Origin of the sequence: Variovorax boronicumulans (assembly GCF_019352895.1) — a bacterium.
GTDB lineage: Bacteria > Pseudomonadota > Gammaproteobacteria > Burkholderiales > Burkholderiaceae_C > Variovorax > Variovorax boronicumulans_A.
The window spans coordinates 1-53,700 of sequence record NZ_JAAAFX010000001.1 but is presented as its reverse complement, the minus strand read 5'-3'; the positions used below and the strand labels follow the sequence as shown (position 1 = coordinate 53,700).

General features: G+C 70.0%; 58 protein-coding genes and 2 pseudogenes (1 of these 60 only partly in view). 32 read left to right on the top strand and 28 right to left on the bottom strand.

All coding sequences use genetic code 11. From position 1 onward, the window contains the following. Positions 1–277: the end of an SDR family NAD(P)-dependent oxidoreductase gene (locus K0H49_RS00300; RefSeq protein ID WP_219209154.1), read on the top strand. 464 nt of this gene lie to the left of the window's left edge; the window shows 277 of its 741 coding nt (coding positions 465–741); its start codon lies off the left edge, out of view; the stop codon is at positions 275–277. Here K0H49_RS00300 and K0H49_RS00295 read toward each other — a convergent pair. Beyond that, positions 274–1,491, bottom strand: a complete 1,218-nt coding sequence (locus K0H49_RS00295) for an MFS transporter (protein WP_257624514.1) — start codon at positions 1,489–1,491, stop codon at positions 274–276. The two genes, K0H49_RS00300 and K0H49_RS00295, sit on opposite strands and share 4 nt — an antisense overlap. Before the next feature lie 105 nt (positions 1,492–1,596). Here K0H49_RS00295 and K0H49_RS00290 point away from each other — a divergent pair, with 105 nt between their 5' ends. Together K0H49_RS00290 and K0H49_RS00285 are read left to right on the top strand one after the other, a co-directional pair. Then, positions 1,597–2,040, top strand: a complete 444-nt coding sequence (locus tag K0H49_RS00290) for a winged helix-turn-helix transcriptional regulator (protein WP_219209153.1) — start codon at positions 1,597–1,599, stop codon at positions 2,038–2,040. Between the two features lie 44 nt (positions 2,041–2,084). Next, a complete protein-coding gene (locus K0H49_RS00285; RefSeq protein ID WP_219209152.1) occupies positions 2,085–2,315 on the top strand; it encodes a hypothetical protein in 231 nt (76 codons plus the stop codon). On the opposite strand, the pseudogene K0H49_RS00280 reads toward K0H49_RS00285, so the two are convergent. Then, positions 2,304–3,145, bottom strand: a pseudogene (locus K0H49_RS00280) (class I SAM-dependent methyltransferase). The gene K0H49_RS00285 and the pseudogene K0H49_RS00280 overlap by 12 nt on opposite strands. Before the next feature lie 66 nt (positions 3,146–3,211). Between K0H49_RS00280 and K0H49_RS00275 the strand changes: the two are divergent. From K0H49_RS00275 to K0H49_RS00255, 5 genes and pseudogenes are all read left to right on the top strand, one after another. Beyond that, positions 3,212–3,660 (top strand): annotated as a pseudogene (locus K0H49_RS00275) (helix-turn-helix domain-containing protein). Positions 3,661–3,689: 29 nt separating this feature from the next. Continuing rightward, positions 3,690–4,466 carry a DUF3348 domain-containing protein gene (locus tag K0H49_RS00270; protein ID WP_445206038.1) on the top strand — a complete coding sequence of 259 codons (777 nt, stop codon included), beginning with the start codon at positions 3,690–3,692 and terminating at the stop codon, positions 4,464–4,466. A gap of 9 nt (positions 4,467–4,475) precedes the next feature. Then, complete coding sequence (locus tag K0H49_RS00265) at positions 4,476–7,559, top strand: DUF802 domain-containing protein (protein WP_219209150.1); 3,084 nt, start codon at positions 4,476–4,478, stop codon at positions 7,557–7,559. After that, positions 7,559–8,203 carry an OmpA family protein gene (locus K0H49_RS00260; RefSeq protein WP_219209149.1) on the top strand — a complete coding sequence of 215 codons (645 nt, stop codon included), beginning with the start codon at positions 7,559–7,561 and terminating at the stop codon, positions 8,201–8,203. The genes K0H49_RS00265 and K0H49_RS00260 overlap by 1 nt, the downstream gene beginning before the upstream one ends. Further along, positions 8,200–8,811 carry a DUF2894 domain-containing protein gene (locus K0H49_RS00255; RefSeq protein WP_219209148.1) on the top strand — a complete coding sequence of 204 codons (612 nt, stop codon included), beginning with the start codon at positions 8,200–8,202 and terminating at the stop codon, positions 8,809–8,811. The genes K0H49_RS00260 and K0H49_RS00255 overlap by 4 nt, the downstream gene beginning before the upstream one ends. 7 nt (positions 8,812–8,818) lie before the next feature. On the opposite strand, the gene selD is transcribed toward K0H49_RS00255, so the two are convergent. Then, complete coding sequence (gene selD / locus K0H49_RS00250) at positions 8,819–9,886, bottom strand: selenide, water dikinase SelD (RefSeq protein ID WP_219209147.1); 1,068 nt, start codon at positions 9,884–9,886, stop codon at positions 8,819–8,821. A 76-nt stretch (positions 9,887–9,962) separates the two neighbouring features. Here selD and K0H49_RS00245 point away from each other — a divergent pair, with 76 nt between their 5' ends. The 5 genes from K0H49_RS00245 to mnmH are packed head-to-tail and all read left to right on the top strand — an operon-like array spanning position 9,963 to position 14,330. Next, positions 9,963–10,820, top strand: coding sequence for a putative selenate ABC transporter substrate-binding protein (locus tag K0H49_RS00245; protein ID WP_219209146.1), 858 nt, complete (start codon positions 9,963–9,965; stop codon positions 10,818–10,820). A 7-nt stretch (positions 10,821–10,827) separates the two neighbouring features. Next, positions 10,828–11,640: a phosphonate ABC transporter ATP-binding protein gene (locus K0H49_RS00240; RefSeq protein ID WP_219209145.1), complete on the top strand. Its 813-nt coding sequence runs from the start codon at positions 10,828–10,830 to the stop codon at positions 11,638–11,640. Next, positions 11,631–12,470 (top strand): PhnE/PtxC family ABC transporter permease, encoded by an 840-nt coding sequence (locus tag K0H49_RS00235; protein ID WP_374122279.1) that lies wholly within the window; start codon positions 11,631–11,633, stop codon positions 12,468–12,470. Before K0H49_RS00240 ends, K0H49_RS00235 begins: the two co-directional genes overlap by 10 nt. After that, positions 12,467–13,264, top strand: a complete 798-nt coding sequence (gene phnE, locus K0H49_RS00230) for a phosphonate ABC transporter, permease protein PhnE (RefSeq protein ID WP_219209143.1) — start codon at positions 12,467–12,469, stop codon at positions 13,262–13,264. The genes K0H49_RS00235 and phnE overlap by 4 nt, the downstream gene beginning before the upstream one ends. After that, positions 13,257–14,330, top strand: coding sequence for a tRNA 2-selenouridine(34) synthase MnmH (gene mnmH / locus K0H49_RS00225; protein ID WP_219209142.1), 1,074 nt, complete (start codon positions 13,257–13,259; stop codon positions 14,328–14,330). Before phnE ends, mnmH begins: the two co-directional genes overlap by 8 nt. A 6-nt stretch (positions 14,331–14,336) precedes the next feature. Here the strand turns inward: mnmH and K0H49_RS00220 are convergent, their stop codons facing one another. Continuing rightward, a complete protein-coding gene (locus K0H49_RS00220; RefSeq protein WP_219209141.1) occupies positions 14,337–15,347 on the bottom strand; it encodes an aldo/keto reductase in 1,011 nt (336 codons plus the stop codon). Between the two features lie 74 nt (positions 15,348–15,421). Continuing rightward, positions 15,422–15,733, bottom strand: coding sequence for a hypothetical protein (locus K0H49_RS00215; RefSeq protein ID WP_219209140.1), 312 nt, complete (start codon positions 15,731–15,733; stop codon positions 15,422–15,424). Between the two features lie 286 nt (positions 15,734–16,019). Here K0H49_RS00215 and K0H49_RS00210 point away from each other — a divergent pair, with 286 nt between their 5' ends. Next, complete coding sequence (locus K0H49_RS00210) at positions 16,020–16,496, top strand: hypothetical protein (protein ID WP_219209139.1); 477 nt, start codon at positions 16,020–16,022, stop codon at positions 16,494–16,496. Here K0H49_RS00210 and fdhD read toward each other — a convergent pair whose 3' ends face one another. From fdhD to K0H49_RS00195, 3 genes are read right to left on the bottom strand one after another with little or no spacing between them, the layout of a single operon-like run. Continuing rightward, positions 16,497–17,372, bottom strand: coding sequence for a formate dehydrogenase accessory sulfurtransferase FdhD (fdhD, locus tag K0H49_RS00205; RefSeq protein WP_374122285.1), 876 nt, complete (start codon positions 17,370–17,372; stop codon positions 16,497–16,499). Between the two features lie 30 nt (positions 17,373–17,402). Then, the gene (locus tag K0H49_RS00200) at positions 17,403–17,681 is read right to left on the bottom strand and encodes a hypothetical protein (RefSeq protein WP_219209137.1); all 279 of its coding nucleotides are present in this window, start codon (positions 17,679–17,681) and stop codon (positions 17,403–17,405) included. Then, the gene (locus tag K0H49_RS00195; protein ID WP_219209136.1) at positions 17,681–20,056 is read right to left on the bottom strand and encodes an FdhF/YdeP family oxidoreductase; all 2,376 of its coding nucleotides are present in this window, start codon (positions 20,054–20,056) and stop codon (positions 17,681–17,683) included. Before K0H49_RS00195 ends, K0H49_RS00200 begins: the two co-directional genes overlap by 1 nt. Positions 20,057–20,198: 142 nt before the next feature. On the opposite strand from K0H49_RS00195, the gene K0H49_RS00190 reads away from it, so the two are divergent. Further along, entirely contained in the window at positions 20,199–20,801 is a 603-nt protein-coding gene (locus K0H49_RS00190; protein ID WP_219209135.1) for a phosphatase PAP2 family protein, read from the top strand. On the opposite strand, the gene K0H49_RS00185 is transcribed toward K0H49_RS00190, so the two are convergent. After that, positions 20,735–21,670 carry a LysR family transcriptional regulator gene (locus K0H49_RS00185; protein ID WP_219209134.1) on the bottom strand — a complete coding sequence of 312 codons (936 nt, stop codon included), beginning with the start codon at positions 21,668–21,670 and terminating at the stop codon, positions 20,735–20,737. The genes K0H49_RS00190 and K0H49_RS00185 overlap by 67 nt on opposite strands. 19 nt (positions 21,671–21,689) lie before the next feature. Further along, a complete protein-coding gene (gene apbC, locus K0H49_RS00180; protein ID WP_219209133.1) occupies positions 21,690–22,781 on the bottom strand; it encodes an iron-sulfur cluster carrier protein ApbC in 1,092 nt (363 codons plus the stop codon). Between the two features lie 62 nt (positions 22,782–22,843). On the opposite strand from apbC, the gene K0H49_RS00175 reads away from it, so the two are divergent. Next, on the top strand, positions 22,844–24,052 hold the full coding sequence (locus tag K0H49_RS00175; protein WP_219209132.1) for a patatin-like phospholipase family protein: 1,209 nt from the start codon (positions 22,844–22,846) through the stop codon (positions 24,050–24,052). On the opposite strand, the gene K0H49_RS00170 is transcribed toward K0H49_RS00175, so the two are convergent. The 4 genes from K0H49_RS00170 to K0H49_RS00155 all read right to left on the bottom strand — a co-directional run bounded on the left by K0H49_RS00170 (position 24,049) and on the right by K0H49_RS00155 (position 26,786). Then, a complete protein-coding gene (locus tag K0H49_RS00170) occupies positions 24,049–24,759 on the bottom strand; it encodes a YceH family protein (protein WP_219209131.1) in 711 nt (236 codons plus the stop codon). The two genes, K0H49_RS00175 and K0H49_RS00170, sit on opposite strands and share 4 nt — an antisense overlap. 1 nt (position 24,760) lies before the next feature. After that, positions 24,761–25,798, bottom strand: a complete 1,038-nt coding sequence (locus tag K0H49_RS00165) for an isocitrate/isopropylmalate dehydrogenase family protein (RefSeq protein ID WP_219209130.1) — start codon at positions 25,796–25,798, stop codon at positions 24,761–24,763. Between the two features lie 76 nt (positions 25,799–25,874). Next, entirely contained in the window at positions 25,875–26,192 is a 318-nt protein-coding gene (locus K0H49_RS00160) for a hypothetical protein (RefSeq protein ID WP_219209129.1), read from the bottom strand. Between the two features lie 18 nt (positions 26,193–26,210). Beyond that, on the bottom strand, positions 26,211–26,786 hold the full coding sequence (locus K0H49_RS00155; RefSeq protein ID WP_219209128.1) for a TetR/AcrR family transcriptional regulator: 576 nt from the start codon (positions 26,784–26,786) through the stop codon (positions 26,211–26,213). A 103-nt stretch (positions 26,787–26,889) separates the two neighbouring features. Between K0H49_RS00155 and K0H49_RS00150 the strand changes: the two genes are divergently transcribed. The 3 genes from K0H49_RS00150 to K0H49_RS00140 all read left to right on the top strand — a co-directional run bounded on the left by K0H49_RS00150 (position 26,890) and on the right by K0H49_RS00140 (position 30,131). Beyond that, the gene (locus K0H49_RS00150; RefSeq protein WP_257624513.1) at positions 26,890–27,552 is read left to right on the top strand and encodes a hypothetical protein; all 663 of its coding nucleotides are present in this window, start codon (positions 26,890–26,892) and stop codon (positions 27,550–27,552) included. A gap of 128 nt (positions 27,553–27,680) precedes the next feature. After that, positions 27,681–29,777, top strand: coding sequence for a methionine--tRNA ligase (gene metG, locus K0H49_RS00145; RefSeq protein ID WP_219209127.1), 2,097 nt, complete (start codon positions 27,681–27,683; stop codon positions 29,775–29,777). Between the two features lie 147 nt (positions 29,778–29,924). After that, positions 29,925–30,131, top strand: a complete 207-nt coding sequence (locus K0H49_RS00140; RefSeq protein ID WP_183025083.1) for a hypothetical protein — start codon at positions 29,925–29,927, stop codon at positions 30,129–30,131. Between the two features lie 12 nt (positions 30,132–30,143). On the opposite strand, the gene K0H49_RS00135 is transcribed toward K0H49_RS00140, so the two are convergent. After that, positions 30,144–30,635, bottom strand: coding sequence for an outer membrane protein assembly factor BamE (locus K0H49_RS00135; protein ID WP_219209126.1), 492 nt, complete (start codon positions 30,633–30,635; stop codon positions 30,144–30,146). A 41-nt stretch (positions 30,636–30,676) separates the two neighbouring features. Here K0H49_RS00135 and K0H49_RS00130 point away from each other — a divergent pair, with 41 nt between their 5' ends. The 5 genes from K0H49_RS00130 (at position 30,677) to panC (ending at position 35,198) form a co-directional block, all read left to right on the top strand. Further along, a complete protein-coding gene (locus tag K0H49_RS00130; protein WP_219209125.1) occupies positions 30,677–30,883 on the top strand; it encodes a DUF3460 family protein in 207 nt (68 codons plus the stop codon). 58 nt (positions 30,884–30,941) lie between these two features. Continuing rightward, entirely contained in the window at positions 30,942–31,739 is a 798-nt protein-coding gene (locus tag K0H49_RS00125) for a segregation and condensation protein A (RefSeq protein WP_219209261.1), read from the top strand. Positions 31,740–31,828: 89 nt separating this feature from the next. Continuing rightward, positions 31,829–33,406 (top strand): L-aspartate oxidase, encoded by a 1,578-nt coding sequence (gene nadB / locus K0H49_RS00120; protein ID WP_219209124.1) that lies wholly within the window; start codon positions 31,829–31,831, stop codon positions 33,404–33,406. Between the two features lie 60 nt (positions 33,407–33,466). Next, a complete protein-coding gene (gene panB / locus K0H49_RS00115) occupies positions 33,467–34,354 on the top strand; it encodes a 3-methyl-2-oxobutanoate hydroxymethyltransferase (RefSeq protein WP_219209123.1) in 888 nt (295 codons plus the stop codon). Between the two features lie 13 nt (positions 34,355–34,367). Further along, a complete protein-coding gene (gene panC / locus K0H49_RS00110) occupies positions 34,368–35,198 on the top strand; it encodes a pantoate--beta-alanine ligase (RefSeq protein WP_219209122.1) in 831 nt (276 codons plus the stop codon). A 3-nt stretch (positions 35,199–35,201) separates the two neighbouring features. Here panC and pabB read toward each other — a convergent pair whose 3' ends face one another. From pabB to K0H49_RS00075, 7 genes are all read right to left on the bottom strand, one after another. Further along, complete coding sequence (pabB, locus tag K0H49_RS00105; protein ID WP_219209121.1) at positions 35,202–36,953, bottom strand: aminodeoxychorismate synthase component I; 1,752 nt, start codon at positions 36,951–36,953, stop codon at positions 35,202–35,204. Continuing rightward, on the bottom strand, positions 36,953–38,065 hold the full coding sequence (nadA, locus tag K0H49_RS00100; protein ID WP_219209120.1) for a quinolinate synthase NadA: 1,113 nt from the start codon (positions 38,063–38,065) through the stop codon (positions 36,953–36,955). The genes pabB and nadA overlap by 1 nt, the downstream gene beginning before the upstream one ends. A gap of 6 nt (positions 38,066–38,071) precedes the next feature. Next, positions 38,072–38,950 (bottom strand): carboxylating nicotinate-nucleotide diphosphorylase, encoded by an 879-nt coding sequence (gene nadC / locus K0H49_RS00095; protein WP_219209119.1) that lies wholly within the window; start codon positions 38,948–38,950, stop codon positions 38,072–38,074. Between the two features lie 31 nt (positions 38,951–38,981). Next, positions 38,982–40,016 carry an NAD(P)H-dependent glycerol-3-phosphate dehydrogenase gene (locus K0H49_RS00090; RefSeq protein WP_219209118.1) on the bottom strand — a complete coding sequence of 345 codons (1,035 nt, stop codon included), beginning with the start codon at positions 40,014–40,016 and terminating at the stop codon, positions 38,982–38,984. A 24-nt stretch (positions 40,017–40,040) separates the two neighbouring features. Beyond that, positions 40,041–40,499 carry a protein-export chaperone SecB gene (gene secB / locus K0H49_RS00085; protein ID WP_219209117.1) on the bottom strand — a complete coding sequence of 153 codons (459 nt, stop codon included), beginning with the start codon at positions 40,497–40,499 and terminating at the stop codon, positions 40,041–40,043. Positions 40,500–40,606: 107 nt separating this feature from the next. Continuing rightward, on the bottom strand, positions 40,607–40,867 hold the full coding sequence (grxC, locus tag K0H49_RS00080; protein ID WP_183025072.1) for a glutaredoxin 3: 261 nt from the start codon (positions 40,865–40,867) through the stop codon (positions 40,607–40,609). Positions 40,868–40,933: 66 nt separating this feature from the next. Further along, positions 40,934–41,353 (bottom strand): rhodanese-like domain-containing protein, encoded by a 420-nt coding sequence (locus K0H49_RS00075; protein WP_219209116.1) that lies wholly within the window; start codon positions 41,351–41,353, stop codon positions 40,934–40,936. A 94-nt stretch (positions 41,354–41,447) separates the two neighbouring features. On the opposite strand from K0H49_RS00075, the gene gpmA reads away from it, so the two are divergent. The 3 genes from gpmA to K0H49_RS00060 all read left to right on the top strand — a co-directional run bounded on the left by gpmA (position 41,448) and on the right by K0H49_RS00060 (position 44,516). Continuing rightward, complete coding sequence (gpmA, locus tag K0H49_RS00070; protein ID WP_219209115.1) at positions 41,448–42,191, top strand: 2,3-diphosphoglycerate-dependent phosphoglycerate mutase; 744 nt, start codon at positions 41,448–41,450, stop codon at positions 42,189–42,191. A 79-nt stretch (positions 42,192–42,270) separates the two neighbouring features. After that, complete coding sequence (locus K0H49_RS00065; protein WP_219209114.1) at positions 42,271–43,713, top strand: S41 family peptidase; 1,443 nt, start codon at positions 42,271–42,273, stop codon at positions 43,711–43,713. Between the two features lie 44 nt (positions 43,714–43,757). Next, positions 43,758–44,516, top strand: a complete 759-nt coding sequence (locus K0H49_RS00060) for a HesA/MoeB/ThiF family protein (RefSeq protein ID WP_219209113.1) — start codon at positions 43,758–43,760, stop codon at positions 44,514–44,516. A 30-nt stretch (positions 44,517–44,546) separates the two neighbouring features. Here K0H49_RS00060 and K0H49_RS00055 read toward each other — a convergent pair whose 3' ends face one another. Continuing rightward, positions 44,547–46,577, bottom strand: a complete 2,031-nt coding sequence (locus K0H49_RS00055) for an AsmA family protein (RefSeq protein ID WP_219209112.1) — start codon at positions 46,575–46,577, stop codon at positions 44,547–44,549. Positions 46,578–46,850: 273 nt separating this feature from the next. Between K0H49_RS00055 and K0H49_RS00050 the strand changes: the two genes are divergently transcribed. Then, the gene (locus tag K0H49_RS00050) at positions 46,851–47,300 is read left to right on the top strand and encodes a response regulator (RefSeq protein WP_257624512.1); all 450 of its coding nucleotides are present in this window, start codon (positions 46,851–46,853) and stop codon (positions 47,298–47,300) included. A gap of 69 nt (positions 47,301–47,369) precedes the next feature. Here K0H49_RS00050 and K0H49_RS00045 read toward each other — a convergent pair whose 3' ends face one another. After that, complete coding sequence (locus K0H49_RS00045) at positions 47,370–48,002, bottom strand: response regulator (RefSeq protein WP_183025065.1); 633 nt, start codon at positions 48,000–48,002, stop codon at positions 47,370–47,372. 108 nt (positions 48,003–48,110) lie between these two features. On the opposite strand from K0H49_RS00045, the gene K0H49_RS00040 reads away from it, so the two are divergent. From K0H49_RS00040 to K0H49_RS00025, 4 genes are all read left to right on the top strand, one after another. After that, entirely contained in the window at positions 48,111–49,490 is a 1,380-nt protein-coding gene (locus K0H49_RS00040) for a CHASE3 domain-containing protein (protein ID WP_257624511.1), read from the top strand. 170 nt (positions 49,491–49,660) lie between these two features. After that, positions 49,661–50,035 carry a hypothetical protein gene (locus K0H49_RS00035; protein ID WP_183025064.1) on the top strand — a complete coding sequence of 125 codons (375 nt, stop codon included), beginning with the start codon at positions 49,661–49,663 and terminating at the stop codon, positions 50,033–50,035. Between the two features lie 39 nt (positions 50,036–50,074). Further along, a complete protein-coding gene (locus K0H49_RS00030) occupies positions 50,075–50,455 on the top strand; it encodes a hypothetical protein (protein ID WP_219209111.1) in 381 nt (126 codons plus the stop codon). Next, positions 50,445–50,900 (top strand): hypothetical protein, encoded by a 456-nt coding sequence (locus K0H49_RS00025; protein WP_374122278.1) that lies wholly within the window; start codon positions 50,445–50,447, stop codon positions 50,898–50,900. Before K0H49_RS00030 ends, K0H49_RS00025 begins: the two co-directional genes overlap by 11 nt. Before the next feature lie 75 nt (positions 50,901–50,975). On the opposite strand, the gene K0H49_RS00020 is transcribed toward K0H49_RS00025, so the two are convergent. The 4 genes from K0H49_RS00020 to K0H49_RS00005 form a co-directional block, all read right to left on the bottom strand. Then, on the bottom strand, positions 50,976–51,491 hold the full coding sequence (locus K0H49_RS00020) for a BON domain-containing protein (protein ID WP_219209109.1): 516 nt from the start codon (positions 51,489–51,491) through the stop codon (positions 50,976–50,978). Positions 51,492–51,537: 46 nt separating this feature from the next. Next, positions 51,538–51,735: a CsbD family protein gene (locus K0H49_RS00015; RefSeq protein ID WP_219209108.1), complete on the bottom strand. Its 198-nt coding sequence runs from the start codon at positions 51,733–51,735 to the stop codon at positions 51,538–51,540. A 120-nt stretch (positions 51,736–51,855) separates the two neighbouring features. Then, positions 51,856–52,692, bottom strand: coding sequence for a DUF429 domain-containing protein (locus tag K0H49_RS00010; protein ID WP_219209107.1), 837 nt, complete (start codon positions 52,690–52,692; stop codon positions 51,856–51,858). A 13-nt stretch (positions 52,693–52,705) separates the two neighbouring features. Further along, complete coding sequence (locus K0H49_RS00005; RefSeq protein WP_219209106.1) at positions 52,706–53,587, bottom strand: EamA family transporter; 882 nt, start codon at positions 53,585–53,587, stop codon at positions 52,706–52,708. Positions 53,588–53,700: the final 113 nt, after the last annotated feature.

The following is a 53,700-nucleotide window of genomic DNA, read 5'->3' as shown; positions in this document are numbered from 1 at the left end:
CGCCACCAAGGGCGCGGTCGACACGCTGACGCGCACGTTGGGCATTGAGCTCGGCCCGCGCCGCATCCGTGTGGTCGGCATTGCGCCAGGCTTCGTCGCGACCGAAGGCAATGCCGAGTCGGCCGCGGCCATGACAGACCACCTGGTGGGCAAGACGCCGCTGGGCCGCGTGGGACAGCCGAGCGACATCGCGGCGGCGGTGTCGTATGCGGTGTCGGACGATGCGGCATGGGTCACCGGCACCACTCTCGACGTCGCGGGCGGGCTGGTGTTCTAGGACGCGCCCGGCGCGCAACGCCTCGCGTGCGGCCATGCGCTCGCGGCCCAGACAAGGCAGGCCAGCAGGCTCACGCCTGCGCCCAGCATGCACACGCCGGACCATCCGGCCCGTGCATACACCGCCGTCGAGGCGAGCGCGCCCGCGCCGCTGCCCACCGCATAGAACAGCATGTAGCAGGCGATCAGGCGGCCATGCGATTCGGCCGGCCGCTGCAGGATCAGCGCCTGGTTGGTGACGTGCAGTGCCTGGCAGCCCGCATCGAGCAGCAGGATGCCGAGCGCCAGCCACCACAGCGAGTGCTGCAGCAGCGCCAGCGGCAACCAGGCGAGCAGCAGCAGGCCCAGCGACGCGGCGCTGGTGCGCTGGGCCCAGCCGCGATCGGCCCAGCGGCCCGCCCGCCCTGCGAGCACGGCGCCAACCGCTCCCAGCAGACCGAACGCACCGACGGCCGCATGCGACAGCGACCGTGGGACGGCCGTGAGCGGCAGGGCCAGCGCACTCCAGAAGATGCTGAAGGCCGCGAACATCAGCAAGGCCAACGTGCCCCGGACTTGCAGCACCCTGTCGCTGCGCAGCAGGCCCAGCGACGAACGCAGCAGCTGGCTGTAGGGCTGGCGCGCGGTGACGGGCGCCTGGGCCGGCAGCCGACGCCAGATGCAGGCGCCCAGCACCACCATCACGGCCGCCGAGCCGAGGTAGACGCCGCGCCAGCCCACCAGGTCGGCCAGCACGCCGGACCAGACCCGCGCCAGCAGCAGGCCGACGACCACGCCGGCCTGCGCGGCACCGACCACGCGCCCGCGCTCGGACGCCGCCGCCGTGCTGGCCGCATAGGCAATCATTCCCTGCGTCATCGCCGTGCCCAGCAGGCCGACGCACAACATGCCGGCCATCAGCGCCACGGGGCTGCGCGCCGCGGCCACGCCGATCAGCGCCAGCACCAGGCCCATGAGCTGGGCCCGCGCGAGCCATCGCCGTTCGAGTTGGTCGCCCAGCGGCACCAGCAGCAGCAGGGCCAGCACCGAGCCGGCCTGGGTGGCGGTCACGACGCCGCCGATGGCCGCTTGCGCCATGCCGAACTCCGAGGCCAGGGTGTCGAGCAGCGGCTGGGCGAAGTACACGTTGGCCACGCTGGCGCCGGCGGTACCGGCGAACAGCGCGACCAGGCTGCGCGGCATGGGCGCATCGACAAAGGACGAGCGGGAAGACATCGGCTTTATTGGTTTCATTTTTAAACCAAACGAAGCATACCCGATGAGTTTTAAAATGCAACCAGTGCACGCGCATGGGGCCGTGCCGACGCTGGAGTGAGCACGATGGCCGCACGCAAACGAATGAACACCGCGACCTGCCCGGTCGCCCGCGCACTGGACGTGATCGGCGACCGCTGGTCGCTGCTGATCGTGCGCGACGCCTTCGACGGCGTGAGCCGCTTCAGTGACTTCCAGACCAGCCTGGGCGCGGCCCGCAACATCCTCGCGAGCCGGCTCAAGGCACTGGTGCAGGAGGGCATCCTCGAAAGCCAGCCGGCGGCGGACGGCTCCGCCTACCAGCACTACGTGCTCACACCCAAGGGACAGGCGCTGTTCCCGGTGATCGTCGGGCTGCGGCAATGGGGCGAAGGCCACCTGTTCGCGCGCGGCGAGCACAGCTCGCGCCTGGTCGACCTGAAGAGCGGCCAACCGGTCGCGCGGCTCGGGGTCGAGAGCGCCGACGGGCGAGCGCTGCAGTTCGACGACGTGCAGGTGGTCGGCAGATAGGTCGCTTGCCAGAAGCCCTGGCCGGTGCTGCAATGGCGCCGACCATGGACACCCTGCTCGCGCTCCTTGCCCGCCTGTTCGCCACCGTGGCCCTCAGCGTTGTCTTCTACTGGCCCGGATGGGCACTGCTGAAGCTGCTCACCTGGGGGCGCCATCCGCGCAGTCTGCGCTCGGCCGAGGGCCTGGACGATGCCTGGGGCATCAGCCTCATCGGCTTCGTCAGCAGCGGGCTGCTGGTGGCCATCGCCTGGAAGCTACTCGCCTCATTCCCCTGAGCGCGCCGTGATCCACCAGCAGGCCGCGTCGTAGCGGACGTCCTCGCCCTGCACGAAAGGATCGAAAGCCTTGCGCACCGTGTCGACAAGGCGCGTACGTGTCGCCTCGTCGGCATCCTGCAGCACCAGCCCCAGCGGCCCCAGTCCGGTGAAGTAGCGCACCAGATCGGCTTCGGGCAAGGTGCAGCCGACGTCGATCGGCTCGATCGCGATGTCGGCCCACCCGCTCTGGCGCAGGATCGCGCCCACGCGCTCGCGGTCGGCAAAGGCGAACTGGCCCGGCGCATCCGGCTGGCGTGGCGGCAAGGCCGGCAGCATGGGGGCGGCGGCGCGCTCGGCCGTGGTCATGAAAGGTTCTGGTCCGCCGAACGCCAGGCGATCAGGCGCAGTTCGGCGCCGGGCCGCGCGGCCCGGCGCAGGTTCGCGAAGGCCGCGACCGGATCGTCGAAGAACATCACGCCGAAGCGCGAGACCAGCAGGTCGAAGCGGCCCGGTGCGAAGGCCTGGGTCTGCGCATCGCCACAGAGGAAATCGGTGCGCTCACCCTGCCCGGCCCGCAGGCGCGCCGCAGCGATCATCGGCGCGGAGATGTCGACGCCCACGCAATGCGCGGGCGGGCCCAGCCGGCGTGCGATCGCGTGCGTGGTCGCCCCCGTGCCGCAGCCCACGTCGAGCACGGCCTGCGCCGGGCGGGCCGCCGCGGCGTCGGCCAGCATGGACTCGAAGGGCCGGAACATGCGGTCGAGCATGGCCTGGCCGTCGACCCAGGCGCGGCCTGCGCGGCCGTTCCAGAGGGCGGCCTGCGCGCGCTCGGTGGGGGATGTGTTCATGGTCGCGCTCCTTTGCATCTGTCGAAAGCTAGACTTTGCAACTTCAAGTCGACTTGAGGTCAAGAGATGAATGCACTGGACATCGGCGAGGTCGCCCGACGCTCCGGCCTGCCCGCCTCCACCTTGCGTTTCTACGAGAGCAAGGGGCTGATCGCCTCGGTGGGCCGCCAGGGCCTGCGGCGGCTGTTCGATGCGGCCGTGGTGGAACGCCTGGCACTGATCGCGCTCGGGCGCGCGGCCGGTTTTCGCTCGATGCGATCGCGCAGATGTTCGCGCCCGACGGCCAGCCGCACCTCGACCGCCAGCTGCTGCACGACAAGGCGCAGGAACTCGACCAGACCATCCGCCGGCTCGGCGCCATGCGCGACGGCCTGCGCCACGCCGCGGCCTGCCGCGCGCCCAGCCACATGGAATGCCCGACCTTCCGGCGCATCCTGCGCGCGGCCGAATCCGGCGCCATTGGCGCACGCGCCCCGCGCGCCGCGCAGGGGGCTGCGCCGCTCCTACGTGAGTGAGCGCTCAGTGTAGACTGCCAGGTTTTTCGATCGGCGGGAGGGTGCACGTGTCACAGCGCACAAGTTTCACCGGCTCGGCGCTCGTTCGCTTGCTCGTTCGACTGACGGACATCGACGTTCCCGACGCCAAACGGTCCTTCTCGGACCGATTGAGCCAATGGTTCGGCTGGACCGACGACATCTCCTTGTCCACGGTGATGAACGGGAGTCCGGCCCCCGCGCCATCCAGCGCACGCGCGTCCACCGGCAGCGCGGAAGAAGCGGAGCTCGCACGCGTGCGGGCGGCGCTGGTGCTGGCCATTGCCGACAAGAACGCCTTTCCCCACGCCGACGCCGCCATGGACACGACCGCCGACTTCTCGCCCCACCGCCGGCGCTATCTCGCCCGGCAGCAGGCCATGGAGATGCGCATCGCGCCGCTGCGCGCCCACGTGCGCAGCCGGCTGGCCGCGAAGTCGCCGGCCATGGCCCAGCTCGCAGCCCTCGACGTGGTGATGGAGCAGGTGCTGGGCCCCAAGGAACACAGCCTGCTCGCGACCGTGCCGACCCTGCTGGGCAAGCATTTCGAGCGCCTGCACCAGGCCTACCAGGCGCATCAGGCCGCGCAGGCGGCCCAGGCCGAGCGTGCCGAACGCGCGCTGCAGGACGACGCGCCCGACGCCGACCACGACTACGACCAGCTCCACATCCCCGCCGCCCACTGGCTGGATGTGTTCGGCAAGGACATGCACGCCGTGCTGCTCGCCGAGCTGGACATCCGATTGCAACCGGTCGAGGGGCTGCTCGAAGCCCTTCGCTCCCGCTGACAGACCGACATGACCCGATCCCTTCCCGATCTCTCCAAATACGCCGCATTCTTCGTGGGCCTGGCCGCCGTCTGCTGGGTCGGCATGGGCTACATCGGCACCAACCCGCTGGCCCTGCTGATCTCGCTGCTGATCGGCGCCTTCTATGTGATGGGCGCGCTCGAACTGCGGCGCTACCAGCAGGCCACGGGCACGCTGGCGCAGGCCGTGGCCGAGCGGCCCGCGGCGCCGGCCAGCCTGGGCGCGTGGCTCGAACCGCTGCACCCTTCGCTGCGCAACGCGGTGCGCCTGCGCGTCGAGGGCGAACGCATCGGCCTGCCCGGCCCGGCACTCACCCCTTACCTCGCCGGCCTGCTGGTGCTGCTGGGCATGCTCGGCACCTTCCTGGGCATGATGGTCACGCTCAACGGCACCGGCTCGGCGCTCGAGAGCGCGACCGACCTGCAGGCGGTGCGCGCCTCGCTGTCGGCACCGGTCAAGGGCCTGGGCCTGGCCTTCGGCACCTCGCTGGCCGGCGTCGCCGCCTCGGCGATGCTGGGCCTGATCTCCGCCCTGTGCCGGCGCGACCGGCTGCAGACCGCGCAGCTGCTCGACACCCGCATCGCGACCGTGCTGCGCCCCTTCTCGCTCGCGCACCAGCGCGACGAATCCTTCCGGCTGCTGCAGGCCCAGGGCGAGGCGATGCCGGTGCTGGTCGACCGGCTGCAGGCCATGATGGGCGCGATGGAGCGCCAGGCCCAGGCGCTGAACGAACAGCTGATCGGCAACCAGCAGAGCTTCCACGACAAGACCGAGGCCGCCTATGCAGGGCTGGCCACTTCGGTGGACCGCTCGCTCAAGGAAAGCGTGACCGACAGCGCACGGCTGGCGAGCACGGCCATCCAGCCGGTGGTCGAGGCCACGATGGCCGGCATCGCGCGCGAAACGGCCGCGCTGCACGATACCGTCGGCCAGAGCATGCAGCGCCAGCTCGACGGCCTCAGCAGCCGCCTCGAAGCCGGCACCACCACCGTCGCCGGCCTCTGGAAGAGCGCGCTCGCCGGCCACCAGCAGAGCAGCGAGGCGCTGGCACTCGACCTGCGCGACACGCTGGGCCGCTTCACCGACACCTTCGAGCAGCGCTCGGCCGCGCTGGTGGACGGCGTCTCGAGCCGCCTCGAGCAGACCGTCGGCAGCATGTCCGAGCATTGGCAAAGCGCGCTGGCCCAGCACGAGCGCGCGAGCCAGAGCCTGTCGGGCGACACCCAGCGCGCGCTGGTCGCGGCCTCGGCCACCTTCGAGCAGCATGCGGCCGCGCTGCTGCGCACCGTGGACAGCACCCATGCCGAGCTGCAGGCCGGCATGGCGGCCGGCGACCAGCAACGGCTCGCCGCGTGGACCGCCGCGCTGGAAACGATGGCCGCGTCGCTGCAGCAGCAATGGCTGCAGACCGGCGAGCGCAGCGAGCGCCAGCAGCAGGCCATCTGCGACACGCTGGTGAAGAGCGCCACCGAGATTGCCGCGCAGACCGAGGCCCAGGCCCGCAGCACCCTCGCCGAGATCGGCCAGCTGGTACAGGCCGCGTCCGAAGCACCGCGCGCATTGACGGCCGCGTCGGCCGCCTTCGAGCAGCATGCGGCCTCGCTGCTGCGCACGGTCGACAGCGCGCATGCCGAACTGCACAGCGGCCTGGCCGCCAGCGACCAGCAGCGCCTCGCCGCCTGGACCGCCTCGCTCGAAGCCATGGCCGCCTCGCTGCAGCAGCAGTGGCTGCAGACCGGCGAGCACAGCGCGCGCCAGCAGCAGGCCATCTGCGACACGCTGGCGCAGACCGCCGCCGAGATCTCCTCGCAGAGCGAAGCCCACACCAGGAACACCATCGCCGAGATCGGCCAGCTGGTGCAGGCCGCATCGGAAGCACCGCGTGCGCTCACAGCGGCCTCGGCTGCCTTCGAGCAGCATGCGGCCTCGCTGCTGCGCACGGTCGATGCGGCGCACACCGAACTGCAGGCCGGCCTGGCCGCTGGCGACGAACAGCGGCTCGCCACCTGGACCGCTTCGCTGCAGGCCATGGCCGCATCTCTCGACCAGCAATGGCAGCAGACCGGCGAACGCAGCGAGCGCCAGCAGCAGGCCATCTGCGACACGCTGGTCCAGACCGCCACCGAGATCTCCGCGCAGACCGCGGCCCATACGAAGAGCACCATCGCCGAGATCGGCCAGCTGGTGCAGGCCGCGTCCGAAGCACCGCGCGCCTTGACAGCCGCCTCGGCCGCCTTCGAGCAGCATGCGGCCTCGCTGCTGCGCACGGTCGACACGGCACACACCGAGCTGCAGACCGGCCTCGCGGCCAGCGACCAGCAGCGCCTCACGGCCTGGACCGCCGCGCTGGAGGCGATGGCGACCTCGCTGCAGCAGCAGTGGCAGCAGACCGGCGAGCACAGCGAACGCCAGCAGCAGGCCATCTGCGACACGCTCGCACAGACCGCCACCGAGATCTCCGCCCAGACCGAAGCCCACACGAAGAGCACCATCGCCGAGATCGGCCAGCTGGTGCAGCTGGCCTCCGAAGCCCCGCGCGCCGCGGCCGAGGTGATGACCGAATTGCGCCAGAAGCTGTCCGAAGGCATGGCGCGCGACAACAGCATGCTCGAGGAACGCAGCCGCATCCTAGGCACGCTCGAGACCCTGCTCGAGGCGGTGAACCATGCCTCGACCGAGCAGCGCGGCGCCATCGATGCGCTGGTGTCGACCTCGGCCGACCTGCTCGACCGCGTGGGCGCGCGCTTCACCGACCAGGTCGACTCCGAAGCCGGCAAGATGGCCGAGGTGGCGGCGCAGATCACCGGCAGCGCGGTCGAGGTGGCGAGCCTGGGCGAGGCCTTCGGCTTCGCGGTGCAGCTGTTCTCCGAATCGAACGACAAGCTGGGCGCGCAGCTGCAGCGTATCGAAGCCGCGCTGGGCAAGTCGCTCACGCGCAGCGACGAGCAGCTGGCCTACTACGTGGCGCAGGCGCGCGAGGTCATCGACCTGAGCATCCTGTCGCAGAAGCAGATCGTCGAAGACCTGCAGCAGATCGCCGGCCAGCGCATGGCCGCAGGCAGCGAAGCGTGATGAGCGAGGACATCGAAGCCGACGTCGAACCGGCCGTGCCGGTCTGGGCCGTCTTCGGCGACCTGATGTCGGGCCTGCTGGGCGCCTTCGTGCTGATCCTGGTGTGCGTGATCGGCATGCAGCTCGACCTCACGACCCGGCTCGAGGCCGAGGTCAAGCAGCGCCAGGCCGAAGCACAGCGGCTGCAGACGCTCGAGCAGGCGCTGGCGGGCCCGCTGGCCGCCGGCCGCGTGACGTTGACCAACGGCCGCATCGGCATCAGCGGCAACGTGCTGTTCGACCTCAACTCGGCCGAGCTGCAGCCCGAGGGCCGCCAGTTGCTCAAGAGCCTGGCCGAACCCGTGGCCGCCTACCTGCGCTCACGCGACGAGATCCTGATGGTCAGCGGCTTCACCGACAACCGGCAGGTGCGCGGCGGCAACCGCCAGTTCGCCGACAACTGGGAACTCTCGGCCCAGCGCGCGCTGACCGTGACGCGCACGCTGATCGAGGAAGGCCTGCCCGCCGCGTCGGTGTTCGCCGCGGCCTTCGGCGCCGAGCAGGCCGTGGCCTCGAACGCCGATGCCGATGGCCGCTCGCGCAACCGTCGCGTGGAGATGGCGCCCACGCCGCGGCCGTCGAGCGTGGAAGCCAAAAAGCCGTGAACCCCGAAGACGTCGGCGCACAGCTGGAGGCGTGGCGCGCGAGCGGCGCGCACCGCGCCGACCTGGTGCGCTTTCGCCTGATCGAGGCCATGGCCCGGCGCGCGGCCGCGCACCAGGGCGCGGCCCGCCTGCGCCTCGACGCGCGGCTGGACGCGCTGCTGGCAGCCTATGCCGGACAGCTCGCGCAAACGGAGCCCGGCGCCACGGCGCCGACACCCACGCCTGCTGCGGGCGCACTCGCCGCGCTGGTCACGCACATCGCGCAGCACACGACGACCGACACGCACGCGCCCAGCCTCGCCGGTGCGCCGGAGCTCAAGACGCTCGGCTATTTCCGCAGCACCTGGACCCGGCTCAATGCCGACCGCCAGCTCACGCAGTCGCTGGCCAAGGTGCCCGAGAACGCGGGCCCGCTGAATTCGCACAACCTGGTGCACCGCTCGCTGCTGCTGATGCGCGAGCTGTCGCCGGCCTACCTGCACCGGCTGATGGGTTACGTCGACACGCTGATGTGGGCCGAGCAGGCCCAGGCGAGCATCGCGGCGGCGCCCGCTGAAACACCACGCGCACCGGCGGCCCGGAAGACTGCGCGCAGCAAGGCGCGCTGAATACCCCTCAGGCCATGACCTGAAGGCGCGCAGGGCCCGCTTCGGCGCGCCCCACCACCGCGGCCTGCGCAAAGCCCTCGTCGCGGAACACCTGCAGCACCGCTTCCACCGCCTCGGGCGCACAGCTCACGAGCAATCCACCCGACGTCTGTGGATCGCTCAGCAGTGCCTGCGCGGTGGCCGGCAGGCCCTCGGCCAGCACCACGTCGGCGCCGTAGCCCTGCCAGTTGCGGCCCGAGGCGCCGGTCACGAAACCGTCGGTGGCCATGGCCTCGACGCCATCGAGCAACGGCACCTTCGACCATTCGATCACGGCCGTGAGCCCCGCGCCGCGCGCGAGTTCGAGCGTGTGGCCCGCGAGGCCGAAGCCGGTCACGTCGGTCAGCGCATGCACGCCGTCGAGCTGCGCCAGCGCGATGCCCGGCGTGTTGAGCTTCGTGGTCGTGTCGATCAGTTGACGGTAGCCGGCTTCCGGCAGCTTCTCCTTCTTGAGCGCCGCCGACAGCACGCCCACGCCCAGCGGCTTGCCCAGCACCAGCACGTCGCCGGCCCGCGCGCCCGCGTTGCGGCGCACCCGCTCGGGGTGCACCAGGCCCATCACGACCAGGCCGTAGATGGGCTCGACCGAGTCGATGGTGTGGCCGCCTGCGATCGGGATGCCGGCCGCGCGGCACACGTCCTGGCCGCCACGCACGATCTCGCCGATGACTTCGATCGGCAGCTGATTGATGGGCATCGCGACCAGCGCCAGCGCCATGATGGGCTTGCCGCCCATCGCATAGACGTCGCTGATCGCGTTGGTGGCGGCGATGCGGCCGAACTCGTAGGGGTCGTCCACGATCGGCATGAAGAAGTCGGTGGTGGCGATCAGCGCCTGGCTGTCGTTGAGCCTGTAGACGGCTGCGTCGTCGGCGGTCTCGATGCCGACCATGAGCTCGGGCGGGATGAAACCCGCGTGGCTGTTGCGGAGGATCTCCGACAGCACGCCGGGCGCGATCTTGCAGCCGCAGCCGCCGCCATGGGAAAAACTGGTGAGGCGCAGCGGGGCGAGCGGGTTCATGGGCGTGGGGTTCATGCGGGGATTATCGGGAGGCGATAGCGCTTCCTACAATCGGCCCTTTCCTGCCCTGCTCGCCAACTGAGGTATCCCCATGAAGACTTTCACCCGGCTGACGCTCGCCCTGTCCCTCTCCCTCGCCGCCTGCGGCGCCTTCGCGCAGGCCACGGTGCTGCGCGTGTCGGCCATCCCCGACGAAGCGCCGACCGAGCTGCAGCGCAAGTTCACGCCGCTGGGCAACTACCTCAAGAAGGAAACCGGCATGGACGTGCAGTTCACGCCCGTGACCGATTACGCGGCCGTGGTCGAGGGCCTGGCGACGAACAAGATCGACCTGGCCTGGCTGGGCGGCTTCACCTTCGTGCAGGCCCGCATCCGCTCCAGCGGCGGCGTGGTGCCGATCGCGCAGCGCGCCGAGGACGAGGTCTTTACCAGCAAGTTCATCGTGCCGATCGACAGCCCCGCGAAATCGCTGGCCGACCTCAAGGGCAAGACCTTCGCCTTCGGCGCGCCCTCCTCCACCTCGGGCAGCCTGATGCCGCGCTACTTCCTGCTGCAGGCCGGCATCAACCCGGAGAAGGACTTCAAGACGGTCGCGTTCTCGGGCGCGCACGACGCCACCGTGGCCTTCGTGGCCGCCAACCGCGCCGAAGCCGGCGTGCTCAACGCCTCGGTCTGGGACAAGCTGGTGGAAGCCAGGAACCCCAACGCCGCCAAGGTGCGCGTGCTGGCGACCACGCCGACCTACTACGACTACAACTGGACCGTGCGCCCGGGCCTGGACCCGGTGCTGCAGAAGAAGCTGACCGAGGCCTTCCTCAAGCTCGATCCGGCCAACCCCGCGCACAAGGAAATCATGGACCTGCAGCGCGCGAGCAAGTTCATCGCGACGAAGTCCTCCAACTACGACGGCATCGAGACCGCAGGCAAGTCGGCAGGCCTGATCAAGTGACCTCGGCGTGAGCTTTTCCCTCGAGGCCGTCGGCGTCGTCCACCCCAACGGCCAGCGTGCGCTCGCGGGTGTGACGCTGGCCGCGCGCGAGGGCGAGCGCATCGCCGTCATCGGCCCCTCGGGCGCCGGCAAGACCACGCTGCTGCGTGTGCTCGGTGCGGCGCTGCGGCCCGGCGAAGGCACGGTACAGGCACTGGGCGCCTCGCCCTGGACCTTGCCGCCCGCGCCGTTGCGCCAGCTGCGCGCACGCATCGGCACCGTCCACCAGGCGCCGCCGATCGCGCCGCGGCTGCGCGTGGTGTCGGCTGTGCTGGCCGGCCGGCTGGGGCAGTGGTCGACGGCGCGCGCCCTGCGCTCTCTGCTGCATCCCGCCGACATCGAGGGCGCGCACGAAGCACTGCGCCGGGTGGCGATGGAAGACCGCCTGTTCGATCGCTGCGACCGCCTCTCGGGCGGCCAGCTGCAGCGCGTGGGCATCGCGCGCACGCTCTACCAGCGGCCCGCACTGCTGCTGGCCGACGAACCGGTGTCGGCCCTCGATCCCACACTGGCCGACGCCACCGTGCGCACGCTCGTCGCACAGAGCGAGGCCACGGACGCCACGCTGGTCGCCTCGCTGCATGCGGTCGACCTGGCGCTGCGCTGGTTTCCGCGCATCGTGGGCATGCGCGACGGCCGCGTGATGTTCGACCGCCCGGCCGACGCCGTGACGCAGACCATGCTGGCCGCGCTCTACGCGAGCGAAGGCGGCCCGCCCGCGTCGGACACGCCGGCACGGGGCCTTGCCGAGCCCGCCTTCCGCCGACCCGATTGCCCGTGAGCCGCGCCGCCGCCACACCCCGGCGCGACCCGCGGGCCCGCGCGCGCATCGCCTGGACGGTGGTGGCACTCGTGATCGCCTGGCCGATGGGGGTGCTGGCCGAGTTCAAGCCCTGGGCGCTGTTCGCCCCGGGCAACCTCGCGGTGATCGGCGGCTTCCTCGCCGGCTTCCTGCCGCCCGACGGTTCGCCCGCCTTCCTCGCGCTGCTGGCCAGGGCCACGCTCGAGACACTGGCCATGGCCACGGCCGGCACCGCGCTGGCCTTCGCGATCGCGGTGCCGCTGGCCTTCGCGAGCACGCGCGCGCTGTCGGTCTCGCGCATCGGGCCAGGGCCGGGCGGCGCCCGCGCGATGGCCGTGCGACAGGCCGTGCGTTCGCTGCTGATGGTGCTGCGCGCCATCCCCGAGATCGTCTGGGCGCTGATCTTCGTGCGCGCACTCGGGCTGGGCCCGGCCGCGGGCGTGCTGGCGCTGGCCATCACCTACGGCGGCATGCTGGGCAAGGTCTATGCCGAGATCCTCGAATCGACCGACATGCGCCCGGCCCGCGCGCTGCTCGAAGCCGGCAGCGGCCGCATCGCCGCGCTGTGCTACGGCCTGCTGCCGAACGCGGCCCAGGAACTGGCCTCCTACACCGTGTACCGCTGGGAGTGCGCGGTGCGTGCCTCGGTGGTGATGGGCTTCGTCGGCGCGGGCGGGCTGGGCCAGCTGATGGACCAGTCGATGAAGATGCTCAACGGCGGCGAGGCCAGCAGCATCCTGCTCGTCTTCCTGGCCCTGGTGCTGCTGGCCGATGCGCTGAGCAACGCCTTGCGAAAGCTGCTCGCATGATGACGCTGCCGCCCGCCCCGCCGCCCTGCATCCGCTGCCGGATCGTGATCGCGGGCGTGCTCGCCGCCGTGGTGGCCAGCTTCGTCTACCTCGGCATCGACTATCGCGCGCTGTTCACCGGCGAGTCGTTGCGGCTGATGGCCAGGTTCGTAGCCGAGTTCTTCCCGCCCGACCTCTCGCCCGCCTTCCTGGCCAAGGCCGGCTGGGGCGCATTGCAGACGCTGGCGGTGTCGGCGCTGGGCACGCTGCTGGCCGCGGTCGCGGGCGCGGTGCTGGCGCTGCCGGCCTCGGGCCGCCTCGGGCGCATCGCGCAGCCGCTGTCGCGCTTCATCCTCAACTTCCTGCGCAGCGTGCCCGAGCTGGTCTGGGCCGCGCTGATGGTGCTGGCCGCCGGCATCGGCCCCTTTGCCGGCGCGCTGGCGCTGGGCCTGCACACCACGGGCGTGCTGGGCCGGCTGTTCGCCGAGGGGCTGGAGAACGCGCCGCGCGACCCCGAGGATGCGCTGGTGCAGGCCGGGGCCGGCCCGGTCTCGGCCTTCATCTATGCGAGCCTGCAGCTGGTGCTGCCGCAATGGGTGGCCTACACGCTCTACCGCTGGGAGATGAACATCCGCATGGCCGCGGTGCTGGGCTTCGTCGGCGGCGGCGGGCTGGGCCAGCTGCTGTATTTCCACCTGTCGATCTTCCAGCAGCAGCAGGCCATGACGGTGCTGATCGCGATGTTCGGGCTGGTGGCGCTGGTCGATTTCCTCAGCGCCCGGCTGCGGCGTGGGTTAGGGTCGGCCTATGCATGACCGGCCCTCCAAACATTTCCAGCCCACGCGCGTGAAAGACCGCCACGCCTTCGACACGATCATCGACGCGCGCACGCCGGCCGAGTTCGCGCTCGACCACATTCCCGGCGCCATCAACTGCCCGGTGCTGGACGACGACGAGCGCCGCATCGTCGGCACGATCTACAAGCAGACCGGTGCCTTCGAGGCCCGGCGCGTGGGCGGCGCGATGGTCGCGGCCAACCTCGCGCGCCACCTGCGCGAGCAGTTCGCCGACCGGCCCGCGTCGTGGAAGCCGCTGGTCTACTGCTGGCGCGGCGGCCTGCGCAGCGGCTCGATGGTGCAGTGGCTGCGCCTGGTCGGCTGGGATGCACAGCAGCTCGCCGGCGGCTACAAGAGCTTTCGCCACCATGTGCTGGAACAGATCGAGGCGCTGTGCCCGCAGCTCGACCTGCGCGTGATCTGCGGCGCCACCGGCAGCGCCAAGACCCGCGTGCTGGAGGCGCTGGCCGCGCGCGGCGCCCAGGTGCTCGACCTCGAGCATTGCGCCCGCCACAAGGGCTCCCTGCTGGGCGCCTGGCCGGGCGTGCCGCAGCCCTCGCAGAAGAACTTCGAGACCGGCATCGCCACCGTGTTCGAAACGCTCGACCTGGCGCGGCCGCTGTACCTCGAAGGCGAGAGCGCGCGCATCGGCCGCATCGCGCTGCCGGTGCCGCTGGTGACGCGCATGCGCGCCGCCCGCTGCATCGAGGTCGAGGCCACGCCCGCGGCGCGGCTGGACTTCCTGCTGCGCGACTACGCCTACCTGGGCGACGACCGCGACGCGCTGGCCGAGACGCTGGGCCGGCTCAAGGAAATGCAGGGCAAGGAAACCGTGCAGCGCTGGCAAGCCTGGGCCCGGGCGGGCGAGCTGCAGCCGCTGTTCGCCGAGCTGATGGCGCTGCACTACGACCCGCACTACGCGCGTTCGCAGGAACGCCACTTCGCGGCCTGGCCGCAGCGCGAGCGGGTCGCGGCGCCCGACCTCACGCCGGCCGGCATCGACGCCGTGGCCGACGCGATCCTGGCCCTGCCCGCGCGCGCCTGAGGGTCTTCAGCGCGGCGCGTCGCCCTTGCGGAACTCGGCCGTGAGTTCGTCGAGCTTGAGCTTCAGGGCGGGGTCGAGCTGGTACTCGGCCGCGGCCAGCGTCGCGTCGAGCTGATCGGGCCGGCTCGCGCCCAGCAGCGGCGCGGTGATCGACGGATTGGCCAGCACCCAGGCCACCGCCAGCGTGGCGAGCGGCACGCCGGCCTCCTGAGCCACCGCATGCAGGCTCTGCACCGCGTTGAAGCTGCGCTCGTTCCAGTAGCGGTCCTGGTACATCGTGCCGGCCGTGCCCAGCGTGAAGCGCGTGTTCTCCTGCGGCTTCGAGCCCGGCTGGTACTTGCCCGTGAGCAGGCCGCCCGCGAGCGGGTTGTAGGGGATCACGCCCAGGCCTTCTTCGTCCACCAGCGGCAGCAGCTCGCGCTCGATCTCGCGGAACAGCAGGCTGTAGCGCGGCTGCACCGAGACGAAGCGCGTGAGCCGCAGGTAGTCGGCGCGACCCAGCACGCGCGCCAGCCGGTAGGCCAGGAAGTTGGACACGCCGATGTAGCGCGCGCGGCCCGACTTCACGATGGTGTCCATGGCCTCGATGGCCTCGTCCAGCGGCGTTTCGCGGTCGTCGCTGTGCAGCTGGTAGAGGTCGACGTGGTCGAGCTGCAGCCGCTTCAGCGACGCATCGATGGCCGACAACAGATGCTTGCGCGAGGCGCCCTGGTCCCAGGCGTTGGGGCCCATCTTGCCGACTGCCTTGGTGGCGACGATGAAGTCGCCGCGCCGGCCCGGGCCCTGCGCCTTGAGCCAGCGCCCGACGATCTCCTCGGTGCGGCCCGCGTGCGCGAGGCCACCGCCCAGCGGATAGACGTCGGCGATGTCGAGGAAGTTGATGCCGCCCTCGGTGGCCTTGTCGAGGATCGCGTGCGAGACCGACTCCTCGGTCTGCAGGCCAAAGGTCATGGTGCCCAGCGCCAGGCGCGACACGGTGAGGCCGGTGCGGCCGAGGCGGGTGGTGGGGATGCTCATCGAATGCCTTGTGGAATCGGAGGAGCCGAAAGTGTAGGCAGTTGCGCGGATTCGCGCGCGCAACGACCCGATCCTCAGATCGCGATCTCGTAGGCCTGGTTGCTGCGCACCCAGGTCGCCAGCCCCGCCTGCAGGTTGCGGGCGCGCCAGGCGACGAAGTTCGGATCGCCGTTGAGCGCATCGAGCGTGGTCCCGAGCTGGCTGGCCGACTCGCAGCGCACGACGAAGCTCATGTTGCCGACCTCGCCCACCTGCACGTTCCAGAGGCTCACGTCGGCGCCGTGTTTTCGCCACATCTCGGCCGCCTCCTTGATCAACACGAGCAGATCCTGGATGCTCGCGCCCGGGTTGGGCTTGAACACGTACTGAACGACGGTGGCGGACATGGACGTCTCCTTGGCGTTGCGACGGAGCCGGGCGATATGCCGCGGCCCGCGACGATTGGGCGACGAAGCCAAAAAGTAGTCAATTTGCATTACATGTCGCTGCGCGTGAGCGAGGGGACGCCGATCGCCGGCCCCTGACCGTGCCCTCCGAGGCGCAGCCCTAACAAACTAAACCTTGGTACTACTTGTGTGACAAAAGCCCGCACAAAGAAGAAACCATAGTTCTCATTTTTACAGTTCTGGTTTCAAATACATCAACTGCAACAGATTGTGAATAGGCCACCCCATGGACAACAGCTTCGACCTCGACTACGCCCCGGATGCGCTGGACGTGCAGGTGTCGGAACTGCTGATCGCCACGTCGACGCACAGCGATCCCAATGTTCACCGGGCGGTCCACCAGGTGCTCAAGCTGCTGCGTGAACAGCAGCAGCTCGACGCGGCCTTCGCCTGCGAAGTGCGCGATGGCCGCCGGATCTTCCGCCGCTACGCAGCCGGCGAAGGCGCACAGTTCATCGACGAAAAGACCCAGCCGCTGGAACTCGCCTTCTGCAAGCAGGCCATGCACGCGCCGGCCAACGTGAGCTGCTACCTCAGCGCACCCATGGTGCTGAGCGACGGCCGCATCTACGGCACCTTCTACGCCTTCAGCTTCGACGCCGACCTGTCGCTGCGCCAGCGCGACCTGCGCAAGCTGGAACTGGCCGCGCAACTCGCCGCGCGGATGGTCGAGGAACGCGTGCCGCAGGCCGCCGCGGCCTGATCAGGCCTGCCCCGCCCCCGGGGCATAGAGCACGCCGCGCGGCGCGCGGCACATGCCCCACAGGCGCACACCCGACAGTTCGGCCATGCGCACGCCCATCGCGGTCGGTGCCGAGATGGTGGCCAGCGCCGCCAGCCCCAGCCGTGCGCACTTGCGCACCAGTTCATGGCTGCCGCGGCTCGACAGCACCACGAAACCCGGCGTCTCCAGACGGTTCGCGCGCGCCAGCGTGCCGATCAGCTTGTCGAGTGCGTTGTGGCGGCCCACGTCTTCCAGCACGTCGGTCAGCTCGCCTTCCAGCGTGGCCCAGCCGGCCGCATGGATGGCGCCGGCCTCGGCGTTGAGCAACTGGCGCGCGGGCAGCGCCTGCAGCGCGCGCATCACGGTGGGCAGGTCGACGCGCGCGATCCATTCGCGCGGCGCGAGCGCCTCGGTCGTGAGTTCCAGCGCATCGAAGCTTTCCACGCCGCACACGCCGCAGCCGGTGCGGCCCGCCATGCTGCGGCGCCGGCCCTTGAGGCGCTCGAAGCTGCGCGTGGAGATGTCCAGCCGCACCTCGACCGCGGGCACGCCTTCGGGCAGCCCGGCCGCCTCGGCCGAGAACGCGCGCACCTCGATGTCGCGGCAGTCGCGCGCATGGTCGAGGATGCCTTCGCTGAGCGCGAAGCCCAGCGCGAAGGCCTCGAGGTCCTGCGGCGTGGCCATCATCACGGCATGCGAGATGCCGTTGAAGACCAGCGCCACCGGCACCTCGGCGGCCAGCGTGTCCTCGCGGACCTGGCCCGTGGATGCGCCGTCGCCTTCGCCGAACACCCGCACGGTGCGGCGCAGCAGCGAGGGCAAGGACGAGGAAGAAGGATCGGTCGTGTCGCGCATGGTGGTCACGGCCATTGTGCCGCCCTTCGCTCAGCGCGGCAGCGTGTCGGCCAGCGCGCGCCCGGCCGCTTCGAGGTGCACCACCCAGCGGTCGTCCTGCTGCACCAGGCGCACCCAGCCCGGGCCGGGCACGCCGCCCAGCGTGGCATCGCCCATGCGGCTGAGTTCGCGCATCAGCGAACTCGCGCCCAGGCCCAGCTGCTTGCCCAGGCGCGGCAGCGAGACGCCGGTGCCGTCGCGCGCGGGTGCATCGGCCAGGGCCCGCAGGATGGCCTGCGCCAGTGCGTCGGGTGCGTCGGGTGCGTCCATCAGGCGCCCACCGCGTAGGGCGTGCGCGTGGTGTCGACCTCGGCGCCCTCGGACTCCTTCCCGGCCACCGCGTGCGGCACCAGGATCACGGGAATCGACTTCGAGGCCGGCGTGCCCGCGTTGAGCGCCACCGAGGACAGCGGCACCAGCGGGTTGGTCTCGGGATAGTAGGCCGCGAGGTTGCCGCGCGGGATGTCGTAGGCCACCAGCTTGAAGCGGTCGGCGCGGCGCTCCTGGCCGTCGTCCCAGACGGTCCGGATGTCGACCCAGTCGCCGTTCTTCAGGCCGATGTCGCGGATGTCGTCCGCGTGGATGAAGACCACGCGGCGCTGGCCGAACACGCCGCGGTAGCGGTCGTCGTGGCCGTAGATGGTGGTGTTGTACTGGTCGTGCGAGCGCGTGGTGAGCAGCGTGAACACGCGCGTGTCGCCCTTGGCCCCGCCCTTGCCCGCGAAGCGCGCCCGCGCACGGTGCGAGGGCGTGTCGCGCGGCACCGCGTGGGTGAAGAAGCCGGCCTTCTTCGACGCGGTCGCCCACACGCGTTCGCTGGCGGTGTTGCGCAGGCGGAAGCCGCCCGGCACGGCGACGCGCCGGTTGAAGTCCTTGAAGTCGTCGAACACCGCTTCGATGTGGTCGCGGATGCGCGCGTAGTCCTCCACCAGCCAGCGCCAGGGCGTGCGGCTGCGGTGGCCGAGGGTGGCCTCGGCCAGGCGCGCGACGATGGCCGGCTCCGACAGCAGCTGCGGCGAGGCCGGCGGGTTGATGCCGGTCGAGATGTGGACCATGCTCATCGAGTCCTCCACCGTCACGCCCTGCGGGCCGGTGGCCTGGATGTCGATCTCGGTGCGGCCCAGGCAGGGCAGGATCAGCGCCTCGCGGCCGTGCACCACATGGCTGCGGTTGAGCTTGGTCGCCACGTGCACCGTGAGGTCGCAGCGGCGCAGGCCCTTCCAGGTCTCGTAGGTGTCGGGCGTGGCGGCGGCGAAGTTGCCGCCCAGCGCGAAGAAGACCTTGCCCTGCCCGTCGCGCATCGCGGCGATCGCCTCGACCGTGTCCATGCCGTTTTCACGCGGCGGCTCGAAGCCGTAGACCTCGGCCAGCCGGTCGAGCAGCGCGGCCGGCGGCTTCTCCCAGATGCCCATCGTGCGGTCGCCCTGCACGTTGCTGTGGCCGCGCACCGGACAGGGGCCAGCACCGGGCCGGCCGACGTTGCCGCGCATCAGCAGCAGGTTGCCCAGCATCTGGATGGTGGCGACCGAATGCGCATGCTGCGTGATGCCCATGCCCCAGCAGACGATGGCGCTGTCGGCCGCCGCATAGACGTCGCCGGCAGCCCGCAGCTGGGCGCGATCGAGGCCGCTTTCCTGTTCCAGCACGTCCCAGGACTCGGCGCGCAGGTCGGCGGCCAGCGCCTCGAAGCCGGTGGTGTGCTCGGCGATGAAGGCGGCGTCGAGCAGCGACTCGCCCGCGTCCTGGCGCTCGAGCAGCTGCTTCATCATGCCCTTGACCGCGGCCAGGTCGCCGCCGATGCGCAGCTGGAAATAGTGGGTGCTGATCGGCGTGGCGCCCATCGTCACCATCTCGCGCTTGTCCTGCGGATCGGCGAAGCGCTCCAGCCCGCGCTCGCGCAACGGATTGAAGCTCACGATGCGCGCACCGCGCTTGTGGGCCGCGCGCAGCTCGCCCAGCATGCGCGGGTGGTTGGTGCCGGGGTTCTGGCCGAAGATGAAGATCGCATCGGTGCGCTCGAAATCGTCGAGCGTGACCGTGCCCTTGCCGACACCGAACTGCGGCCGCATGCCGCTGCCGCTGGGCTCGTGGCACATGTTCGAGCAGTCGGGGAAATTGTTGGTGCCGTACTCGCGCACGAACAGCTGGTAGAGAAAGGCCGCCTCGTTGCTGGCGCGGCCCGAGGTGTAGAAGATCGCCTGGTCGGGATCGGGCAGCGCGTTCAGGTGGCGCGCGATCAGCGCGAAGGCGGCGTCCCATTCGATGGGCCGGTAGCGGTCGCTGGCCGCGTCGTAGACCATCGGGTGCGTGAGCCGGCCCTGGTCCTCGAGCCAGAAGTCGCTGCGCGCCGCGAGCTCGGTCACCGTGTGTTGCGCGAACAGCGCGGGCCCGGCACGGCGCGCGGTGGCCTCGGCCGCCACGGCCTTGACGCCGTTCTCGCAGAACTCGAAGGTCGAGGCATGGTTGCGGTCGGGCCAGGCGCAGCCGGGGCAGTCGAAGCCGTCGGGCTGGTTGGCCGAGAGCAGCGTCTTCGCGCCCTTGACCGGGATGTCCTGCGCCAGCAGCGCGCGCGTCACGCTGCGCAAGGCGCCCCAGCCGCCCGCGGGCCCGTTGTAGAACTCGATCTTCTGTTCGTGCGCAGCCATGGGATGTCCTTTGGCGAAACAGTCTACGGACCGCCGCGCCAGGAAGCCAATGGGTTCGGGACATGGCCCGATTCGATCCGGAAATGAATCGGTCATCGTGCCGACACGGCCCGGCCACAAAGCCCTGCCACGCTCGCGCCCCATGCCTTCCCCCCTCGATTCGCTGCTGTTCGAGCAGCTCGGCGCCGGCCTGGCCGCGGACCCGCGGCTGCTGCAGCTGGCGCTGCCGATGTCCTCGGTGGCGAGCTGGGCGATCGTCGCGCTGCTGGCGCTGGGCGCGGTGCGCCACCGGGGCGCGCGCCTCGACGCCCTGTGGGTGCTGCTCTGCGCGGCCGGCGTCGGCCTGCTCTCGCATGCGCTGGCCGCCTGGCTGGACACGCCGCGGCCCTTCATGCTGGGCCTGAGCGCCGACTTCGTGCAGCACGGCCGGCGCGGCGGCCTGCCCAGCACCCATGCGAGCGTGATGGCGGCCATCGCGGCCTTCATGCGCTGGCGCCCGCTGCTGCGCCAAGCCGGCGGCGTCGTGGCCGCGCTGGCCGTGGCCACCGGCCTCGCGCGGATCTACCTGGGCGTGCACTTTCCTTTCGATGTGCTCGCCGGCTTCGTGCTGGGCACGGTCTGCGGCACCGCGGCGGCCGCGCTGCGGGACCGGTTGGCGCTGTGGCTGCGGGCCTCGGCTCAGGCCACGGCCGAAGCGAGCTCGGCGCGCCAGTCGGCGCTGAGCGCCAGGTCGACCGCCGCCTGAAGCGCGCGCGACATGCGCTCGCTGGCATGGGTCATGAAGCCCAGCGGCGTCTCGAGCGTGGGCGCGACCAGCGGCCGTGCCTCGAAGGGGCCGTGTTCACGCACCAGCAGTTCGAGCGCCGCCCCCGGCAGCACGCTGGCCAGCGCGCCGACGCTGCGCACCAGCGTGTGCAGCGAGTTGGTCTCCATCGCCGCGCTCACCGGCGTGCCGGCCATCTCGAAGGCCTGGTCGACGATCGCGCGGTTGTGCATGTCGGGCGTGAGCAGGCACAGCGGCAGTTGCGCCGCTTCGGCCCAGCCGACGGGCGCACCGATGCGCACGGCTTCTTCGTTCTCCGCCGAACCCGCCGCCCGCTGCACCAGGTAGTAGCGCTCGGTGCACTGCGGCCAGATCGCCAGGCGCACGTTGCGCACCCGTGTGCGGTCGGTGTAGCCCAGCGCCAGGTCGACCGACATGCCGTCGAGCGCGGTCTCGATCTCGAGCGAGCTCAGCGACACCACGGTCGGCGCGATGCCCGGGTGGCACGCCCGCAGCGCGAGGGCGAAGCGCGAGAGCAGCGTCATCGCGGCCGGCACCGCGGCCAGCCGCAGCCGCCCGCGCGGATGCGCGGCCTCGCTGTGCAGTTGCTCCTGCAGCAACGCCTGTTCGTGCAGCATGCGCTGCGCGGTCGCGAGCACCGCCTCGCCCTCGACCGTGAAGCCCTCGAAGGCGCGCCCGCGCTGCACGATCAGCACGCCGAACTCGTTCTCCAGCGCACGCAAGGCGTTGGACAGCGCGGGCTGCGTGATGTGGCAGGCCTGCGCCGCTCGGCCGAAGTGGCGGTGCTCGTTGAGCGCCGCCAGGTAGCGCATCGAGACGAGGACGTTCATCGCGCAGCAGCCCTGCGGCTCAGGTGTCCTTGCTGACCGTGATCGTCGGGAACTTGGACGAGAAGTCCTTGGCCGTCTCCGCGATGCCGATCGCCACGGTGCGCGCGATGGCCTTGTAGATGCCGGCCACCTCGCCGTCGGGGTCGGTCACCACGGTCGGCTTGCCGCTGTCGGCCTGCAGGCGGATCTGGATGTCCAGCGGCAGCGCGCCCAGGTAGGGCATGCCGTACTGCGCGGCCATGGTCTTGCCGCCGTCGGCGCCGAAGATGTGCTCGACGTGGCCGCAGTTCGAGCAGACGTGCACCGCCATGTTCTCGACGATGCCCAGGATCGGCACGCCGACCTTCTCGAACATCTTGATGCCCTTCTTGGCGTCGAGCAGCGCGATGTCCTGCGGCGTGGTGACGATCACCGCGCCGGTCATGGGCACGCGCTGCGACAGCGTGAGCTGGATGTCGCCGGTGCCCGGCGGCATGTCGACCACCAGGTAGTCGAGGTCCTTCCAGTTGGTCTGGCGCAGCAGCTGTTCGAGCGCCTGCGTGGCCATCGGGCCGCGCCAGATCATGGCCTGGTCCTGATCGACCAGGAAGCCGATCGACATCACCTGCACGCCGTGGTTCTCCAGCGGCGTCATGGTCTTGCCGTCGGCGCTGTCGGGGCGGCGGTCGATGCCCAGCATCATGGGCAGGCTGGGGCCGTAAATGTCGGCATCGAGCAGGCCCACGCTGGCGCCCTCGGCCGCCAGCGCCAGCGCCAGGTTGACCGCGGTGGTGCTCTTGCCCACGCCGCCCTTGCCCGAGGCCACGGCCACGATGTTCTTCACGCCCGGCAGCAACTGCACGCCGCGCTGCACCGCATGGCTCGCGACCTTGGTCGTGATGTTGACCGAGACGTTGTCCACCCCCGCCACGGTGCGCGCCGCGGCGACGAAGGCCTTGCGCAGGGCCGCATGCTGGCTGCGGGCCGGGTAGCCGAGCTCGACGTCGAAGGAGACGTCGCCGTCGGTGATCTGCAGGTTCCTCAGCGCCTTGGTGCTGATGAAATCCTTGCCGGTGTTGGGATCGAGGACCGCCTTGAGCGCATCCTGAAGTCCCGCTTGCGTGAGGGCCATTGACAACTCCTGAATCGGGGTAGTCTACGGCCCGTTCCATGGACTCCGCCGCCCCCGCTCCAATGCCCCCACCCGCCGTCACCGGCCTGCTGCTCACCGGCGGCGGAGCGCGTGCCGCCTATCAGGTCGGCGTGCTCGAAGCCATCGCCGCGCTGCGCCGCGAGGCCGGGGCCGGCGCGGCGGGCAACCCGTTCCAGATCATCACCGGCACCTCGGCCGGCGCCATCAACGCGGCGGCGCTGGCCTGCCGGGCCGACGATTTCGACGGCGCGGTCGCCCACATGGTCGAGGTCTGGGGCGCGCTCCACGCGCACGACGTCTACCGCACCGACACCTACGCCATGCTCGACGCGGCCGCGCGATGGCGGCTGATCCTGGGCATCGGCCAGCTGCTGGCCCGCTGGCTGCGGCTCAAGCCGCGCTCGCTGCTGGACAACGCGCCGCTGGGAGAACTGCTCCAGCAACTGGTGCATTTCGAGCGGCTGCCCGGCCTGCTGAAGGAGGGCCACCTCGACGCGCTGGCGGTCACGGCCTCGAGCTACAGCTCGGGCGAACACGTGACCTTCTTCGAATCGCGGCGGCCGATGCAGCCCTGGACGCGCTCTCAGCGCATCGCGGTACAGGACCACATCACGCACGCGCACCTGCTGGCCTCCTCCGCCATCCCCTTCGTGTTCCCCGCGACCGCGCTGCCGATGCGCGGCCACACCGAGTACTTCGGCGATGGCTCGATGCGCCAGACCGCACCGACGGCCGCGGCCATCCACCTGGGCGCCGAACGCATCCTCGCGATCGGTGCGGGCCGGATGAACGAGCCCGCCAACACCGGCGCGCCCACCACCTTCAGCGGCGAGCCGACGCTGGCGCAGATCGCGGGCCATGCGATGTCGAGCATCTTCCTCGACGCGCTGGCGGTGGACGTGGAGCGGGCGTTGCGCGTCAACGACACGCTGGCGCTGATCCCGCCCGAGGCCCGGGCGCGCACGCAGCTGCGACCGATCGAACTGCTGCTGATCGCCCCCTCGGAACGCATCGACGCCATCGCCGCGCGCCACACCGAGACCCTGCCACGCGCGGTGCGCCGCCTGCTGGCCAGCGGCACGGCACCGGGCGAAGGCGGTGCGCCGGCCCAGAGCGCGGCGCTGGCGAGTTACCTGCTGTTCGAGCCGGGCTTCACGCGCGAGCTGATGGCGCTGGGGCGGGCCGATGCGATGCGGCAGCGGGAGGCGATCTGTGGGTTTTTCGGCTGGGCGGTTCCAGTGAAATCCTAGGACGCGGCATCCACCTGAATCCCCAGTTCCGACACGATCCGCCCCACCAGCGCCTTCAGGTCCGCCAGCTCGGCCTCGAGCCGCGCCACGTTGGCCTTGAGGGCCGCCACTTCGCCCAGCGACACATCGCTGCCCGCGCCCTGCCCGCCGGAAGTGGCGACCGCGGCGAATGCTTCGGGGGCCGGCTCGCCGCTCAGCAGATGCGCCCAGCGGCCCTCGCGCGCGCCCGGCAGGCGCGGCAGCTTCATCACCAGCGCGCCGGCCGAGCGCTCGGCCAGCTCGTCGAGGAAGCCCTCGACGGCCGAGATGTCGGCGAAGTTGTGCATGCGCTCGCAGGCGATCCGCAGTTCACCCGCGGTCTGCGGGCCGCGCAGCATCAGCACGGTCAGCAGGATCGACGACTGCGAGGGAATGCGCAGCACGCGGTCCATGTTGTGCGCATAGCGCGAGGCGCGGCCGCCGCTGCTCTCGTCGACCAGGCTGTAGCCCTTGAGGCTGTCGATGGCGGCCTGCGCCTCGGCGTCGCTGATCTCGAGCACCGGGTTGCGGCTGGTCTTCTGGTTGCAGCCGGACAGCAGCGCGTTGAGCGTCAGCGGGTAGCTGTCGGGCACGGTGCGCTGCTTCTCGACCAGCACGCCGAGCACGCGGGTCTCGAGCAGCGAGAGGATCGGCACCGGCCGGGCCGTGGGCGCCACGGGCTCCGACATCTCAGGCACCACCCTGGATGCGCGCCACCAGCGCCTTGGTGAAGGCCGCGGTGTTGGCCGTGCCGCCCAGGTCGCCGGTGCGCACCTTGTCGATGTTGAGCGTCTCGTCGATGGCCCGGCGCAGCCGCGTGGCCTCGGCGTTGAGCTTGCAGTGGTCGAGCATCAGCGCGCCGGCCAGCAGCAGCGCGGTCGGGTTGGCGATGCCCTTGCCCGCGATGTCCGGCGCCGAGCCGTGCACCGCCTCGAAGATCGCCGCGTCGGTACCGATGTTGGCGCCGGGCGCCATGCCCAGGCCGCCGACCAGGCCTGCCATCAGGTCCGACAGGATGTCGCCGAACAGGTTGGTCGTGACCAGCATGTCGAACTGCCAGGGGTTGAGCACCAGCTTCATCGCGCAGGCGTCGACGATGATGGTCTCGAGCTCGAACTTGCCCTTGTAGCGCGGCTCCTCGTACAGGCGCAGGCCGGTCTCGAGGAACAGGCCGGTCAGCACCTTCATGATGTTGGCCTTGTGCACCAGCGTGACCTTCTTGCGGCCGGTGGCGATGGCGGTGTCGAAGGCGTACTCGAGCAGGCGGTGGCAGCCCTGGCGGGTGTTGATGCCGGTCGCCATGCCCACCGCATGCGGGTCGTCGTCGATGCGCACGTAGTGCTCGTGGCCGATGTAGAGGCCTTCGAGGTTCTCGCGCACCACCACCAGGTCGATCTTGTCGAAGCGCCCGCCGGGAATCACGGTGAGCGCGGGGCGCAGGTTGGCGTAGAGCTGGAATTCCTCGCGCAGCCGCACGTTCGACGAGCGGTAGCCGCCGCCCGAGGGCGTTTCCAGCGGGCCCTTGAGCGCCACGCGCGTGCGCCGGATGCTGTCGAGCGTGGCGGCCGGCAGCGGGTCACCCGACTGCTGCACGCCGCCCAGGCCGGCGACCTGGCGGTCCCATTCGAAGGGGGCCTTGAGCGCGTCGAAGGCGGCCAGCGTGGCGTCGACGATCTCGGGGCCGATGCCGTCGCCGGCGATCAGGGTGGCGGGGATGGAAGTGGTCATCGGCAGTTCTCTCTTCTCTCGTCGTCGAATCGGGGCGCCGCGGACACGGCCTGGGCCTGAAGCATAGCGGCGCGGATCAGCCGGCGCCGGTTCGCCGCCTGCGCCAGCGGAACAGCCCCAAGGTCGCCAGGGTGAAGGCGCACCAGACCAGCGGCTCGGGCCAGTAGTGGGCCCAGAACTTGTGCCAGGCCAGCGCGCCGGTCGATGCCGGCGTGAAGAAATCGAACAGCCCGTCGCGCAGGTTCCAGGCGATCCAGCCACGGAACAGCAAGGTACCCAACCCCAGCAGCAGCGTGGCGAAGAGCGCGCGGCGCGAGCCGCTGAAGCCCAGCCAGGCGAAGGCCGCCACCGAGGCCGCGGCCGGCCCGATCATCATGAGGGTGAAGCTGTCCATGGCTCGGGGCGGCCGTGTTCAGGCCGCGGCTTCGGGCGGCAGCATGCGTCCCACCTGCTCGAGCAGCTGCTGCGCCACGGCCTCGAAAGGCTCGATGCCGTGGTCGGCCCGGCTCAGCACCACCGCGCCTTCGGCGGAGGCGATCAGCATCAAGGCGAAGCTGCGCGCCTGCGCAGCCCCGAGCCCGCCCTGCTCGAGCAGGTCGGCCAGCCGCTCGCGCCAGGCCCGGAACACCGCCGTCGCATGCGACAGCAGCTCGGCCGAATCGGTGGCGACCGTCACGGCCAGCACCGCGCAGCCGGCCTCGCAGGCCGAGCGCGTCAGCACCGCGCGCCAGATGGCCAGGAACTGCGCCACCACCGCGTCGGCCCGCGCGCCCGCGCAGCGCTCGAGCGCATCGACCAGCACGGCGCCGGCCCGGTCGACGGCCGCGGCCATCAGCTGGTCCTTGCCGGCAGGGAAGTGGTGGTAGAGCGAGCCGCGCGGCGCGCCGGTCGCGGCCAGCACTTCGGAGAACGAGGTCGCGTGCAGGCCGCGCCTTCCCAGCAGCACCATCGCGCCGTCGACCATGCGATCCCGAACTTCCTTCGCCATGACTTGCTCGCCACCTTTCGCCTCCGATTCTGCGCCACTATGACAATCATCATAATCTTGCACTATGATGATCGTCATATAAACCGCCCGCAAAGGACCCGACATGTGGAAAATCGCCTCCAGCCTGCTGATCCCGCTGGCGCTCGCCGCCTGCGGCACCGCCCCTCGTCACACCCCCACCACCCCAGGAGCATCCGCCATGAACGTCGAACAGATCCAGCAAGCCCTCGTGGGCCAATGGAGCAGCCTTGCCACCGAAGTCCGGCCCAGCGCGGCCAGGAACGCGGACGGCACGCTCAAGCCCTTCTATCTGAAGCGCGACTTCAGCTACCTGGCGGGTGACCGCTTCGAACTGGCGATCGTCAATTCGGCCGACGCCTACGGCAAGGTGCCGCTGGCGCGCATCGTCATCCGCGGCCATGTGTTCTGGCGCGGCGAGCATCCGGTGGCCCCGGGTGCGCAGAAGGTCGACTTCGTGGCCGACGAGGCCTACGAGGTGACGCCGCTGCTGCAGGGCTTCGCCGACGTGCTCAACCAGGTGGCGAACCAGGGCTATGCCAGGTGGGAAGTCGGCACGGCCCAGAGCATCTTCGGCAAGAGCTTTGCGCCCTTCGGCCTGGTCCAGGGCAGGAACTTCATGGAGTTCGACCTGGTCCACCTGTCGAACGGCCTGCTGTTCTGGGGAGCGCGCCACGTCGACGGGCGCGGCTTCGACACCGAAGCGAACCGGCCGACCAACCTGCAGATCCCGCTGGCGCGCAAGTAGGCGGGCCGGGGCGGGGAACGGGAGGGCGCCCACGGGCAAACCCGGGGACGACCTAAAATGCCTGTCCCGCCGCCGCAGCGCACGTCGTGCTGCGCGCCGACATGGACTCTCCCAGAAAGCGCCCTTCGATGCCTCAGCGCAAGCTCTTCGTCACCACCGCCCTGCCCTACGCCAACGGCAAGTTCCACATCGGCCACATCATGGAGTACATCCAGGCCGACATCTGGGTGCGGGCGCAGCGAATGCATGGCGCCGACGTGAACTTCGTCTGTGCCGACGACGCGCACGGCGCGGCCATCACCATCGCGGCCGACAAGGCCGGCGTGACGCCGCAGGCCTTCGTGGCCGAGATCGCGGCCGGCCGCAAGCCCTACCTCGACGGCTTCCACATCGCCTTCGACAACTGGAGCTCGACCGACTCGCCCGAGAACCACGACCTGGCGCAGGCCATCTACCGCGACCTGCGCGACAAGGCCGGCCTGATCGAGACGCGCAGCGTCGAGCAGTTCTACGACCCCGAGAAGGGCATGTTCCTGGCCGACCGCTTCATCAAGGGCGAGTGCCCGAAGTGCCACGCCAAGGACCAGTACGGCGACAACTGCGAAGTCTGCGGCGCGGTGTATGCGCCCACCGAGCTGATCAACCCCTACTCGGCGCTGTCGGGCGCCAAGCCCGAGCTGCGCAGCTCCGACCACTTCTTCTTCAAGCTGTCGGACCCGCGCTGCGAGGCCTTCCTCAAGGAATGGACCACCGCGCCCGGCCATGTGCAGCCCGAGGTGCAGAACAAGATCCGCGAGTGGCTCTACAAGGACGACGAGGGCAAGGGCGGCCTGGGCGACTGGGACATCAGCCGCGATGCGCCCTACTTCGGTATCGAGATCCCCGATGCGCCGGGCAAGTACTTCTACGTGTGGCTCGATGCCCCCGTGGGCTACCTGGCTTCGCTCAAGAACCTGCTCGACAAGCGCTGCATCGAACTCGGCGGCGACGGCATCTCCTACACCGAGTACATGGCCGACCCCGAGCTCGAGCAGGTGCACTTCATCGGCAAGGACATCATCACCTTCCACACGCTGTTCTGGCCCGCGATGCTGCACTTCAGCGGCCGCAAGGCGCCCAACGCGGTCTACGTGCACGGCCACCTCACGGTCAGCGGCGAGAAGATGAGCAAGAGCCGCGGCACCGGCATCGACCCGCTGAAATACCTGTCGACCGGGCTCAACCCCGAGCACCTGCGCTACTACCTCGCGGCCAAGCTCAGCGGCCGCAACGAGGACATCGACTTCAACCCCGACGACTTCGTGGCGCGCGTCAACAGCGACCTGGTGGGCAAGTACATCAACATCGCGAGCCGCGCGGCGGGCTTCATCGGCAAGCGCTTCGGCGGCAAGCTGGGCACCGTGTCGGAAAACGGCGCGGCGCTGCTCGCAGCCCTGCGGGCCGAGGCCGAAGCGCTGCGCGTGCTGTACGACGGGCGCGACACCGCGCGCGCGCTGCGCGACACCATGGCGCTGGCCGACCGCGTGAACGAGTACGTCGACGCCAACAAGCCCTGGGAACTGGCGAAGAAAGAAGGCATGGAGGCGCGGCTGCACGACGTGTGCACGGTCTGCATCGAGGCCTTCCGCCTGCTCACGCTCTACCTGAAGCCGGTGCTGCCGGCGCTGGCGAAGAACGTCGAGAGCTTCCTCGCGATCGAGCCGCTGCAGTGGCGCGATGCGGCCACGGCCCTGCCCGCGGGTCACGCGATCGGCGACTACAAGCACCTGACGCAGCGCGTCGACCCGAAGCTGCTCGATGCGCTGTTCGAGCCCGCCGAAGCGGCCCCCGCCGCCGCCGAAGCACCGCCCGCCGAGGCACTGCCGGGCGGTGAAGCCATCGCACCGACCATCACCATCGACGACTTCGCCAAGATCGACCTGCGCATCGCGAAGATCGTGGCCTGCGAGAAGGTCGAGGGCTCGACCAAGCTGCTGCGGCTGACGCTCGACGCGGGCGAAGCGAGCACGCGCAACGTGTTCAGCGGCATCGCCTCGGCCTACCAGCCCGAGCAGCTGGTGGGCAAGCTCACGGTGCTGGTCGCCAACCTGGCGCCGCGCAAGATGAAGTTCGGCGTCAGCGAGGGCATGGTGCTGGCCGCGAGCCACGCCGACGAGAAGGCCCATCCGGGCATCCACGTGCTCGAACCGTGGCCGGGCGCGGTCCCGGGCATGCGCGTCCGCTGAGAACGTGCGAAGGAAGCTGCTGCGCACTCCGATCCCGCATCTGCGGTGCTCACCGCACGAGAGTGCGGCTCCGCTCCAGAACTCAGCCTTGGCAGGCTCGGGGCGCTCGCGACGCTTCCTTCACACGTTCTGAACCGACATCCGACCATGAAACTTCTCAGCCTCCTCCTGTGCGTCTCGCTGGCAGGCCTGCTCGGCGGCTGCGCAGTGGTCGCTGTGACCAGCACCGTGGTCGGCGTGGGCGCCTCGGCGGTCGGGCTGGCGGCGGATGCGGTGGTGGGCACGGTGCGCATCGGCGGCAAGGTCATCGGCGCCACGGCCGATGCGGTGATTCCGGGCGGCGGCGCCCCCTGAACCGACAGGCGCTCAGGGCGCCTCGGTCGCGCGGTCGGGCGACGAGCCGCTGCGCAGCACGCGCTGGTCGTCGTTGAGCACCGCGGTGAAGACCATCGGCGCATTGGGCGGCTGCACCCAGCGCCATTCCCATTCGGTCTCGCGCTTGAGCGCATAGGGCGTGACCTTGGCCGGCTTGCCCAGGAGCCTGCGCAACTCCTCCATCGCCATGCCGGGCTGCACCCTGGCGAAGTTCTGCGGCGTGAGCACCTGGCGCAGCGCGTTCATGCGGCCGTCGGCACCGATGGTGATCATGTAGTTCTTCTGGCCCTGGGGCTGGCGGTTGTACTCGAAGACCCGGCCGGCCGGGCTGTCCCAGACGTTCTCCGGCGTGCCGAAGCGGGCCCGCACGTCGGCCTCGGTCGCCACGCCCTCTTCCAGCTCGCGGATGGCCTGGTTGTCGCAGGCGGCCAGCGCCAGCAGCAGGCTCAAAACCAGCGCCTTGCCCCATTTTTCGCATGCCATGTCGCTGCCCCCGTAAAATCGCGCACCAAAGGTTCCAGTCTATGTCCATCTTCAACCGCCCCCACTACACCTCCGACGCCACCCAGTTCATCGACGAACTCAAGCGCAAGAAGCCCTCGCTCGAGGCGGAACAGCGCGCCGGACGTGCCCTGCTGTGGGACAAGAAGCTCGACCGCAGCCAGCTCGACGAGTACGGCCAGGCCCGCGTGCCGCAACAGCCCTACGTCTACCAGACCCAGGCCAAGTAAGCCGGTGCGCAAGCAGGCTGCCGCCCCGCCGGACGACAGCGAACCGGTGCTCACCGCCATGCCCGAGGTGGTGGACCAGGTGGCGCTGGCGCGCCTGTACGGCGAGCCGCTGTTCGCGCTGCCCAACGACCTGTACATCCCGCCCGAGGCGCTGCAGGTCTTCCTCGAGGCCTTCGAGGGGCCGCTGGACCTGCTGCTCTACCTGATCCGCAAGCAGAACTTCAACATCCTCGACATCCCGATGGCCGGGCTGACGCGCCAGTACCTGACCTATGTCGACCAGGTGCGCCAGACCAACCTCGAACTCGCCGCCGAGTACCTGCTGATGGCGGCGATGCTGATCGAGATCAAGTCGCGCATGCTGCTGCCGCCCAAGAAGGTGGCCGACGGCGAAGAGGCCGAGGACCCGCGCGCCGAACTCGTGCGCCGCCTGCTCGAGTACGAGCAGACCAAACTGCAGGCCGCCTCGCTCAACGCCATGCCGACCTACGGCCGCGACTTCTGGAAGGCGCAGGTCTACATCGAGCAGTCGCTCAAGCCGCGCTTCCCCGAGATGAACGTGGTCGACCTGCGCGAGGCCTGGGCCGACATCCTCAAGCGCGCCAAGCTCGTGCAGCACCACAAGATCTCGCGCGAGGAACTCAGCGTGCGCGAGCACATGAGCGTGGTGCTGCGCCACCTGCAGGGGCGCCAGTTCGTGGAGTTCGAGAAGCTGTTCGACGTGACGCGCGGCACGCCGGTGCTGATCGTGACCTTCATCGCGATGCTCGAGCTGGCCAAGGAAACGCTGATCGACATCACCCAGGCCGAGGCCTTCGCGCCCATCTACGTGCGCCTGGCCTATTCCCCTGTGTAGGGCTCCCCCCCAGGCTTCGCGCACCGCGCTTCACTTCGCCGCCCCCTGCCGCCCGACCTGTCACCGATCCCGAACTTGGCACTTCCTCGATGGCTTCACAAGATTTCGATGTCCTGATCGTCGGCAGCGGCCTCGCCGGCCTCTCCGCCGCGCTGCACCTGGCGCCCACCCACCGCGTGGCCGTGCTCACCAAGCGGGCCCTGAACGACGGCTCCAGCGCCTGGGCGCAGGGCGGCATCGCGGCCGTGCTGGCCGCGGGCGACAGCTTCGACGCCCATGTGGAAGACACGCTGGTGGCCGGCGCCGGCCTCTGCGACCCCGAGGCCACGCGTCTGGTGGTCGAAGGCGCGCCCCAGGCCATCGGCTGGCTGCGCGAACTCGGCGTGCCCTTCTCGGAAGAGGACGGCGACCTGCACCTGACCCGCGAGGGCGGCCACAGCCAGCGCCGCATCGTGCATGCCACCGACGCCACCGGCGCGGCCGTGCAGCAGGTGCTGATCGAGCGCGTGCGCCGCACGCCGAACATCACGCTGTTCGAGCACCACACGCTGGTCGACCTGGTCACCGGCACCAAGCTGGGCCTGGCCGACCCGGCCTGCGTGGGCCTCTACGCACTCGACGACGCCACCGACGAGGTGCTGGCCTTCCGCGCGCCGCACACCATCCTGGCCACGGGCGGCGCGGGCAAGGTCTACCTCTACACCACCAACCCCGACACGGCCACCGGCGACGGCATCGCCGCGGCCTGGCGCGCGGGCTGCCGGGTGTCGAACATGGAGTTCATCCAGTTCCACCCGACCTGCCTCTACCACCCGCATGCCAAGTCCTTCCTGATCAGCGAGGCGGTGCGGGGCGAAGGCGGGCTGCTCAAGCTGCCCGACGGCACGCGCTTCATGCCCACGCACGACGCACGCGCCGAGCTCGCGCCGCGCGACGTGGTGGCGCGCGCCATCGACTTCGAGATGAAGAAGCACGGCCTGGACTGCGTGCACCTGGACATCTCGCACCAGCCCGCGGCCTTCCTGCAGGAACACTTCCCCAACATCCTCGCGCGCTGCGCCGAGCTGGGCATCGACATCACGCGCGAACCCATCCCGGTGGTGCCGGCCGCGCACTACACCTGCGGCGGCGTGCTGAGCGACCTCGACGGGCGCACCGACCTGCCCGGCCTCTACGCCATCGGCGAGACCGCCTGCACCGGCCTGCACGGCGCCAACCGGCTGGCCAGCAACTCGCTGGTCGAATGCATGGTGTTCGCGCGCGCCGCGGCCGACGCGATCGCCAAGGCGCCCGTGCACGCGCGCACCGAACTGCCCGCCTGGGACGACAGCCGCGTTACCGATGCCGACGAGGCCGTGGTGATCTCCCACAACTGGGACGAGCTGCGCCGTTTCATGTGGGACTACGTGGGCATCGTGCGCACCAACAAGCGCCTGGAGCGCGCGAGCCACCGCATCGCGCTGCTGCAGGCCGAGATCCAGGAGTTCTACGCCAACTTCCACGTCACGCGCGACCTGCTGGAACTGCGCAACCTGGTGCAGGTGGCCGAGCTGATCGTGCGCTCGGCCCAGGCCCGCCACGAGAGCCGCGGCCTGCACTTCAGCCGCGACTATCCTTCGCTCGCCGAACCGACCGCACCGACGGTGCTGACGCCCACCGCGGGCTAGCTTCCCTTCTCTTCAACCGAGGATGCCCGGCCACCGACGCCCGCAGGAGAAAAGCCAACCATGTCGACCCCGCCACAACCCCAGCCCGAGACCGCATCGCCCTACGGCACGCTGCCGCCGGCCTCGCAGCCGGCCGCGCGCAAGCCCGTGAGCCTGCCGCGCATCGCCGACATGCATGCGCGCGGCGAGAAGATCGCGATGCTGACCGCCTACGACGCCACCTTCGCCGCCATGGCCGATGCCGCGGGCATCGACTGCCTGCTGGTCGGCGATTCGCTGGGCATGGTCTGCCAGGGCCTGAACAGCACCGTCGGCGTGAGCCTGGACACCATGCGCTACCACACCGACAGCGTGTCGCGCGGCCTGCGCCGCGTGCAGGGCACGGCCTGGCTGATCGCCGACCTGCCCTTCGGCAGCTACCAGCAGTCGCGCGAACAGGCGCTCGAAAGCGCCACGGTGCTGATGCAGGCCGGCGCCCACATGGTCAAGCTCGAAGGCGGCGGCTGGACCACCGAGACCGTGCGCTTCCTGGTCGAGCGCGGCATCCCGGTCTGCGCCCACCTGGGCCTGACGCCGCAGACCGTGCATGCGCTGGGCGGCTACCGGGTGCAGGGCAAGGGCGATGCCGGCGCGCTGCTCAAGCAGCAGGCGCATGCGCTGCAGGACGCGGGCGCGGCGATGCTGGTGCTCGAGATGGTGCCGGCCACGCTGGCGGCCGAACTCACGGCCGAACTGACGCACTGCGCCACCATCGGCATCGGCGCCGGCCGGGCCACCGCGGGCCAGGTGCTGGTGCTGCACGACATGCTGGGCATCAACCTCGGCAAGATGCCGAAGTTCGTGCGCAACTTCATGGCCGATGCGCCGGGCGTGCTGCCCGCGCTGCAGGCCTATGTCCGCGCCGTCAAGGACGGCAGCTTCCCCGACGATCGACGCCACGCCTGGTAAGAGCTTCTTCATCATGCACATCGCACGCACCATCCCCGAACTGCGCGAGCACCTCGCCGCGTTCCGCCGCCCCGCCTTCGTGCCGACCATGGGCAACCTGCACGACGGCCACCTGGCCCTGGTGAAGCAGGCCAAGCCCCTGGGCGACGTGACCGTGGCCAGCATCTTCGTGAACCGGCTGCAGTTCCTGCCGCACGAGGACTTCGACACCTACCCGCGCACCTGGGACAGCGACTGCGAGAAGCTGCGCGCGGCCGGCTGCGACGTGCTGTTCGCGCCCGACGAGCGCGCGCTCTACCCCGAGCCGCAGACCTGCAAGGTGCACCCGGACCCGGCCCTGGCCGACCTGCTCGAGGGCCACTTCCGGCCCGGCTTCTTCATCGGCGTGTGCACCGTGGTGATGAAGCTCTTCAGCTGCGTGCAGCCGCGGGTGGCGGTGTTCGGCAAGAAGGACTACCAGCAGCTGATGACGATCCGCCACATGGTGCGGCAGTTCGCGCTGCCGATCGAGATCGTGGGCGGCGAGACCTTCCGCGCCGCCGACGGCCTGGCGCTGTCCTCGCGCAACGGCTACCTCAGCGAGACCGAACGCGCCGAGGCGGTGCAGCTGTCGAAGACGCTGCAGGCCATGGCCGCGGCCGTGCGCGAAGGCGAGCGCGACCTGGCCGCGATCGAGGCGCGCGCGATGCAGACGCTGACGGCCCGCGGCTGGCAGCCCGACTACCTGGTGCTGCGCCGCCGGGCGGACCTGCTCGCCCCCTCGGCCGGCGAGCCGCTGGTGGCGCTGGCCGCGGCGCGGCTGGGCAACACACGGCTGATCGACAACCTGGAAATCGACACCTGAGGCTCAGTCGAGATCGGCCTCGATCCAGCCGCGCAGGCTGTTGACGAAAGCCATGGCCTGCACGCGCGGCAGGTCCTCGACACGCACCACGGCTTCGGCGAGCCGCCCCTCGGCCAGCGTCTGTGCGCGGCCGATGCCGCCCAGCAGGCCGCAGTACAGCGGCGGCGTGACCCAGCGGCCGTCGAGCTGCAGCGCGATGTTGCCGCGCGTGGTCTCGGTGAGCTCGCCGTGCCGGTTCCACAGCAGCGTGTCGAACACGCCCGCACGCGTGGGCGCGAAGGCCTCGTAGTGCGCGCGCCGCGTGGTCTTGAAACGCACGAACTCGCTGTCGGTCGCCTCGAAGGGACGGTCGGCCAGCTGCAGCCGCACGCGTGAGGGCGCGGCCTCCTGCGCAAAGGCCTGGGCCTGTGAGCGGCCCCGCGCATCGAGCAGCAGGCGCACGCGCCACAGGCCCTCGGGATGCGCCGCGCGCAGCACATCGAGGCACTGCGCCACGGCCTGTGCGTCCCAGGGATAGGCGAAGTGCGCGGCTGCGGCCGCCATGCGCGCCAGATGGGCCTCGCGGTGGCGCAGCTGTCCGTCTTCCAGCGCCAGCGTCTCGAGCAGCGCGAAGGGCGCGCTCGCCCGTTCGAGGAAGGCGCGCTTGTGGCGCCACTCCTGCCACTCGCCGTCGGTGCCGGCATCGGCGGTGATGCCGCTGCCGATGCCGCAGCGGGCCGTGCCGCCCTGCAAGGTCACGGTGCGGATCGGCACGTTGAAGGTGGCCGCGCCGCCGGGCTGCACCACGCCCACGGCGCCGCAATAGATGCCGCGGGGCACGGGCTCGAGGTCACGGATCAGGCGCATCGCCGCGACCTTGGGCGCACCCGTGACCGAGCCGCAGGGAAAGAGCGCGGCGAACAGGTCGGCCAGGCTGCAGCCGGCGCGCGTGCGCGCCTCGACGTCGGAGGTCATCTGCCACACGGTGGGCAGGGCCTGGGTGTGGAACAGCCGCGGCACGCGCACCGAGAAGGGCTCGGCCACGCGCGACATGTCGTTGCGCAGCAGGTCGACGATCATCACGTTCTCGGCCCGCTCCTTGGCCGAACTGCGCAGCCAGGCCGCGGCCGCGGCGTCGGCCTCGGCATTGGCACCGCGCGCGGCCGTGCCCTTCATGGGGCGGGCCAGCAGGCGCCGCTCGCGCCAGTCGAAGAACAGCTCGGGCGACACCGACAGCAGCTGCTCGTCGCCCGCGTCGATGAAGGCCGCGTAGCCGCCGGGCTGGGCCCGCTGCAGGGCCGCGAACAGCGCGTGCCGTGCGTCGTCCGAGAGCGCGCCCGGTTGCGCCTGCAGGGGCGCCGTGTAGTTGAGCTGGTAGAGCGCGCCGGCCGCGATGGCGCGGTGGATCTCGGCCATCGCACGGTCGAAGGCGGGCCGCGTCAGCGTGTCATCCCACTGCAGCGAGGGCGCGGCCTCCTCGGCCGGCGCGGGCCACGGCCGGGTGCCGTCATGCACGCCAAACCAGGCCAGCGGACCGTCCGCGGCGTGCACCGCCAGCGCGGGATCGAAGGCCGATGCGGCCTCGTAGCGCAGGTAGCCCACGCACCAGCGGCCCTGCCGCGCGTGCGCCTGCACGGCATCGAGCAGCGGTCGCACCTTGTCGGGCGTGTGCGCGACCAGCGTCTCGCGCGGCGTGCCGAAGGCATGGCGCAGGCGCGCACCGTCGGGCGACCCGGGCGTGCTGAAGTCGATCAGCGCCGAGACGCTTGCCGTCATCAGGCCGCGCCGATCCCCGCCACCAGGCTGCCGGGCGCAAGGCCCTGCTTGAGCCCGGCGGTGAAGGCCAGCATGCGGTCGATCGGCACGCGGGCGCGCAGGCCCAGCGCGGGGTCCACATGCACCTCGCCCGATCCGGTCTCGAGGGCGCGCGCCAGGTCGGCCAGGCCGTTCATCGCCATCCAGGGGCAGTGCGCGCAGCTCTTGCAGGTGCCGCCGTTGCCGGCCGTGGGCGCCTCGATGAAGGTCTTGCCCGGGTTGAGGGTGCGCAGCTTGTGCAGCATGCCGCTGTCGGTGGCGACGATGAATTCCTTCGCGTCCAGGCGCTGCGCCGCGTTCAGGATGGCCGAGGTCGAGCCCACCGCGTCGGCCAGCGCGATCACGTCGGCCGGCGACTCGGGGTGCACCAGCACCTTGGCCTGCGGGTGCTCCTTCATGAGAAGTTCAAGCTCCAGCGCCTTGAACTCGTCGTGCACGATGCAGGCGCCGTTCCAGCTGACCATGTCGGCGCCGGTCTGGCGCTGGATGTAGTCGCCCAGGTGGCGGTCCGGGCCCCAGAGGATCTTCTGCCCGGCCGCATGCAGCGCGTTGACCACGTCGAGCGCACAGCTCGAGGTGACCAGCCAGTCGGCACGCGCCTTCACGGCCGCGCTGGTGTTGGCGTAGACCACCACGGTCCGGTCCGGATGCCGGTCGCAGAAGGCACTGAACTCGTCGACCGGGCAGCCCAGGTCGAGCGAGCAGTTCGCGTCGAGGTCGGGCATCAGCACGCGCTTCTCGGGCGACAGGATCTTCGAGGTCTCGCCCATGAAGCGCACGCCCGAGACCACCAGCGTCTGCGCCGCATGGTCGCGGCCGAAGCGCGCCATCTCCAGCGAGTCGCTCACGATGCCGCCGGTTTCCTCGGCCAGGTCCTGCAGGTCGGGGTGCACGTAGAAGTGCGACACCATCACGGCATTGCGTTCACGCAACAGGCGGCGGATGCGTTCCTTGAGCGCGATGCGCTCGTCGGGCGAAGGCTCGGGCGGCACGCGCGCCCAGGCGTGGCGCGTGTCGCAGACCGAGCCCTGGGCCGGTTGTTCGTAGTCGACGTCGATGACCGGGGACGACATGGCAGCTCAGCCTTCCTGGAAACGCATCGAGTAGTCGGTGGCCTTGACGTCCTTGGTCAACGCGCCCACGGAGATGCGGTCGACGCCGGTCTCGGCCAGCGCGCGCAGGCCGTCCAGTGTGACGCCACCCGAGATCTCCAGGATCGCCTTGCGCTCTTCGCCGGCCGCATCGTTGATGCGCACCGCCTCGCGCAGCGTGGGCAGGTCCATGTTGTCGAGCAGCACCATGCGGGCGCCGGCCTCGAGCGCCTCGTGCAACTGGGCCAGGGTCTCGACCTCGACCTCGACGAAGGCGGCCTGCGACGCCACCGGCGCGACCGCGCGCAGCGCGGCGGCCACGCCGCCGGCGGCGGCGATGTGGTTTTCCTTGATCAGCACCGCGTCGTAGAGGCCGATGCGGTGGTTCAGGCCGCCACCGGTGCGCACCGCGTACTTCTGCGCCAGGCGCAGGCCCGGCAGGGTCTTGCGGGTGTCGACGATGCGGGCCCGCGTGCCCTTCACCGCGTCGGCGTACAGCGCGGTCTTGGTCGCGACCGCGCTCAGCAGCTGCAGGAAGTTGAGCGAGGTGCGCTCGGCCGTCAGCAGCGCGCGCGCCCGGCCTTCGATCTCGAGCACCGTCTGGTCGGCGGCGCAGCGCTCGCCTTCGGCGCACAGCCAGGTGATGCGCACCTCGGGATCGAGCTGCCGCAGCGTGGCCTCGACCCAGGGCGCGCCGCAGACCACGGCCGCTTCGCGCGCCAGCACGCGGGCACGGGCCCGGCGGCCGGGGTCGACCAGCGAGGCGGTCAGGTCACCGTCGGCGACGTCTTCCTGCAGGGCACGGGTGGCATCGGACAGGGCCAGCGCGGCCACGGCCGACGCCGAAAAATCAAAGCGAAGGCTCATGGCGCTCGGTCTCTGTGTTCTTGTTCTGGGTTCAACGAGGGGACACCGGTCCGGCCGAAGCCGGCGACTCCGGCACCGGGTCGCGGCCGGTCAGCGCGACGACCGCATCCTGCGGGCTCACACGGCCGTCGAGCAGCGCGACCACGCCTTCGGCGATGGGCATCTCGATGCCCAGGCCGCGCGCGCGCTGCACCACGGTGCGCGCGCAATACACGCCTTCGGCCACATGGCCCAGCGAGGCGACTGCCTGCGCCAGCGTGCGGCCCTGGGCCAGCAGCAGGCCGACCTTGCGATTGCGCGACAGGTCGCCTGTGGCGGTCAGCACCAGGTCGCCCAGGCCCGACAGGCCCATGAAGGTCTCGGCACGCGCGCCCAGCGCGAGGCCGAAACGCGTCATCTCGGCCAGGCCGCGGGTGATCAGCGCAGCGCGCGCGTTGAGGCCCAGCGCCAGGCCGTCGCACAGGCCGGTCGCGATGGCGAGCACGTTCTTGACCGCCCCGCCGACCTCGACGCCGACGATGTCCTCGTTGGCGTAGACGCGCAGCGCCGGTCCGTGGAAAGCGTCGACCAGCGCGTCGCGCACGATCGCATGCGGGCTGGCCGCGACCAGCGCGGTCGGGCGGCCTTCGGCCACTTCCTGCGCGAAGCTGGGGCCGCTGAGCACGCCGGCACGCAATGCGGGCGCGACCTGCGCCCAGATCTCGTGCGCCAGCAGGCCATGGGACGTGGGGGACGAAGCATCGCGCGCGGGCTCGACGCCCTTGCACAGCCAGGCCACGGGCACGGTACAGCCGCGCAGCGCGACGAGCTGGTCGCGCAGGGCCGCCATCGGCGTGGCCACGATGACCAGGTCGGCGCCGGCGCTGGCCGTGCCGATGTCGCCGCAGCGCACCGCCAGCGCGGCCGGCAACGCCAGCCCCGGGAGGTAGCGGGTGTTCTCACGCGCCGTCGAAATGGCTTCGGCCTGGGCGGCATCGCGCGCCCAGAGCGTGACTTCGTGGCGGGCGGCCGCATTGACGGCCACCGCCGTGCCCCAGGCACCGGCGCCATGAACGCAGATCTTCATCGGCGTTGGCGGCGTGCGGCCGGTTTACTGCGTGACGATGGGCGAGGGCTGGCCGGCCGCGGCAGCCTGCTGCTGCTCGTACATGGCCTGGAAGTTGATCTCGGCCAGGTGCACGGGCGGGAAGCCGCCGCGCTGGATCACGTCGGCCACGTTGCCGCGCAGGTAGGGATAGACGATCTGCGGGCAGGCGATGCCCAGGATCGGACCCATCTGGTCTTCGGGCAGGTTGCGGATCTCGAAGATGCCGGCCTGCTTGGCTTCGACCAGGAACACGGTGCGGTCCTGCACCTTGGTCTGCACGGTGGCGGACACGGTGATCTCGTAGATGCCGTCGGCCACGGGCTGGGCGTCGACGCCCAGCTGGATGTCGACCGTGGGCTGTTCCTGCTCGAGCAGGATGGCCGGCGAATTGGGCTGTTCGAGCGACAGGTCCTTGAGGTAGACGCGCTGGATCTGGAACACGGGATCAGGGGTATCGGCCATGGCTCAACTTTCGAGAATCAAAACAATGCCCGCCGGGGAGAGGTTCCCGCAGCGGGCTGCAGATGAATGAGACGGCGATTATCGCCCCACCGCGGGGCGCATTCCGCTCAGGCGCCTTGCAGCAGGGGCACGAGGCCGCCGCGGCCGTCGAGCGCGATCAGGTCGTCGCAGCCGCCGACGTGCGTGTCGCCGATGAAGATCTGCGGCACGGTGCGGCGCTGGGTGATCTCCATCATGGCGGCGCGCGCCTGCGGGTCGGTGTCGATGCGGATCTCCTCGATCTGCTCGACACCCTTGGATTTGAGGACCTGTTTCGCGCGAATGCAGTAGGGGCAGACGGCGGTGGTGTACATCTTGACGGCTTGCATACGCTGTACCTTGGGGACGATGGCGGGTTTTCAACGCCGCGCAAACCGGCTGCGCGGCCCGTGGGCTCAGGCCTTTTCCGGGGCCTTTTCAATCGGCAGGTTAGCGTCTTTCCAGCCCTTGAGCCCGCCGGCAACCACTTGGGCCTGCTCGTAACCGAGTTTCTTGGCCACGGCCAGCGCGCGCTGGGCGCGGGCGCCCGAGGCGCACATCAGCAACAGCGGCACACCCTTGTTCTTGACCGTGGTCGGCAGCTTCTGCTCGAGCTGGTCGAAGGGCACGTTGCGGGCGCCGGTCGCGTGGCCGGCGGCGAATTCGGCGGCGTCACGCACGTCGACCACCACCCCGCGCTCGCGGTTGATCAGTTGCACGGCGCCCTGCGCCGTGAGCGAGCCACCGCCGTTGCCGCGGATCAGCGGCCAGGCCAGCATGCTGCCCGAGCCGACCGCGAGCAGGATCAGCATCCAGTTGTCGACGATGAATTTCACAGGGTTCCTTGAATGGCAAACCGCCGATTTTAGAATGGCGGTTCATGCAGGCTCCTGCATTCCCGAATCTCAATCTCCGCCAAAGGCCTTCCCCATGCACAAACTGGTACTGATCCGCCACGGCGAGTCGACCTGGAATCTCGAAAACCGCTTCACCGGCTGGACCGACGTCGACCTGACCGAGACCGGTGTCGAACAGGCCAAGCAGGCCGGTCGCCTGCTCAAGGCCGAGGGGTACGATTTCGACGTGGCCTACACCAGCGTGCTCAAGCGCGCCACGCGCACCCTGTGGCACACGCTCGACGAGCTCGACCGCACCTGGCTGCCGGTGGTGCACTCCTGGCGCCTCAACGAACGCCACTACGGCGGCCTGCAGGGCCTCAACAAGGCCGAGACGGCCAAGGAATACGGCGACGAGCAGGTGCTGGTGTGGCGCCGCAGCTACGACACGCCGCCGCCGGCACTCGACGCGACCGACCCGCGCAGCGAGCGCGGCGACCTGCGCTACGCCAAGCTCGCGCCCGAGCAGATCCCGCTGACCGAATGCCTGAAGGACACGGTGGCGCGCGTGCTGCCCTTCTGGAACGAGTCGATGGCACCCGCCATCCGCAGCGGCCGCCGCCTGGTGGTGGCCGCCCACGGCAACTCGATTCGCGCGCTGGTCAAGTACCTCGACGGCGTCTCCGACAGCGACATCGTCGGCCTGAACATTCCCAACGGCATCCCGCTGGTCTACGAGCTGGACGACGAGCTCAAGCCCCTGCGCCACTACTACCTGGGCGATGCCGCGGCCGCCGCCAAGGCCGCCGCGGCGGTGGCTTCTCAAGGCAAAGGTTGAAGATTAAGGAACCCTGGTAGAAGAATTGCTTCAAAGCTAGCTGTATATTGGCTTGACACCCGACTAGGACACTCATTACATGGGCCAGAAACTCAAGATCACCGGCTGGGTTGCAGCCGGCGCCGTGGCCGGCGTGCTGACCACCGTCTCGCTGCAGACCGTGGCGCGTGGCTCGCTGGCACCGTTGCCGCTCGAGGAGCTGCAACAGCTCGCGGCGGTGTTCGGGATGGTGAAGACCGACTATGTGGAGCCGGTGGACGAGAAGAAACTCATCTCCGACGCGATCGCCGGCATGGTCGCCGGGCTCGATCCGCACTCCCAGTACTTCGACAAGAAGTCCTTCAAGGAATTCCGCGAAGGCACCACCGGGCGCTTCGTGGGCGTGGGCATCGAGATCTCCCAGGAAGACGGGCTGGTCAAGGTGGTGTCGCCGATCGAGGGCTCGCCGGCCTTCCGCGCCGGCCTCAAGCCCAATGACCTGATCACCAAGATCGACGACACCGCGGTGCGCGGACTGTCGCTCAACGACGCGGTCAAGCGCATGCGCGGCGAAGTCAACACCAAGGTGATGCTGACCATCTACCGCAAGGACGAGAACCGCACCTTCCCGGTCACGATCACGCGCGAGGAAATCCGCACGCAATCGGTGCGCGGCAAGGTCATCGAGCCGGGCTATGGCTGGATCCGCCTGTCGCAGTTCCAGGAACGCACGGTCGACGACTTCGTCAAGAAGGTCGAGGAAATCTACAAGCAGGACCCCAACCTCAAGGGACTGGTGCTCGACCTGCGCAACGATCCGGGCGGCCTGCTCGACGCGGCGGTGGCCATCTCGGCGGCCTTCCTGCCCGAGAACGTGACGGTGGTGTCCACCGACGGCCAGCTCGCCGAGAGCAAGTTCGTCTACAAGGCCGCGCCCGAGTTCTACCAACGCCGCTCCGGCACCGACCCGCTGCGCGGCCTGCCCGCGGGGCTCAAGACCGTGCCGCTGGTGGTGCTGGTCAACGAGGGCTCGGCCTCGGCCAGCGAGATCGTGGCCGGCGCGCTGCAGGACCACAAGCGCGCCACCATCATGGGCAGCCAGACCTTCGGCAAGGGCTCGGTTCAGACCGTGCGCCCGCTCGGCCCCGACACCGGCCTGAAGATCACGACCGCGCGCTACTACACGCCCAGCGGTGCCTCGATCCAGGCCAAGGGCATCGTGCCCAACGTGCTGGTCGACGAAAGCGCCGAAGGCAGCCCCTACGCCGCCCTGCGCATGCGCGAGGCCGACCTCGAGAAGCATCTGGCCAGCGGCCAGGGCCCCGAGCAGAAGGACCCCGAGCGCGAGAAGGCCCGGGACGAGGCCCGCAAGCGCCTTGAGGAAGAAGCCAAGAAGCCGCCGCAGGACCGCAAGGTGCCCGAATTCGGCAACGACAAGGACTTCCCGCTGCTGCAGGCCATCGCCAGCCTCAAGGGCGCACCGGTCATCGTCAGCAAGACGCAGGTGATCGTCGACAACAAGGAAGAGAAGAAGGACAACTGAGTCGCCGCCGGGCCTGGCCCCGGCACGCACGCAGGCAGGAGCCCATGGACGACGAAGCCCTGCTGCGCCACTCGCGGCATGTTCTGCTCGAGGAGTACGGCATCGACGGCCAGGCGCGCGTCGGTGCCGCGCATGCGCTGATCATCGGCGCGGGCGGGCTCGGTTCGCCGGCCTGCCTCTACCTTGCGGCAGCCGGTGTCGGCCGCATCACGCTGGTCGACGACGACACGGTGGATCTCACCAACCTGCAGCGCCAGGTCGCCCACACCACCGCGCGCGTGGGGCAATCCAAGGTGGCCTCGGCCGCCGAGGCGATGCGCGCCATCAACCCCGACATCGTGATCGTCCAGCATGCGGTGCGCGCCGATGGCGCCCTGCTCGACACGCTGGTGGCAAGCGCCGACGTGGTGCTCGACTGCAGCGACAACTTCGTCACCCGCCAGGCGGTCAACGCGGCGTGCGTGGCCCACGCCAAGCCGCTGGTGGCGGGCGCCGCCATCCGCTTCGATGGGCAATTGAGCGTCTACGACCTGCGGGACCCGGCCTCGCCCTGCTATGCCTGCCTGTTCCCGCCCGACGCCGAATACGAGGAAACGCGCTGCGCCGTGATGGGCGTATTCGCGCCGGTGGTCGGCACCATCGGCACGCTGCAGGCCAGCGAGGCGCTCAAGCTGCTGGCCGGCATCACGCCTTCGCTGGCCGGGCAGCTGCTGATGTTCGACGGTCGCCGCACGGCCTTCGACAGCCTGAAGGTGGCGCGCGACCCGCACTGCAGCGTGTGCGCGCAGCGCGCCGGCGGCTGAGGCCAGGCGGCGCCCTTCCTCTCGTCGCGCTCAGGGCTGCTTGGCGCCCTTGGCCCGCGCCGCGCCATTGGCGGCGGCGCCTGCGGTCGGGCGGTTCGCATCCGCCAGCACGCCCTTGCAGTCCGAATCCTCGCCCGGCCCGGTCTCGATGGTCGCGGCCAGCGCCAGCAGCGGATTGATCGCGCCGAGCGCCAGGGCCGCCAGGCCGCGTCCGGCCAGCGGCGCGACCTCGACGCCGCCCTTCGGGTCGCCGAAGGTGCCGCCGACGACCAGCGGTGTGCGGATCGAGAGGATGCTCTTGCTCTTGGGCTCCGGATGGATCACGAAGTCGAGCGTCTCGTTGGCCAGATTGGCCTGCCCGGTGGCGGTGAACAGCGCATTGGTCGTGTCGACCACCAGCGTGCGCCCGGTCATCAGGCCCTTGTTGACGTCGAAGGCCACGGCCGCGCAGCGCAATTCGACATTGCGGTCGCCGCGCAGCAGGAACTTGATGATGTCGCCCCCGACGAGGGTTGCGAACACGGGCAGCAGGTTGCCGAACTGGCCACTGCCCGAGAGCACCGCGACGTCGCCCGAGGCCCCGCCGAGCCAGCTGGCCACCGAATTGCCCGACCCCGAGAGATTGAGGCGACCGCCGAACTTGCCCACGCTGTTGCCCGTGGTCTCGAGCTTGGGGAACAGGCGGGCCAGCTGCATGCCGCGCAGATCGAGCGAGGCCCGGATGTCGGCCGGGTTCTTTGCCGCATCGATGCGGATGGCGCCGACCATCTTGCCGGCGGCCACCCCCAGGTCTAGGGGGTCGAGCGTGAGCACGCGGTCCTGCAGCTTCACGTGCACGCTGCCCTTGTCCAGCGGCACGTCGCGCACGTTGCGGATCCGGTCGGCGCTGTAGCGCACGTCGGCGTTCATGGCGCCCAGGCGCTCGAAGTCCAGCGTGGCGGTCGGCAGCACCTTGTCCTGGCCGTTGCGCTGGGGCCGCTTGACCTGCGTCACGGTCGGCGGCGGCGCGACGCCCTCCACCGCATTGGCCGAGCGCGCCGTGGGCGGCAGGCCGATCAGCGGGCCCAGGTCGTCCATGTCCATCACCTGCGAGCGCAGCGTGCCCGACAGCGTGGGCACCTTGGTGCCCTGGTTGAACTGCATGTCGCCGCCGATGTCGGACAGGCCCAGCTTGCCCTTCAGGCCCTTGACCTCCCACAGGCTCGCGCGCTTGCCGAGCTGGCCGCTGAGGGCGTAGGGCGAGGTCTGCGGCAGCGCGATGCCGAGCAGGCCGTAGAGGTCGCCCAGGCTCTGGCCGCGCAGATCGAAGCTCGCATCGATGCCGTCGAGGCCGCTGAGCGTCGCGACCGTGCCCGCGGCCTTGAGCCGCGTCTGGCCCGCGCGCGCCTCGATCTCCAGCGGGAAGGGCGGCTGGCCAGGCCCGGTGGCGGTGAGCTGCATCACGTTGCCGGTACGCCCTTGCGCCGTCAGCGGCTGGCGCTGGTAGCGGCCCTTGATGCGGTAGCTCAGGGGCATCTCGCCCTTGCTGCTGTCGTACGCCACCTCGGCATGCAGGTCCACGCCCAGGTGTTCGGCCAGAAAGTCGACGCTGCCCTTGTCGACCTGGATCTGCCCGATGGTCGGCACGGAGCCCTCGTCCGCGGTGTCCTTGCCGAGCGCCCAGGTCCGGCGGCCGTCTTTCTCCATCTGCAGGCCCACCGCTGGCGCGACCATCATCAGGCGCGGCATGACCACCTTGCCACGAAGCAGTGGCCAGATCCTCAGGTCGAGTTCCGCGCGCTCGGCACGCACCAGATAAGGGTCGCGCGCCCAGGCCGGATTGGCGAACTCGATGCCGTCGAGCTTGACGGTGGCGCTGCGCCAGCCGAGATCGACGTCGAGGTGGCGGGTGATCGCGAAGGTCCGGCCGGTCTTCTCACTCACGTAGCGATTGACCGGACCTCGCAGCATGTCCCATGGAAAGAACATCACGACCAGGACCAGCACCGCGAGCAAGGCCACGCATGCCGTTGCGATGCGAAAGGCCCAGCTTCTTCTTCTGCCCTGCTGCTTGTCTTGCATGGGATCAATCTCCGTAAGGGGCCTATGGGGTGCTGATGGCGGGTTCGCGGCCGGTGCCGAGGCCAGGCTTCCACGCGCCGTGCCGCCATTCAGAGCGCCAGCCTAAACGGCAAAGCCACGGGCCCGGGTCGGCCCGACAAGTCAGCCCGTGTGAGCAGCGGCCTACGGCTCGCGCCCAGCCGAAGTCCGAAGTGGGATTGCGCCTACAAGGTCCGCCCGCTCGTGCTTGCATGGGCCCTTGCCGTGGGCTCTACGATGACACATGCCTGCATCATGGCGAATCGCCAGCGCGACGGGCGGGAGAGTGAGCCTGTCGAGATGGCAACGAGATTGAAAACCTACATCGTCGAAGACAACGTCACCATCCGGGAGAATCTGGTCGGGGCACTGGAAGAACTCGCACCGGTCGAGGCCATCGGCCATGCCGAAGCCGAGAGCGAGGCCAGGGACTGGCTGGTCGCCCACCAGGACGCCTGGGAACTGGTCATCGTCGACCTGTTCCTCAAGCAAGGCAGCGGGCTGGGGGTTCTGCAGGCTTGCGCGACGCGCCAGCCCCATCAGAAAGTGGTGGTTCTCAGCAACTACGCCACACCGGACATCCGCACGCGCTGCGCGCAGTTGGGCGCGGATGCGGTGTTCGACAAATCCAACGAGATCGAAGCGCTGATCGACTTCTGCGCCGCGCAAGCGGTCGCGCGCCTGTACGGAAGCGCTCCCTCCTGAACGGTGGCACCGATGCGCTGCACCGTCGCCGCATCGCCCGATCCGGGCGACAGCGGACGGCGGTGGGGATCAGTCGATGAGCTTGTTCTTCAGCGCGTAGTAGGTCAGGTCGCTGTTCGAGGAGAGGTTCATCTTCTCCATCAGCCGGGTGCGGTAGGTGCTCACGGTCTTCACCGACAGCGACAGCGTCTTGGCGATGTCGCCCGCCGTCTCGCCCTTGGCGAGCTTCAGGAACACCTGGAACTCGCGCTCCGACAGCTGTTCGTGCGGTGCCGCATCGTCCTTGCGGTCGAGTTGGCGTGCCAGCAATTCGGCCACGGCCGGCGTGATGTAGCGGCGGCCCAGCGAGACGGTACGGATCGCATTCACGATCTCGATCGGCTCGCACTCCTTGTTGAGGTAGCCGCTCGCGCCCTGACGGATCAGGTTCATCGCATAGTGCTCCTCGGGGTAGCCACTGAGGATCAGGATGCCGACATCCGGCGCCTTGGCGCGAATCATCGCGAGCGCATCGATGCCGCTCTGGCCGGGCATGGAGAGGTCCATCACCAGCACGTCCAACTCCGTCGTGCGCACCAGTTCGATCGCCTCGCGCCCGGTTCCCGCCTCGCCTACGACGCGCAAATCCACATGCTCGGAGAAAAACTGCCGCAAGCCGGACCGAACGATGGCGTGGTCATCCACAATTCCGATCTTGATCATCTGTCATCCTCTTTGTTGTCGCGCACTCGTAAGTCGCGATATATCGTTCCCTGAACGGCATCGATTATTCACGAAATTGATCACAGGACCGTCAGCGGAAGCCTCTACATGCGTTGGTTAGCTTTTCCCAAGATGGCCTTGAGCCTGACCCTGGCCCTGCTGGCGGCGGTGATGCTCGTGGGCATCAACGAGGCCGGATTTCGCCAATCGACCCGCGCCCTGGAAGAAGTCGGCCAGACCCAGCGCATGCGGGTGGCCCTCAACCTGCTGCTGCAGAACGTGGTCGATGCGGAAACCGGCCAGCGCGGCTACCTGCTGACCGGCGAGGCCCACTACCGCGAGCCGTACGACAACGCCATCCGCCAGGTCGATGGCCAGCTCCACCTGCTGCGCGCCCTGTATGCCGACCGGCCCGACGACAGTGCCAAGCTGGCGGTGTTGTCGACCCACGTGGCACGCAAGCTGGCCGAGATGGACATGAGCGTCCGCCTGCGCCAGAACGGCAACGACGACGCCTGGAAGTTCGTCATCACCACCGATGTGGGCCGCGAGGAGATGGAGGCCATCCGGGCCCAGGCCAGTGCGCTGGTCAACAGCAACGATGCCGCCATGGCGCTCGGCCAGGTGCAGATCGCGCGATCGTTGCAGCTGGCCCGCGTCGGCATCGCCATCGTCGCGCTGGCCGCACTGCTCGCCTTCTACCTCTATCTGCGCCAGAGCCATGCCCTGCGATCGGCGGGCGAGCGCCAGCAGGAGGCGCTGCAGCGCGAACGCAATGCACTCGAAACAGAGGTGCAGGAACGCACCGCGTCGCTGGCCGAACTGGCCACCCACCTGCAGGAAGTGCGCGAAACCGAACGTGGCTACCTGGCGCGCGAGCTGCACGACGAACTCGGCTCGCTGCTCACGGCAGCCAAGCTCGACGTCGCCCGGCTCAAGTCGCGCCTGGCCGACACGCCCGATGCGATCCAGCGCCTGCAGCATCTCACGGAGCTTCTCAACAGCGGCATCGCGCTCAAGCGGCGGATCATCGAGGACCTGCGCCCTTCTTCGCTCTCCAACCTGGGGCTGGTCGCCTCGCTGGAAATCCTGGGCCGCGAATTCGCCGACCGCTCCGGCCTGCAGATCGAGATGTCGCTCGAACCGTCGGTGCTCGACGAAGCCCGGCAGCTCACCATCTACCGGATGGTGCAGGAGAGCCTGACCAACATCGGCAAGTACGCGGAGGCCACCGAGGCCACCATCGTGATGAAGAACTACGGCAACCACGTGATCGTCGAAGTGACCGACAACGGCCAGGGTTTCGACACCCAGCGCGCGCGCCCTTCCACCCACGGCCTGGCCGGCATGCGCCACCGGGTCGAAGCGGCACAAGGCAAGCTCACGGTGGCGTCCACGCCCGGCAACGGGACCCGGCTCACGGCCATGCTGCCGGTTCGCCGCGTCGTCGCGACACCGCCGGCGGCCAGCGTGCCGCCGGAACGCTGACGCTGCTCTCCTACGAGCCCCGCGCACGGCTGCTGACACGCCGGCGCGAGTGGCCTCGCTAAGGTTGACTCCAAGCTGCCCACAACGGCCCACCGATGCCTTCCAGCGTCGAGCGGACGCCGTTACGATGGGCAGGCCAAGAGCTCAATCTCCCAGAAAGGATCACTTCCATGAACACGAAGACCGCATCGCAACTCGCCGACGAAGCCAGCCGCACCGCCAACGACGCCATCGAGTCGACCCGCGCTTACGCCCAGAACGCCGTGAACGCCGCGGGCGAGAAGGTGCGCGACCTGCGCCGCGAGGCCGAGCCCAGCGTCGAACAGATCGCGGCCCGCGTGCAGCAGGCCGTGCAGCGCGGTCTGGATGCCGCCTCGACCACCAGCGCACGCGCGCAGCGCCGCCTGGAGCAGGCTGCCGACGTGACCGGCAAGTACATCTCCGACCAGCCCGTGCGCTCGGTGCTGATCGCCGCTGCCGCAGGCGCTGCCATCACCGCGCTGATCGTGCTCGCCAGCCGCCGCGGCAACCGGGACGACTACTGAGCCCCTGACGGCTGCTGACCCAGTCCCCGCTCGCGCACCATGCTTCATCCCCTCTATGCAACGGTGCTCGGGCATCCGGAGCTCATCGCCGAACACGTCGGCAACTACGCCGCCCTGATCAAGCTCGAAGCCGCACAGGCCGGGCGCGGTCTGGGCGCGCGCATTGCCGCCGGCGTGGTCGCAGCCATCGGGCTGCTGCTGGCGCTCGGCCTGGCCGGCGTGGCCGCCATGCTCTACGGCATGGAAGGACGTTTCCACTGGACGCTGGTCGCCATACCCGCAGGATCACTGTTCATCGCCGTGATCGCGGGCTGGATCGCCTGCCGCCCTCTTGCCTGGAACGGCCTGGCCGAGGTCCGCGCACAGTTCGACGAAGACCTGCGTGCGCTGCATGCCGCCGGAGGTCGCCGTGGCGATTGACCGTGATGCCCTGACACCGCAGCAGCGCCTGGCGCTGTCTCGGCGTGCGCTGTTCCGGCAGCCCGCCCCTGTTCCAGACGAAGCCTACGATGCGCCCCTGGAAGCTGCTGAAGCCTCTGCCTTGCGCACCGGCCATTCCACGGCCAGCGCGTTCTCGCTGCACGACCTGCCCTGGCTGGACATGAGCCGCAGCGTCGCCGTGCGTTGGTGGCGACGACATCCGGCCAACGCCGCGTGCCAGCTGGCCCGCCCGGTGCTGCAGCGCTTTGCCGAGGAACGCCCCGGCCGGCTGATGGCCGTGGCGGCCGGCACCGGTGCACTGGTAGTGCTGGTCAAGCCGTGGCGACTGCTGTCGGTCACCGCAGTGCTGGCCATGCTGCTCAAGACCTCCGATGTGGCCGACATGGTCACCACGCTGATGCAGCGCGACGACGACAGGCGTTGAGGCATGCAGCATCCATCAAAAAACCCGGCGCAGGCCGGGTTTTTTGCTTTGCGATGGCGGTGTGCGCACCCGCTCCTACATCGCCCGCACTTCCAGCTGGTTGTCGACCTTGCTCACGCCGTTCACGGCTCGCGCGATGGTTTCCGCCCGCGCCTTCGCCTCGGTACTCGGTGCCGGCCCGCGCAAGGTGACGGTACCGCCCTGGGTGTCGACGTCGATGCGGGTAGCGCTCAAGGCCGGATCCTTGGCCAAACCGGCCGACACGCTGGCCGTGATGGTGGCGTCACTCACGCCGGCCGACACGGCCGCGCCGGTTTCCCTGGCGGCTTCCTTGATCTTGTCCAGACCCTGCTGCATGGCCGGCTCGGACGCCTTCACCTTGGCTCCGGCCTCGCGCGCCAGGGCTTCCGTGCGCGCCGCCGCTTCGGTCGCGGCCTGCTGAGTGCGCGCGATCGCCGAATCCACCTTCTCGCCCGCACTGCGTTCGTCGGCCTTGTCGCAGGCCGCCAGCGCGAGCAAAAGGCCCAGCAACGCAAAGCGTGCCAGGCCCGGCAGGCGCCCGTGTGGCGCCCTGTGCATCGAAGTATTCATGACCATACCCCTTCAGACAGGGGCCCCGTCGGGGCCCGTCGTGAACTCAAAGCTTGTTGGCACCATCCTTGATGGCGTCCTTGGTCTTTTCCTTGACGTCGCCATAGGTGCTCTGCACCTTGCCGGCGACCTTTTCCGCAGCGCCTTCGGCTTCGAGCGACTCGTTGCCCACCACGCGGCCGGCCACTTCCTTGACCTTGCCCTTGGCTTGGTCCACACGGCCTGCGACTTGATCCTTGTTCATGATTTGCCTTTCGGAGAGTTGGAAGAAAGCGCCTCATCGAGACGACTGAAGTCACTCTGATCCCGCGCCGACGACCGGCACCGTCGCCATTGCCTCAAGCCCCTGTAGGACGGTGCAGCGTCAGGCGCTGACGATCCAGCCCTCGAGCGGATCGAGATCGGCGGGCAAGCCGAAGCCCGGCCCGGCGGTGTCCGCATGCCGCGATGCCCAGGCCGCCTGGACCAGGCACAGCACCGCATCGAGCGCATCGCCGCGCGCATCCGCCAGCAGCTGGTCGCGCTGTGCATGCGTGAGCGACAGCCGCAGGTCGAGCCGGGTCGCGCCACGCTCCAGCGCCGAGAGCAGATCGGCGCGCGCCACCCAGCGCTCGGTGTCCTGGCGCGCGACGTCGTCGCTCTTGTAGCTGCGCCGGCCGATCAGTTCGCGCGCCAGCAGGCCGGGGTAGGCCTCGAGCGCGATGCGCGTCGCCGCTGGCACCGCATGCAGGCCCGGCAGTGCAGCACCGGCGGCCAGCAGCCGCGGCACGCCCGCATGCAGCATGAAGGCCACCGGCGGGTTCACCCATTTCATCGACGGGCTGGAGCCCGCCGGCAGGTCGGTGCGCCGGTGCGCGAACTTGCCGCCCACCGGCCGCGCGTCGCAGAAGGCCGCGAAGGCGTCGCGGATCTGGGCACGGTCGAGGCCCGCGTAGTGCGCCATGCAGGCCTGCCATTCCAGCGGCCAGCCCAGTTGCTCGACGAGCTCGCGCGGCAAGCCGAAGGGAAGATCGAAGCCGCCGATCCAGGCTGGCGTGTCGTGCAGCCACTGGCCCCAGCCATCGAGCGTGGCAAAGGTCTGCAGCTTCGACAGGGTCACGCGCGCACCGCGCACGGCCCCCAGCGCCACCACGATCGGCTTGCGGGCCGAGGGCGCACTGGAAAAATCGCAGCCCAGCAGCACGGGCAGCTGCGGCGTCATCGGCCCACCCGCCTCATCCCAGGGCCAGCGCAATCACGCCGACGGCGATGAAGCAGGCGCCGACCAGGCGCAGCACGCGGTCGCCTTCGCGCAGCAGGTGCCCCCCGATCAGCGCGGCGAAAAGCATCGAGACCTCGCGCGCGGGCGCCACGTGCGAGATCGGCGCCTGCTGCACCGCGTACAGCACCAGCACATAGGACACCGGGCTGATGGCGGCAACCAACAGCGCGTACTTCCACTGCTCGCGCCACAGCCGCACGGTGGTGGGCCGATCGCGCAGGGCCACGGGCAACAGCAGCACGATCCGCACCAGATTGCCGAAGTAGTCGAGCAGGATCGGCGACATCGCGAGGAACTTGACCGCGTAGCTGTCGACCACGGTGTAGGCCGCGATGAAGGCGCCGGTGAGGATGCCGTAGCGGATGCCCTTGTGCACGCGATCGCGCTGCGCCGCATCGTGCGGGCCGCGCCACAGCCGCGGACCGCCCGCCACCAGGAACACGCCCAGCACCACACCGACGATGCCGACCAGGCCCACCACGCTGATGCGTTCGCCCAGGAACAGAATGGCCACCAGCGAGGACAGCAGCGGACCGGAGCCGCGCGCCAGCGGGTACACCACCGTGAGGTCCGACTTGCGGTAGCCACGCAGCAGCGTGACGTAATAGACCACGTGCAGCACGCCGCTCACCCCGATGAAGGCCCACTCCTTCGCGCCCCACTGCGGCACCACGTTCCAGCCCAGCCACAGCCCCACGGGGCCCCAGACGAACATCATCAGCACGCTGGTCTGGAAAGCGAAGCGCGCGTCCCCATTGGCCTTCTTGGCGGCGATGTTCCAGCTGGCGTGAATGATCCCGGCCAGCAGGATCAGGGCGAAGGCGGAAAGCGGCACCGCGGTCTAGGTGTGAAGGCCCAATAGGTTGTTTCGGGTGTTCACCCGGAGAAGTTTTGAGAGACTGGAAATCGCCAAACGCCCAATCCACTCAAAACCCCGAACCGGATGAA

What these genes read in the sequence shown, in the direction of transcription:
- K0H49_RS00295 (WP_257624514.1), bottom strand. Translation starts at nt 1,491, where the DNA reads ATGTCTTCCCGCTCGTCCTTTGTCGATGCGCCCATGCCGCGCAGCCTG.
- K0H49_RS00290 (WP_219209153.1), top strand. Translation starts at nt 1,597, where the DNA reads ATGGCCGCACGCAAACGAATGAACACCGCGACCTGCCCGGTCGCCCGC.
- K0H49_RS00285 (WP_219209152.1), top strand. Translation starts at nt 2,085, where the DNA reads ATGGACACCCTGCTCGCGCTCCTTGCCCGCCTGTTCGCCACCGTGGCC.
- K0H49_RS00265 (WP_219209150.1), top strand. Translation starts at nt 4,476, where the DNA reads ATGACCCGATCCCTTCCCGATCTCTCCAAATACGCCGCATTCTTCGTG.
- K0H49_RS00260 (WP_219209149.1), top strand. Translation starts at nt 7,559, where the DNA reads ATGAGCGAGGACATCGAAGCCGACGTCGAACCGGCCGTGCCGGTCTGG.
- selD (WP_219209147.1), bottom strand. Translation starts at nt 9,886, where the DNA reads ATGAACCCCACGCCCATGAACCCGCTCGCCCCGCTGCGCCTCACCAGT.
- K0H49_RS00245 (WP_219209146.1), top strand. Translation starts at nt 9,963, where the DNA reads ATGAAGACTTTCACCCGGCTGACGCTCGCCCTGTCCCTCTCCCTCGCC.
- phnE (WP_219209143.1), top strand. Translation starts at nt 12,467, where the DNA reads ATGATGACGCTGCCGCCCGCCCCGCCGCCCTGCATCCGCTGCCGGATC.
- mnmH (WP_219209142.1), top strand. Translation starts at nt 13,257, where the DNA reads ATGCATGACCGGCCCTCCAAACATTTCCAGCCCACGCGCGTGAAAGAC.
- K0H49_RS00220 (WP_219209141.1), bottom strand. Translation starts at nt 15,347, where the DNA reads ATGAGCATCCCCACCACCCGCCTCGGCCGCACCGGCCTCACCGTGTCG.
- K0H49_RS00215 (WP_219209140.1), bottom strand. Translation starts at nt 15,733, where the DNA reads ATGTCCGCCACCGTCGTTCAGTACGTGTTCAAGCCCAACCCGGGCGCG.
- K0H49_RS00210 (WP_219209139.1), top strand. Translation starts at nt 16,020, where the DNA reads ATGGACAACAGCTTCGACCTCGACTACGCCCCGGATGCGCTGGACGTG.
- fdhD (WP_374122285.1), bottom strand. Translation starts at nt 17,372, where the DNA reads ATGCGCGACACGACCGATCCTTCTTCCTCGTCCTTGCCCTCGCTGCTG.
- K0H49_RS00200 (WP_219209137.1), bottom strand. Translation starts at nt 17,681, where the DNA reads ATGGACGCACCCGACGCACCCGACGCACTGGCGCAGGCCATCCTGCGG.
- K0H49_RS00195 (WP_219209136.1), bottom strand. Translation starts at nt 20,056, where the DNA reads ATGGCTGCGCACGAACAGAAGATCGAGTTCTACAACGGGCCCGCGGGC.
- K0H49_RS00190 (WP_219209135.1), top strand. Translation starts at nt 20,199, where the DNA reads ATGCCTTCCCCCCTCGATTCGCTGCTGTTCGAGCAGCTCGGCGCCGGC.
- K0H49_RS00185 (WP_219209134.1), bottom strand. Translation starts at nt 21,670, where the DNA reads ATGAACGTCCTCGTCTCGATGCGCTACCTGGCGGCGCTCAACGAGCAC.
- apbC (WP_219209133.1), bottom strand. Translation starts at nt 22,781, where the DNA reads ATGGCCCTCACGCAAGCGGGACTTCAGGATGCGCTCAAGGCGGTCCTC.
- K0H49_RS00175 (WP_219209132.1), top strand. Translation starts at nt 22,844, where the DNA reads ATGCCCCCACCCGCCGTCACCGGCCTGCTGCTCACCGGCGGCGGAGCG.
- K0H49_RS00170 (WP_219209131.1), bottom strand. Translation starts at nt 24,759, where the DNA reads ATGTCGGAGCCCGTGGCGCCCACGGCCCGGCCGGTGCCGATCCTCTCG.
- K0H49_RS00165 (WP_219209130.1), bottom strand. Translation starts at nt 25,798, where the DNA reads ATGACCACTTCCATCCCCGCCACCCTGATCGCCGGCGACGGCATCGGC.
- K0H49_RS00160 (WP_219209129.1), bottom strand. Translation starts at nt 26,192, where the DNA reads ATGGACAGCTTCACCCTCATGATGATCGGGCCGGCCGCGGCCTCGGTG.
- K0H49_RS00155 (WP_219209128.1), bottom strand. Translation starts at nt 26,786, where the DNA reads ATGGCGAAGGAAGTTCGGGATCGCATGGTCGACGGCGCGATGGTGCTG.
- K0H49_RS00150 (WP_257624513.1), top strand. Translation starts at nt 26,890, where the DNA reads ATGTGGAAAATCGCCTCCAGCCTGCTGATCCCGCTGGCGCTCGCCGCC.
- metG (WP_219209127.1), top strand. Translation starts at nt 27,681, where the DNA reads ATGCCTCAGCGCAAGCTCTTCGTCACCACCGCCCTGCCCTACGCCAAC.
- K0H49_RS00140 (WP_183025083.1), top strand. Translation starts at nt 29,925, where the DNA reads ATGAAACTTCTCAGCCTCCTCCTGTGCGTCTCGCTGGCAGGCCTGCTC.
- K0H49_RS00135 (WP_219209126.1), bottom strand. Translation starts at nt 30,635, where the DNA reads ATGGCATGCGAAAAATGGGGCAAGGCGCTGGTTTTGAGCCTGCTGCTG.
- K0H49_RS00130 (WP_219209125.1), top strand. Translation starts at nt 30,677, where the DNA reads ATGTCCATCTTCAACCGCCCCCACTACACCTCCGACGCCACCCAGTTC.
- K0H49_RS00125 (WP_219209261.1), top strand. Translation starts at nt 30,942, where the DNA reads ATGCCCGAGGTGGTGGACCAGGTGGCGCTGGCGCGCCTGTACGGCGAG.
- nadB (WP_219209124.1), top strand. Translation starts at nt 31,829, where the DNA reads ATGGCTTCACAAGATTTCGATGTCCTGATCGTCGGCAGCGGCCTCGCC.
- panB (WP_219209123.1), top strand. Translation starts at nt 33,467, where the DNA reads ATGTCGACCCCGCCACAACCCCAGCCCGAGACCGCATCGCCCTACGGC.
- panC (WP_219209122.1), top strand. Translation starts at nt 34,368, where the DNA reads ATGCACATCGCACGCACCATCCCCGAACTGCGCGAGCACCTCGCCGCG.
- pabB (WP_219209121.1), bottom strand. Translation starts at nt 36,953, where the DNA reads ATGACGGCAAGCGTCTCGGCGCTGATCGACTTCAGCACGCCCGGGTCG.
- nadA (WP_219209120.1), bottom strand. Translation starts at nt 38,065, where the DNA reads ATGTCGTCCCCGGTCATCGACGTCGACTACGAACAACCGGCCCAGGGC.
- nadC (WP_219209119.1), bottom strand. Translation starts at nt 38,950, where the DNA reads ATGAGCCTTCGCTTTGATTTTTCGGCGTCGGCCGTGGCCGCGCTGGCC.
- K0H49_RS00090 (WP_219209118.1), bottom strand. Translation starts at nt 40,016, where the DNA reads ATGAAGATCTGCGTTCATGGCGCCGGTGCCTGGGGCACGGCGGTGGCC.
- secB (WP_219209117.1), bottom strand. Translation starts at nt 40,499, where the DNA reads ATGGCCGATACCCCTGATCCCGTGTTCCAGATCCAGCGCGTCTACCTC.
- grxC (WP_183025072.1), bottom strand. Translation starts at nt 40,867, where the DNA reads ATGCAAGCCGTCAAGATGTACACCACCGCCGTCTGCCCCTACTGCATT.
- gpmA (WP_219209115.1), top strand. Translation starts at nt 41,448, where the DNA reads ATGCACAAACTGGTACTGATCCGCCACGGCGAGTCGACCTGGAATCTC.
- K0H49_RS00065 (WP_219209114.1), top strand. Translation starts at nt 42,271, where the DNA reads ATGGGCCAGAAACTCAAGATCACCGGCTGGGTTGCAGCCGGCGCCGTG.
- K0H49_RS00060 (WP_219209113.1), top strand. Translation starts at nt 43,758, where the DNA reads ATGGACGACGAAGCCCTGCTGCGCCACTCGCGGCATGTTCTGCTCGAG.
- K0H49_RS00055 (WP_219209112.1), bottom strand. Translation starts at nt 46,577, where the DNA reads ATGCAAGACAAGCAGCAGGGCAGAAGAAGAAGCTGGGCCTTTCGCATC.
- K0H49_RS00050 (WP_257624512.1), top strand. Translation starts at nt 46,851, where the DNA reads ATGGCGAATCGCCAGCGCGACGGGCGGGAGAGTGAGCCTGTCGAGATG.
- K0H49_RS00045 (WP_183025065.1), bottom strand. Translation starts at nt 48,002, where the DNA reads ATGATCAAGATCGGAATTGTGGATGACCACGCCATCGTTCGGTCCGGC.
- K0H49_RS00040 (WP_257624511.1), top strand. Translation starts at nt 48,111, where the DNA reads ATGCGTTGGTTAGCTTTTCCCAAGATGGCCTTGAGCCTGACCCTGGCC.
- K0H49_RS00035 (WP_183025064.1), top strand. Translation starts at nt 49,661, where the DNA reads ATGAACACGAAGACCGCATCGCAACTCGCCGACGAAGCCAGCCGCACC.
- K0H49_RS00030 (WP_219209111.1), top strand. Translation starts at nt 50,075, where the DNA reads ATGCTTCATCCCCTCTATGCAACGGTGCTCGGGCATCCGGAGCTCATC.
- K0H49_RS00020 (WP_219209109.1), bottom strand. Translation starts at nt 51,491, where the DNA reads ATGAATACTTCGATGCACAGGGCGCCACACGGGCGCCTGCCGGGCCTG.
- K0H49_RS00015 (WP_219209108.1), bottom strand. Translation starts at nt 51,735, where the DNA reads ATGAACAAGGATCAAGTCGCAGGCCGTGTGGACCAAGCCAAGGGCAAG.
- K0H49_RS00010 (WP_219209107.1), bottom strand. Translation starts at nt 52,692, where the DNA reads ATGACGCCGCAGCTGCCCGTGCTGCTGGGCTGCGATTTTTCCAGTGCG.